The organism is Haliea alexandrii, from assembly GCF_003719295.1.
GTDB classification, from domain to species: domain Bacteria; phylum Pseudomonadota; class Gammaproteobacteria; order Pseudomonadales; family Halieaceae; genus Haliea; species Haliea alexandrii.
Map to the genome: position 1 here is coordinate 1,779,215 of NZ_RFLW01000001.1, position 45,057 is coordinate 1,824,271.

The 45,057-nt window shown below is 62.2% G+C and carries 45 protein-coding genes (1 of these 45 running past the window's edge); 34 read left to right on the forward strand and 11 right to left on the reverse strand.

The features are described from left to right. The 3 genes in view from cofD to ung are tightly spaced (at most 3 nt apart) and all read left to right on the forward strand, a layout consistent with a single transcriptional unit that may run on beyond the window. Positions 1–190, forward strand: partial view of a 2-phospho-L-lactate transferase gene (gene cofD / locus EGJ68_RS08030; RefSeq protein WP_123033907.1) — the end only. The gene continues 767 nt to the left of window position 1, outside the view; the window shows 190 of its 957 coding nt (coding positions 768–957); its start codon lies beyond the left edge, outside the window; its stop codon occupies positions 188–190. Continuing rightward, on the forward strand, positions 187–3,441 hold the full coding sequence (cofH, locus tag EGJ68_RS08035; protein ID WP_233248716.1) for a 5-amino-6-(D-ribitylamino)uracil--L-tyrosine 4-hydroxyphenyl transferase CofH: 3,255 nt from the start codon (positions 187–189) through the stop codon (positions 3,439–3,441). Before cofD ends, cofH begins: the two co-directional genes overlap by 4 nt. Positions 3,442–3,444: 3 nt before the next feature. Continuing rightward, on the forward strand, positions 3,445–4,146 hold the full coding sequence (gene ung / locus EGJ68_RS08040; protein ID WP_123033908.1) for a uracil-DNA glycosylase: 702 nt from the start codon (positions 3,445–3,447) through the stop codon (positions 4,144–4,146). On the opposite strand, the gene ygfZ is transcribed toward ung, so the two are convergent. After that, positions 4,125–5,096 carry a CAF17-like 4Fe-4S cluster assembly/insertion protein YgfZ gene (gene ygfZ, locus EGJ68_RS08045; protein WP_158283563.1) on the reverse strand — a complete coding sequence of 324 codons (972 nt, stop codon included), beginning with the start codon at positions 5,094–5,096 and terminating at the stop codon, positions 4,125–4,127. The genes ung and ygfZ overlap by 22 nt on opposite strands. Before the next feature lie 111 nt (positions 5,097–5,207). On the opposite strand from ygfZ, the gene EGJ68_RS08050 reads away from it, so the two are divergent. After that, entirely contained in the window at positions 5,208–5,468 is a 261-nt protein-coding gene (locus EGJ68_RS08050; RefSeq protein ID WP_027948466.1) for an FAD assembly factor SdhE, read from the forward strand. Beyond that, the gene (locus EGJ68_RS08055) at positions 5,425–5,853 is read left to right on the forward strand and encodes a hypothetical protein (RefSeq protein ID WP_158283564.1); all 429 of its coding nucleotides are present in this window, start codon (positions 5,425–5,427) and stop codon (positions 5,851–5,853) included. The genes EGJ68_RS08050 and EGJ68_RS08055 overlap by 44 nt, the downstream gene beginning before the upstream one ends. Here the strand turns inward: EGJ68_RS08055 and EGJ68_RS08060 are convergent. Then, entirely contained in the window at positions 5,850–7,382 is a 1,533-nt protein-coding gene (locus tag EGJ68_RS08060; RefSeq protein ID WP_123033911.1) for a S10 family peptidase, read from the reverse strand. The genes EGJ68_RS08055 and EGJ68_RS08060 overlap by 4 nt on opposite strands. 215 nt (positions 7,383–7,597) lie before the next feature. On the opposite strand from EGJ68_RS08060, the gene EGJ68_RS08065 reads away from it, so the two are divergent. Next, the gene (locus tag EGJ68_RS08065; RefSeq protein WP_123033912.1) at positions 7,598–9,160 is read left to right on the forward strand and encodes an arylsulfatase; all 1,563 of its coding nucleotides are present in this window, start codon (positions 7,598–7,600) and stop codon (positions 9,158–9,160) included. Positions 9,161–9,175: 15 nt separating this feature from the next. Here EGJ68_RS08065 and EGJ68_RS08070 read toward each other — a convergent pair whose 3' ends face one another. Both EGJ68_RS08070 and nadB read right to left on the reverse strand, forming a co-directional pair. Then, a complete protein-coding gene (locus EGJ68_RS08070) occupies positions 9,176–9,751 on the reverse strand; it encodes a CBS domain-containing protein (RefSeq protein ID WP_123033913.1) in 576 nt (191 codons plus the stop codon). Between the two features lie 503 nt (positions 9,752–10,254). Beyond that, positions 10,255–11,862 (reverse strand): L-aspartate oxidase, encoded by a 1,608-nt coding sequence (gene nadB, locus EGJ68_RS08080; RefSeq protein ID WP_123033915.1) that lies wholly within the window; start codon positions 11,860–11,862, stop codon positions 10,255–10,257. Positions 11,863–12,124: 262 nt separating this feature from the next. Between nadB and rpoE the strand changes: the two genes are divergently transcribed. The 17 genes from rpoE (at position 12,125) to EGJ68_RS08165 (ending at position 28,002) form a co-directional block, all read left to right on the forward strand. Then, entirely contained in the window at positions 12,125–12,709 is a 585-nt protein-coding gene (gene rpoE, locus EGJ68_RS08085) for an RNA polymerase sigma factor RpoE (RefSeq protein ID WP_027948460.1), read from the forward strand. 54 nt (positions 12,710–12,763) lie between these two features. Beyond that, the gene (locus EGJ68_RS08090) at positions 12,764–13,366 is read left to right on the forward strand and encodes a sigma-E factor negative regulatory protein (RefSeq protein ID WP_233248717.1); all 603 of its coding nucleotides are present in this window, start codon (positions 12,764–12,766) and stop codon (positions 13,364–13,366) included. Between the two features lie 6 nt (positions 13,367–13,372). After that, entirely contained in the window at positions 13,373–14,326 is a 954-nt protein-coding gene (locus EGJ68_RS08095; protein WP_233248718.1) for a MucB/RseB C-terminal domain-containing protein, read from the forward strand. Further along, positions 14,327–14,812 (forward strand): SoxR reducing system RseC family protein, encoded by a 486-nt coding sequence (locus EGJ68_RS08100; RefSeq protein ID WP_123033917.1) that lies wholly within the window; start codon positions 14,327–14,329, stop codon positions 14,810–14,812. 32 nt (positions 14,813–14,844) lie between these two features. Further along, on the forward strand, positions 14,845–16,245 hold the full coding sequence (locus tag EGJ68_RS08105; RefSeq protein WP_123033918.1) for a Do family serine endopeptidase: 1,401 nt from the start codon (positions 14,845–14,847) through the stop codon (positions 16,243–16,245). Positions 16,246–16,359: 114 nt separating this feature from the next. After that, a complete protein-coding gene (lepA, locus tag EGJ68_RS08110) occupies positions 16,360–18,159 on the forward strand; it encodes a translation elongation factor 4 (protein WP_123033919.1) in 1,800 nt (599 codons plus the stop codon). 4 nt (positions 18,160–18,163) lie between these two features. Continuing rightward, the gene (gene lepB, locus EGJ68_RS08115; protein ID WP_123033920.1) at positions 18,164–19,003 is read left to right on the forward strand and encodes a signal peptidase I; all 840 of its coding nucleotides are present in this window, start codon (positions 18,164–18,166) and stop codon (positions 19,001–19,003) included. Positions 19,004–19,055: 52 nt separating this feature from the next. Beyond that, complete coding sequence (locus tag EGJ68_RS08120; RefSeq protein ID WP_123033921.1) at positions 19,056–19,415, forward strand: DUF4845 domain-containing protein; 360 nt, start codon at positions 19,056–19,058, stop codon at positions 19,413–19,415. A 6-nt stretch (positions 19,416–19,421) separates the two neighbouring features. Next, positions 19,422–20,096: a ribonuclease III gene (gene rnc, locus EGJ68_RS08125; protein ID WP_123033922.1), complete on the forward strand. Its 675-nt coding sequence runs from the start codon at positions 19,422–19,424 to the stop codon at positions 20,094–20,096. Then, positions 20,089–20,997 carry a GTPase Era gene (gene era, locus EGJ68_RS08130; protein WP_123033923.1) on the forward strand — a complete coding sequence of 303 codons (909 nt, stop codon included), beginning with the start codon at positions 20,089–20,091 and terminating at the stop codon, positions 20,995–20,997. The genes rnc and era overlap by 8 nt, the downstream gene beginning before the upstream one ends. A 17-nt stretch (positions 20,998–21,014) precedes the next feature. Then, entirely contained in the window at positions 21,015–21,743 is a 729-nt protein-coding gene (recO, locus tag EGJ68_RS08135; RefSeq protein WP_123033924.1) for a DNA repair protein RecO, read from the forward strand. Then, positions 21,740–22,111 carry a holo-ACP synthase gene (gene acpS, locus EGJ68_RS08140; RefSeq protein ID WP_123033925.1) on the forward strand — a complete coding sequence of 124 codons (372 nt, stop codon included), beginning with the start codon at positions 21,740–21,742 and terminating at the stop codon, positions 22,109–22,111. The genes recO and acpS overlap by 4 nt, the downstream gene beginning before the upstream one ends. A gap of 40 nt (positions 22,112–22,151) precedes the next feature. Beyond that, positions 22,152–23,048, forward strand: a complete 897-nt coding sequence (gene cysM, locus EGJ68_RS08145) for a cysteine synthase CysM (protein ID WP_123033926.1) — start codon at positions 22,152–22,154, stop codon at positions 23,046–23,048. Positions 23,049–23,061: 13 nt separating this feature from the next. Then, positions 23,062–25,293, forward strand: a complete 2,232-nt coding sequence (gene relA, locus EGJ68_RS08150; protein WP_123033927.1) for a GTP diphosphokinase — start codon at positions 23,062–23,064, stop codon at positions 25,291–25,293. Positions 25,294–25,301: 8 nt separating this feature from the next. Next, the gene (gene mazG / locus EGJ68_RS08155) at positions 25,302–26,114 is read left to right on the forward strand and encodes a nucleoside triphosphate pyrophosphohydrolase (RefSeq protein ID WP_123033928.1); all 813 of its coding nucleotides are present in this window, start codon (positions 25,302–25,304) and stop codon (positions 26,112–26,114) included. Between the two features lie 152 nt (positions 26,115–26,266). Further along, positions 26,267–26,914: an adenylate kinase gene (gene adk, locus EGJ68_RS08160; RefSeq protein WP_123033929.1), complete on the forward strand. Its 648-nt coding sequence runs from the start codon at positions 26,267–26,269 to the stop codon at positions 26,912–26,914. A 182-nt stretch (positions 26,915–27,096) separates the two neighbouring features. Next, on the forward strand, positions 27,097–28,002 hold the full coding sequence (locus tag EGJ68_RS08165) for a hypothetical protein (RefSeq protein WP_123033930.1): 906 nt from the start codon (positions 27,097–27,099) through the stop codon (positions 28,000–28,002). 72 nt (positions 28,003–28,074) lie between these two features. Here EGJ68_RS08165 and mobA read toward each other — a convergent pair whose 3' ends face one another. Beyond that, positions 28,075–28,647, reverse strand: a complete 573-nt coding sequence (mobA, locus tag EGJ68_RS08170) for a molybdenum cofactor guanylyltransferase MobA (protein ID WP_123033931.1) — start codon at positions 28,645–28,647, stop codon at positions 28,075–28,077. 115 nt (positions 28,648–28,762) lie between these two features. Here mobA and tsaB point away from each other — a divergent pair, with 115 nt between their 5' ends. Genes tsaB through trpS form a run of 4 tightly spaced genes read left to right on the forward strand, consistent with a single transcriptional unit; the run spans position 28,763 to position 32,601 of the window. Further along, positions 28,763–29,461 carry a tRNA (adenosine(37)-N6)-threonylcarbamoyltransferase complex dimerization subunit type 1 TsaB gene (gene tsaB / locus EGJ68_RS08175; protein WP_123033932.1) on the forward strand — a complete coding sequence of 233 codons (699 nt, stop codon included), beginning with the start codon at positions 28,763–28,765 and terminating at the stop codon, positions 29,459–29,461. After that, positions 29,461–30,261, forward strand: a complete 801-nt coding sequence (locus EGJ68_RS08180; RefSeq protein WP_123033933.1) for an undecaprenyl-diphosphate phosphatase — start codon at positions 29,461–29,463, stop codon at positions 30,259–30,261. Before tsaB ends, EGJ68_RS08180 begins: the two co-directional genes overlap by 1 nt. Positions 30,262–30,286: 25 nt before the next feature. Next, positions 30,287–31,597, forward strand: coding sequence for a M18 family aminopeptidase (locus tag EGJ68_RS08185; protein WP_123033934.1), 1,311 nt, complete (start codon positions 30,287–30,289; stop codon positions 31,595–31,597). Further along, entirely contained in the window at positions 31,594–32,601 is a 1,008-nt protein-coding gene (gene trpS, locus EGJ68_RS08190; protein WP_123033935.1) for a tryptophan--tRNA ligase, read from the forward strand. The genes EGJ68_RS08185 and trpS overlap by 4 nt, the downstream gene beginning before the upstream one ends. A 57-nt stretch (positions 32,602–32,658) precedes the next feature. On the opposite strand, the gene EGJ68_RS08195 is transcribed toward trpS, so the two are convergent. The 3 genes from EGJ68_RS08195 to EGJ68_RS08205 form a co-directional block, all read right to left on the reverse strand. Continuing rightward, positions 32,659–34,719 (reverse strand): TonB-dependent receptor, encoded by a 2,061-nt coding sequence (locus tag EGJ68_RS08195; protein WP_123033936.1) that lies wholly within the window; start codon positions 34,717–34,719, stop codon positions 32,659–32,661. Positions 34,720–34,722: 3 nt separating this feature from the next. After that, the gene (locus tag EGJ68_RS08200; protein WP_035525847.1) at positions 34,723–35,151 is read right to left on the reverse strand and encodes a group II truncated hemoglobin; all 429 of its coding nucleotides are present in this window, start codon (positions 35,149–35,151) and stop codon (positions 34,723–34,725) included. Positions 35,152–35,266: 115 nt separating this feature from the next. After that, positions 35,267–36,295, reverse strand: a complete 1,029-nt coding sequence (locus EGJ68_RS08205) for a phospholipase A (RefSeq protein ID WP_123033937.1) — start codon at positions 36,293–36,295, stop codon at positions 35,267–35,269. Positions 36,296–36,473: 178 nt separating this feature from the next. Between EGJ68_RS08205 and EGJ68_RS08210 the strand changes: the two genes are divergently transcribed. From EGJ68_RS08210 to EGJ68_RS08235, 6 genes are all read left to right on the forward strand, one after another. Further along, the gene (locus tag EGJ68_RS08210) at positions 36,474–37,577 is read left to right on the forward strand and encodes a phosphoribosylaminoimidazolesuccinocarboxamide synthase (protein ID WP_123033938.1); all 1,104 of its coding nucleotides are present in this window, start codon (positions 36,474–36,476) and stop codon (positions 37,575–37,577) included. A gap of 9 nt (positions 37,578–37,586) precedes the next feature. Next, on the forward strand, positions 37,587–38,342 hold the full coding sequence (locus EGJ68_RS08215) for a sulfite exporter TauE/SafE family protein (RefSeq protein ID WP_123033939.1): 756 nt from the start codon (positions 37,587–37,589) through the stop codon (positions 38,340–38,342). A gap of 74 nt (positions 38,343–38,416) precedes the next feature. Further along, on the forward strand, positions 38,417–39,094 hold the full coding sequence (locus EGJ68_RS08220; protein WP_158283565.1) for a DUF3313 family protein: 678 nt from the start codon (positions 38,417–38,419) through the stop codon (positions 39,092–39,094). A gap of 15 nt (positions 39,095–39,109) precedes the next feature. Further along, positions 39,110–39,511, forward strand: coding sequence for a TIGR01244 family sulfur transferase (locus EGJ68_RS08225; protein WP_123033941.1), 402 nt, complete (start codon positions 39,110–39,112; stop codon positions 39,509–39,511). A 5-nt stretch (positions 39,512–39,516) separates the two neighbouring features. Then, positions 39,517–40,293, forward strand: coding sequence for an NUDIX hydrolase (locus EGJ68_RS08230; protein WP_123033942.1), 777 nt, complete (start codon positions 39,517–39,519; stop codon positions 40,291–40,293). Then, positions 40,290–40,970: a cytochrome b/b6 domain-containing protein gene (locus EGJ68_RS08235; RefSeq protein WP_123033943.1), complete on the forward strand. Its 681-nt coding sequence runs from the start codon at positions 40,290–40,292 to the stop codon at positions 40,968–40,970. Before EGJ68_RS08230 ends, EGJ68_RS08235 begins: the two co-directional genes overlap by 4 nt. Positions 40,971–41,020: 50 nt before the next feature. Here the strand turns inward: EGJ68_RS08235 and EGJ68_RS08240 are convergent, their stop codons facing one another. Then, positions 41,021–41,500, reverse strand: a complete 480-nt coding sequence (locus EGJ68_RS08240) for a c-type cytochrome (RefSeq protein WP_123033944.1) — start codon at positions 41,498–41,500, stop codon at positions 41,021–41,023. Between the two features lie 202 nt (positions 41,501–41,702). On the opposite strand from EGJ68_RS08240, the gene EGJ68_RS08245 reads away from it, so the two are divergent. Then, positions 41,703–43,415: an FAD-dependent oxidoreductase gene (locus tag EGJ68_RS08245; protein WP_123033945.1), complete on the forward strand. Its 1,713-nt coding sequence runs from the start codon at positions 41,703–41,705 to the stop codon at positions 43,413–43,415. Positions 43,416–43,419: 4 nt separating this feature from the next. Here the strand turns inward: EGJ68_RS08245 and EGJ68_RS08250 are convergent, their stop codons facing one another. Then, a complete protein-coding gene (locus EGJ68_RS08250; protein WP_123033946.1) occupies positions 43,420–44,019 on the reverse strand; it encodes a HupE/UreJ family protein in 600 nt (199 codons plus the stop codon). Further along, the gene (locus EGJ68_RS08255; protein ID WP_123033947.1) at positions 44,016–44,603 is read right to left on the reverse strand and encodes a HupE/UreJ family protein; all 588 of its coding nucleotides are present in this window, start codon (positions 44,601–44,603) and stop codon (positions 44,016–44,018) included. Before EGJ68_RS08255 ends, EGJ68_RS08250 begins: the two co-directional genes overlap by 4 nt. Positions 44,604–45,057: the final 454 nt, after the last annotated feature.

Below are 45,057 nucleotides of genomic sequence, written 5' to 3' on the forward strand. Positions count from 1 at the left end.
ACTGGGCGTGGCAGAACATTACGCGCGGCACTATCCCGGCCTGGTCACCACGTTTGTGCTGGATCACAGTGACGCTACACTGGCGCCAGATATTGCGGCGCTCGGAATGGAGGTGCAGGTGAGATCAACGATCATGCGGGAGCGCGCGGCAAAGCAGGCGCTGGCGAACGACTGCCTGGAGCTGTTGTGACGGCACCGGTGCACGTGGTTCTGCCGTTGAAGCGTCTGGACACGGCGAAGAGCCGGCTCGCTGAGACGCTGGCGCCGGTGCAACGTCGCGACCTGGTGCTGGCGATGGCGGGTGATGTGCTGACCGTTCTGGCGGCACACCCGGCAGTGGCCTCGATTACCGTCATCTCCGATGAACCGGAAGCAGCAACGCTGGTGACGGTGGACAAGGCGCGATTGTGGTCCGAGTCCGGTTTGCTGGCGGCCACCGCTGGCTCCGTGGCCAGCGGCGCGATGGCATCTTCTCCCCTGCAGGCACTGAACCAGGTGCTCACCGCAGCCTGTCAGCGCTTACGTTCGGCATTGCAGGACCCCGATGCCCTGTTGATGGTCATGCACGCCGACCTGCCTTTCCTGGGCGCTGCCGACCTCGATGCGGCACTGGCGTGCCCGGAAGCCGCCAGTGGCCTGCTGGTCGGCAGCGATGAAGCGGGTACCGGCACCAACCTGATGTTGTTCAAGGCCCGGCTAGCGCCGCAGTTTGCGTTCGGTACCGGCTCTTGCGCGCTGCACCTGGGCTGGGCACGCGCTCAGCAGCTAGCGGCGGGGGCGTTGCTGCGCGCCGGTTTGGCACGTGACATCGATACGCCCTTGGATATTGAACGCCTGTGCGCCTCGACTCATGCAGAGCTGGGTGCACGCACCCGCGACTGGCTCGCTCAATACGCCTCGGCGCGTCTCCGTAGCAGTGCAGAGGGCAGTACTGCGGCGCGCGTCGGCCTGGCCGCCTTGCGTGCCGATCTGATGACCGGCGCGCTCCCCTCTGAGGCGGATTGCCTGTCTCTGGCTGAATGCACTGACACCCCCGACCTCGTGGCGCTGGCGGGTGAGCTGCGCGATCGCGGGCACGGGCATGTCGTGACCTACTCGCGCAAGGTCTTCGTGCCGCTCACCCGGCTGTGCCGGGACGTCTGCCATTACTGCACCTTCGCAACGACACCGAAGCAGGTTACCTCACCCTATCTCAGCGTGGATGAAGTTCTGGCGCTGTGCCGGGAGGGCGCTGCCCAGGGTTGCCAGGAGGCGTTGCTGACTCTGGGTGAGAAGCCCGAGCTGCGCTACCGCGCCGCGCGCGAAGCGCTCGCCGAGATGGGCTTTGCCACCACGCTGGAATACGTGGCTCATGTGGCCGGACGCATTCTGGACGAAACCGGCTTGTTGCCTCATATCAATGCGGGCTGCATGACCGCAGAGGAGATCGCGGCGCTGCGCCCCGTCAGCGCCTCCATGGGCATCATGCTGGAATCCGCTTCCGAGCGTCTGTGTACGAAGGGGATGCCGCACTACGGTTCCCCGGACAAGCTACCTGCGGAACGTCTGCGCACCCTGCAATTGGCCGGTGAGGCTGCCGTGCCATTTACCTCCGGTATTCTGATTGGCATCGGCGAAACGCGCCGTGAACGCATCGAGTCCCTGCTCGCGCTGCGCCGCGTGCACCTGCAGCACGGGCACCTGCAGGAGGTGATCGTCCAGAATTTCCGTGCCAAGCCCGGTACCCTCATGGCCCGTGCGCCAGAGCCCGACCTTGAAGACCTGCTCTGGACCCTGGCGGTGGCGCGCATTATTTTCGGCGCCAGCATGAACCTGCAGGCGCCGCCCAATCTCAGCCCCGGTGTGTTGCCGCAGTTGCTCGCGGCCGGCATTAATGATTGGGGTGGCGTATCACCGGTTACGCCGGACCACGTCAATCCGGAAGCGCCCTGGCCACACCTTGAGCACCTCGCGCGGGAAACCGCGGCGGCGGGCAAGTTTCTGGAACAACGGCTCACCATCTACCCTGCGTATGTGCAGCAACCGGAACAGTGGCTGGACCCGGCGCTGCGAACCCCGGTGCTGAGGCAGCAGGATGCAGGCGGGTTTGCGCGCCGCGATGGCTGGGTGCCCGGTGAGGAGGCGCCGCTGCCAGCGGTAGAGGCAGAATTGCTGTCGGCGCCGCAGAGTGCCTTTGCGGTGTCATCCGAGCTGCGCGCGGTGGTGGAGCGTTGCGAGCGCGCGGAGCCGCTCGGTGAGGCCGATGTGGTGCGGTTGTTCGCGGCGCGCGGCGCCGAGTTCCGTTTTGTGGTGGATGCCGCCGATCGCCTGCGCCGCGCAGGCTGTGGTGATGACGTGAGCTACGTCATCAACCGCAACATCAACTACACCAATGTCTGTTATTTCAAGTGCCAGTTCTGCGCCTTCTCCAAGGGCAAGCACACGGAAGAGCTGCGCGGCCGGCCCTATGACATCAGCGCTACGGAGATCGCCCGGCGTTGCCGGGAGGCGTGGGCGCGAGGTGCCACTGAAGTGTGCATGCAGGGGGGCATCCATCCGGCCTACACCGGCCAGACGTATCTGGACATTCTGGCCACGGTGCGCGCCGCCACGCCTGATATGCATATTCATGCATTCTCCCCGCTGGAGGTGTGGCAGGGGGCGGCGACCCTGGGCCTGACTCTGCTGGATTACCTGCGTCAGCTGAAGGCGGCAGGCCTCGGCACTCTGCCGGGCACCGCAGCGGAAATCCTCGACGACGATGTGCGCGCCACCCTCTGCCCGGACAAGCTGAACACGGCGCAGTGGCTGGAGGTGATGGAGACGGCCCACAGCCTCGGGTTTCGTACCACAGCCACGATCATGTACGGTCATATAGAGCAACCGCAGCACTGGGCGCGCCACCTGTTACAGCTACGCGCAGTACAGGCCCGTACGGGTGGTTTTACCGAACTGGTGCCGCTACCGTTTGTGCACATGGAAGCCCCCATGTACCTGCGTGGCAGGGCTCGCCGCGGTCCTACCTTCCGCGAGGCGGTGCTGATGCATGCGGTATCGCGGCTGGTGCTGAACGGCTTCATCGACAACATTCAGACGTCCTGGGTGAAAATGGGCGAGGCGGGGGTGGATGTGTGCCTGAATGCCGGCGCCAACGACCTTGGTGGCACGCTGATGAACGAGAGCATTACCCGCGCTGCCGGCGCCGCGCACGGTCAGGAGTGGGCGCCCGATGTCATGGAGGCGCGGATTCACGCGCTGGGGCGTCATCCCCGCTTGCGCACCACTCTGTACGGCGATGCAGCCGCCGAGCGGCGCACCGTGGCCAACCGGGCAATTCCCCTGGTGCCCATAGAGAACGCCGATGCTGGCAAGCACGCCCGGGATAAACGGCTCTTGCCGCACGTCGATGTCCCGGCCGCTATGCCGCCGGAGCAGGTGGTGATGATGGCGGCCTGCAACTGAGCCGTGGCTGCTTCGATACAGCTTGAAGCAAGCTGGCTGAAGCACCTGGCGCCTGAGTTTGAAAAGCCCTATATGCGGGAACTCAGGGCGTTTCTGGGTGCGGAGAAAGCCGCCGGGGTGCAGGTGTTTCCCCCCGGCTCCGAAATCCTCAACGCCTTTGCCCACACCCCGCTGGAGCGTACCCGGGTCGTTATTCTGGGACAGGATCCGTATCACGGCCCCGGTCAAGCTCACGGCCTGTGTTTCTCTGTGCGACCGGGCGTCGCTCCGCCACCATCCCTGCAGAATATCTTCAAGGAAATCGAGCGTGACCTCGGCATCGGGCGACCGGCGCACGGTAGCCTCACCCGCTGGGCCGATCAGGGCGTGCTGCTGTTGAACAGTGTGCTGACGGTCGCGGCAGGCCGCGCGGCCTCACACCAGGGCAAGGGATGGGAGCAGTTCACCGACCGGGTGGTGGAGCTGGTCAACCGCGAGTGTAGCGGCGTCGTCTTCATGCTGTGGGGCGGCTACGCCCAGCGCAAGGGCGCCGCGATAGACCGCGAGCGTCATTGTGTGCTCACGGCCCCACACCCCTCACCGCTGAGCGCATACCGCGGCTTTATCGGCTGTGGGCATTTCAGTGCAGCGAATGCGTGGTTGTCGGCACACGGCCAGCCCCCCGTCGACTGGCAGCTTCCACCTCAACCAAACGGCACCGAATAGGGTAGCGTCAGCACCTGCAACGGGACGCTGGCTTCGGGGGTCGTGTAGAGACCGTCTTCGGCGGCTGTTGCGCTTGTTGTCACCAGCACCAGGCGCTCTTCTTTGCTCGCCAGTGCCGTATTGATCACCGCACCCGCGGCCTGGTCCTGGCCGGCCCGGTACACGGGGGCACCCGCCTGCAGCCTGGCGTCGGCGGGGAGAGTCATAAGCAGCATGCGACGTTTGGCCTTGCCCTTGTAGTGCATGCGCGCGATCACTTCCTGCCCGGGGTAGCAGCCTTTGCGGAAGTTGATGTGCCCACAGAGGTCGTAGTTCAGCTGTTGTGGCAGGAACTCGCCGCTGGTGGTTGCCTGCAGCCGCGCAATGCCCTGACGCAGGTTGGCGGCTTGCCACTTTTCTTCGTCCGGCTGTGGAGTGCTCTGCGCCATGAGCGCTTCAGGCAGGGCCCCCTCTGCCGCCACGCGCACCCAGAGTTCAAGCGCCTGCGGGTCGGTAGTCGGTCGCAGTAACAGAGTTTCGGGCGCTGCCGTCCAGTCCAGAGCATCTTCAGGGAGTTCGGCGACGTGCTCGCGCAGGGCTGCCTGCCAGTTCTCCCCCTGAAGCCCCAACAGCCGCCAGTCCTCCGTGGCATCGCGCAGGGTGACTTTGGAAAACACCGCAAACCGACCGAGGCTCTCCAGCGTGCGCGCAAGAATATCCCGCTGCAGTCGCAACAGCAGGGTGTCGGCTGATATAGCGAGGGCGATAAAGTCGGCCAGCACGCGCCCCTGCGGATTGCAAAAGCTGCCGTAGCACGCCCGGCCGGTGTTGAGCTGACGAATATCGCAGCTGGCCTGATTGTGCAGGAAGTTCACGGCATCGGGTCCGCTCACCTCCAGTAGTGCTTCCGATTGCAGCCGGGTCAGGGATAGCCCTGCGGCGCTCCTCTGGGTGTTCTGCTTGTCTGACACGGTATCTTCTGCGCCTCCTGTGCGTTGGAAAACGGCCACGGCTTAGCCTTGCGTGGCGCCGACACGCTATAATAGCGGTTTTTGATGTTTGCGTACCGCATGGGGGCTGTCATGCTCGACACGGAAGAACACAATCGCATGCGCTGGGCCAGTCGGCGCGGCATGCTGGAGCTTGACCTGGTGCTGGAGCCCTTCGTTAACCAGTGCTATCCCCAGCTCGATGCCATCGACCGCGAGCGCTACCGGCAACTGATGCTCTGCGAGGATCAGGAGTTGTTCGGCTGGTTCCTGAGCAGGGAAATGCCCGACGATCCGGAGCTGGCCGCTATTGTCCGCAGCATACTCACCTTTACTCGTCCTGACCTGGACTGACCGACGCCCACGTCCGGCCTGGTGCCTGCTCTGTCTGTGCCTGCTGCTGGCCATTGCCGAAGTGGCCGCACGCGGTTATGGCCTGTACGCGCTGCTGGCATTGCCATTGTGGGTCGGCGTTTCGCGCGCAGGAATGCCCGCCGCCAGTTACCACTGGCAGCTGGAAATTCACGGTAGCCAGTGCTGGCTGAGCAGAACGCCGCGCGGTGCGCTGGCGCCGATTGCCATCACCGCTCACAGCGTGTTGCTGTCGCGCGTTTGTGTGCTGCAGTGGATACCTTTGGGCAGCCAGCAACGCCAGAGCCTGTGGCTCTGGGCGGCGGATTTCAGCGATGCTGACTACCGCGCACTGCGCCGCTGGTGGCTGGTGCAGGCCCGCCGCTAGCGAATGAAACTCGCCAGGTCGTCCTTGAACCGGGCCATGGACGGCGGGTGCAGGTACATCATGTGGCCCGCTTTGTAGTAGGCCTCGGTAATGTTGTTGCGCAGCGCTTCGGGCAGGTCGATATGTTGCAGAAAGTGTCGTGTGGCACCCAGCGGCGTGGCGAGGTCGTAGTAGCCCTGCTGGACCAGCACGCGCATATGGGGGTTCTGGGTCATGGCATAGGCCAGGTCGACCGCGGTGTTGCCCACGGGTTGCGTGCCCACAGGGCCCGGGTGAGTATGCTCTTGCTTCCAGTTCCGCCACAGGCCCGCGGAAGTCACATAGGTCATGTCGGTTTTGACCCCCACAACTTCACGGTAGTAGTCGTTGAAGGTGGCGACGAAGGCAGGGCCCACCGCGGGGAAGAACGGATCGTAGGAAAAATCTTCCGCCACGTGGTTGATGGCATCGCCGACGAAGCGCGAGTCAATGCGCCCCACGGTCTTGCGTTTGGCGCGCAGCAGTTCCTTCGCAAAGCGCGCCTCGTCGATGCGCAGGTTGGCCCGCTCCCAGTAGTCGGCGCTGATGCCGGTGAAGCGCTGCAGGCCCTGCAACACGTTCTGCCGTGCAGACGCACTGGCGGCGTGCCCCTGTAGCAGCAGCGGCGCATACTCTTCCATTGCGAAGCGCTCCGCTTCCGCCACCATTTCCTCCACGGTTTCGGGGCGATAGTCGCTGACGCCGTGATACCAGGCTGTCGCCGCATACGTGGAGAGGTAGTTGACGTAGGGCAGATCGTTCGGTGTGCCCGCATTGCCGGCCACATAGTCCATGTAGGGTGATACCAGCACGACACCGTCGAGCGCAATGCTGTGGCGGCTGAGCAGGTCCCAGGCGACACCGCCGCTGCGTATGCCGCCGTAGCTTTCGCCGAGCAGGTACTTCGGTGAAGTCCAGCGGCCGTTCGCGGTGACATAGCGGGCGATAAAGTCGGACACGGTGTGGATGTCGTTGCTCACCCCCCAGAAGTCTTCACTCTTGCCTTTGCCGACCGCACGCGAAAACCCGGTGCCGACGGGGTCGATCATGATCAGGTCGGCCCGGTCGAGAATGCTGTACTCATTGTTGGCGTAGCGGAACGGGCCCTGTGTGGTGAAGGCGGTGTCGTCCACCACGGTACGCTGGGGGCCCAGTATGCCCATGTGCAGCCACATGGATGCGGAGCCCGGCCCGCCGTTGTAGGCAAACAGCAGCGGCCGGGTGCGGGAATCCGTGCCCTCCTGCAGATAGGCCGTGTAGCCGTAATGCGCAATCACGTCCCCGTCATCGTTTTTCATTTCCAGGGTGCCGGCGGTTGCCCGGTAGTCGATGTTCTTGCCGTCAATACGCACCCGCCCGCGGCTTTCTGCATGCAGGGGTTCCGGGATCGCGGCGGCCTCGGGGGGTGCGCTCGCGGTGTTTTCTTCCGCCGTCACGGCCTGCGCCAGCAGTATGGCGCCGAGGCACAGGGGCAGGAGCAGGGCAATACGGTTGATCAACAGCAGTTTCATGGGGCGTTCCCTTCCAATGTGGCGCGGGGATTGTAGCAATTCCTGTGCGCGCCGTAATGCTGATACGCGTGCCGGTGACTGCAGTGTGGCGTTGCAGCGTGCTGCGGTAGCGGGTTTGCGTATTTGTGCCGCTGGGGTGGATCCCCGTCGCACAGTGGCCACACGGTGGTCAGTCGTGCCCTAATGCGCGTGTTCTTAGACCTGAGGCGATTTGTATGAGCACGCGTAACCCGATCCGTTATACCTCTCGACTGCTGGCGGCTGTTTTGCTGCTCGGTGTTTGCTCGGTGACTGCGGCCGCGAAAAAGCCCAATATTCTGGTGATCTGGGGAGACGACATCGGTTGGTCGAACCTCAGCGCCTACCACCAGGGTATGCTCGGGGGTAGCACCCCAAATATTGATCGCATTGCTCAGCAGGGTGCGCGCTTCACCGATTATTACGGTGAGCAGAGCTGTACCGCCGGGCGCTCGGCCTTCATCACCGGTCAGCATCCCCTGCGCACCGGTCTGCTCAAGGTGGGCATGCCGGGGGCGGAGATTGGTCTGCAGGCGGAGGACCCAACGATTGCGGAGTTGCTCAAGCCCCACGGCTATGCAACCGGGCAGTTTGGCAAAAACCACCTGGGTGACAAGGATGAGTACCTGCCGAGCAATCATGGCTTCGACGAGTTCCTCGGCAATCTGTATCACCTGAATGCGGAGGAAGAACCCGAAACGTATTTCTATCCAAAAGACCCGGAATTCCGCAAGCGCTTCGCCCCGCGCGGCGTTATTCGCTCCTACGCGGACGGACGCATTGAGGATACGGGGCCTCTGAATCGCAAGCGCATGGAGACGGTCGACCAGGAGTTTACCGACGCGGCCCTGGATTTCATGACCAGGGCCCAACGCGACGACAAACCGTTCTTTGTCTGGTTCAACGCTACCCGCATGCACAACTGGACCCGCCTGGCGCCGCAATGGGACGGTGCGTCGGGCTATGGCCTGTACGCCGATGGCCTTATGGAGCACGATAATCACGTCGGTCAGCTGTTGGATAAACTGGATGCGATGGGGATCGCCGACGATACCATCGTGATTTATTCGACGGACAACGGGGCGCAAACAAATACCTATCCCGATGGCGGCGTGGAGCCATTTCGCGGCGAAAAGGGCTCGACCTGGGAGGGTGGCTTCCGCGTTCCGGCGATGATCCGCTGGCCCGGCGTAGTTGCACCCGGCACCGTCATCAACGACATTTTCTCACACCTGGACTGGATGCCCACGCTGCTTGCGGCGGCGGGTGAGCCGGGTATCAAGCAGAAGTTGCGCGGCGGGCACCGCATCGGTGGCCGGGAATTCAAGGTGTACCTCGATGGCTACGACCAGACCGAACTGCTGGCGGGTGAGGGGCCGGGGAAACGCGACACTCTGTTTTACTTCGACGACAACGCCAATTTCAATGCGCTGCGCTGGGGCGACTGGAAGGTGCATTTCGCCTGGGCGATGCAGGGTTGGACGGGTCCGCGGGAGGCACTCAATTTCCCGCGGATCATAAACCTGCGCAGCGACCCGTATGAAACCTCGATCGACTCGGGTTTGTATTCGCGCTTCTTCGCCGACCAGCTGTGGCTGTTTGTGCCGGTACAGCAGGAGGTCGGCAAGTGGCTGGCAACATTCCGCGAGTTCCCACCGCGCCAGCCGACTGCGAGCTTCACGATTGATCGCATCATGCAACAGATGCAACAGATGCAACAAATGCGTGCTGCAGCGGCGCAGGCGGCTGGCGGTCCCTAGGGCCATCCCGCGCCGCTAGTGCAGCAAGGCCTCGCAGATGTCCGCGAACGTGCGCGCCTGGGTGTGGTCCTGGTAGTCGACATGCAGGCGCCGGGCGATCTGCCGCGCATCGAGCAGTCCGCGCAGGCTGATGCCATCGTTGGCGATCACCATCAGGTAATCCTGGCCGAGGTGCTGCATCGTTTGCAGGATCCTGCCAACGCTCGCGTGCAGAACCTGGTCGTGGCGCACACCCTGTAGCGTTGAGCACGGCGTCATGACATCACCGACGGTCAGGTCCTGCCGTACCTTGCCGCTGGCGACTGTAATCTGCATGAGGCGCGATGACACCAGATCGCGGCGGGTGATGATACCTTTCAACTGCTCATCCATGTTGATGACCAACTTCAGGCTGGCGTGTTCACGCTCGAGGAGCATGAGCGCTTCAGCGACACCGGTGTTGCTTTCCAGTAGCGGCGGAGCGTTGTAGTCAAAGTCCAACAGCGCCTTGCTGGCGGGGCTGGATAGCTGCAGGTCACGCGGCAGCTCGGGCTGGTGAATGCGCTTGACGTCGGTCAGCGACAGTGTGTGCAGGGCTTTGAAAGCCTCCATTGAACTTCTCCTTGAGCACACGCGAGGCGTGCACCCTGTCGTTTAAGAAAAAAAACGTGACGGTGGAGGTTCAGCGGGCGGGTGGTGCCCTGGGGTGGTGCGGTAGGTAGGGCTGTGGTGTTGATCGTCGGCGCAGTGCAGCTGTGGTGGAGACGTAACGGTCAGATTCGGCGAGTTGCGCCTGTGTGCCGACGGGAACTGCCGGCTCAGCGTTGTTCTCTTCTGCAACGGGGTTGTCAAGGGTATCGACCTCGGCGGCCAGGCCTGCGCCGGGGTCGGTCGCTGCAACAGCGGCGTGCTCGGCAGTACCGAGAAGACATGCAAGCAGCAGGGCAAGGGGAGCAACCCCTGTTAACCACCACCTACTTGGTTCCCGCATGCCTTGCATCGGCCACCACCTCGTTGACACAGTGAAACGGTACACCCGCAGGCATCCCCCGAGTCAACAGGAATTGTGGTAGTAATGCCAATTCCGCGACGCAGGCAGTGCTTTGCAGCCCGGCTCAAGGTGAGGCAGGTATTGACTCTGCGCTGGTAGCCACGGGGGTGAGGACAGTGTCCAGCGCCTGCTTCAGTAGCGCGGGGTAGTCCAGCGTGTAGTGCAGGCCCCGGCTCTCTTTTCTTGCCTGCGCACAGCGGATCATGAGTTCCGCGACCATCGCCAGGTTGCGCAGTTCGAGCAGGTCATTGCTGACCTTGTAATTGCTGTAGTACTCGTTGATCTCGTCCTGCAGCAGCCGAATTCGATGCTCCGCGCGCGCCAGGCGTTTGTTGGTGCGCACGATGCCCACGTAATCCCACATGAAACGCCGCAGTTCGTCCCAGTTGTGAGAAATCACAACGTCCTCATCGGAGTCCGTGACCTGGCTTTCGTCCCAGGGCGGGGCTGGTTGGGGAGGTGGACATTGTGCAATGTTGGCGGCGATATCGGTGGCCGCCGACTCGGCGAAGACGATGCACTCGAGTAACGAGTTGCTGGCCATGCGGTTGGCGCCGTGCAGGCCGGTGCACGACGCCTCACCAATCACATAAAGGCCGCCCACGTCGCTGCGGCCCGCGGTGTTTACTACCACGCCGCCACAGGTGTAGTGGGCGGCTGGCACCACGGGAATCGGCTCGCGCGAGATGTCGATGCCCAGTTCCAGGCAGCGCGTGCTGATGGTGGGGAAGTGCTCGTCGAGAAAGGCCCGGGGTTTGTGTGAAATATCGAGGAAAACACAGTCTACCCCCAGACGCTTCATTTCGTGATCGATTGCGCGTGCCACGATATCCCGCGGCGCGAGTTCCGCTCTGGGGTCGAAGTTGTGCATGAACTGACTGCCGTCGGGCAGGCGCAATTTGCCGCCCTCACCGCGAATTGCTTCCGTAATCAGGAACGACTTCGCTTTCGGGTGGTACAGGCAGGTGGGGTGGAACTGGTTGAATTCCAGGTTGGCCACACGACAGCCCGCGCGCCAGGCCATGGCAATGCCGTCGCCACTGGCACCGTCCGGGTTACTGGTATAGAGATACGCCTTGCTGGCGCCGCCCGTTGCCAGTACCACGGCCCTGGCCTGAAACAGGTCCACCCGGTCGCGTTCGCGGTCGAGTATATAAGCACCTTCGCAGCGGCCTTCGCGTGTAACCAGGTCCACCGCCACGCGGTGCGCAAAAACCTCGATGTTTTCTGCCGCAAGCACGCGCTCGGTGAGAACCTCAGAAATTGCTCGACCGGTGCGATCGGCTGCGTGGATAATGCGCCGGTGACTGTGGCCTCCCTCCATGGCCAGGTGGAACTCGCTGCTGGCGCCATGACGCAGGTCGAAGTCGACACCCTGCTCAACCAGCCACTCGACACAGGCACGACTGTTGCTGACGGTGAAGTGCACGGCCTCCGGGTTGCACAGTCCCGCACCGGCGACCAGTGTGTCAGCCACGTGCGAGTCCACGGTGTCGGATGAATCAAGCACCGCCGCCATGCCACCCTGTGCCCAGTAGGTCGAGCCCTCGTTGAGGTCGCCTTTGCAGATCAGCGCGACACGCAAATGCTGTGGCAGGCGCAATGCGGCGCTGAGCCCGGCAGCGCCGCCACCAATGACAAGGACATCGTGTTGCAGGAAAATGGCGGACATGGCTGGGTGCTTGCTGCCTCAGGATGTGAAATATAGTATGTTGCTCAATAACTTACGTAACACAGCTTACAGCAGGTCACCGGGATGGCGAGTATAAACGAGGTATCCCGGAATAAGGAAATACACCATTGTGGAACTTTTTGGGCAACAACCCCTCTTACTGGCATCGTGGCGTGAGTGTGATTGTACAGATTGTGGTCGCTACCGAGCCGCCGGTTCGCAGCAATGAAATGCTGGTATTGAGCAGGAAAGGAGTCACGGAGTGACAGCGGCAGAGACCGACCAGCAACTCGTGGCGCGGGTGCAGAAGGGCGATTCACGGGCGTTTGATGTGTTGGTACTGAAGTATCAGCACAAGATTTTCGGCCTGATCAGCCGCTATGTACACGATGCCGACGAGGTACAGGATGTAGCGCAGGAGGCTTTCATCAAGGCCTACCGGGCACTGCCCAGGTTTCGTGGCGACAGCGCTTTTTACACCTGGCTGTATCGAATCGCGATCAACACGGCAAAGAATCACCTGGTAGCACGCTCCAGGCGCCCGCCAGGATCCGATGTCGAGATTGATGATGCGGAGTATTTTGAAGGCGGCGGTGCGCTGCGCGAGATTGAAACCCCCGAGAGTGCGCTGTTCGGTGAGGAGTTGAAACAGGTTGTTGACCGGGCGATTGCGGAATTGCCCGATGATTTGCGCACAGCGGTAACTTTGCGCGAGTTTGATGGTCTCAGTTACGAGGATATCGCGGAAGTCATGGATTGCCCGGTCGGTACCGTCCGCTCGCGAATATTCAGGGCCCGGGAAGCGATAGACCGGCAGGTGAAACAGCAGATCGATGGCGTGGCGTGAAGGCATCTGAGCGCACGCAGTATGAATTAGGACAACAGGCAGAGGATGTGGGTAATGACCGAGCAACTGCGTGAGTCTCTTTCGGCCTTGATGGACGACGAGGCAACGGAACTGGAGCTGCACCGGGTATTGGGCGAGCTCGAGAGTGATGCGGCATTGCGCCAGACCTGGGTGCGCTATCAGCTGGCGCGCTCGGCCATGGGGGGCCAACCCGTGAGTCACGCGCGACTGGATATTTCCCGCAGTGTAAGCGCGGCCATTGCGGCCGAGGCGGGTGCGGAAACCAGCCGCAGCAGCCTGCGCGAGCGCTGGGTGCGCCCACTGGCCAGCCTGGCGGTGGCGGCCTCGGTGACGGCGGTTGTCGTGCTCGGTGGCCAACAGTTGTATCAGGCGGGCAGCCTTGAGGGCCAGAGTGCGCCGGTGGCAGCCAGTGGCGTTTCCGCGGTGGGCTTTGTCAACAGTCTTGGCGCCGTGCCCATGCGTGCAAGCTACGGTGCGCAGGCCGTGCCCCAGCTGGAGCCAGCGGCGCGTACGGCCTATCGCGAACTGGCACGCCAACGCATGTATCAATACATGCAGGAACATGCAGAGCACGCGGCGCTCAATTCCCCGCAGGGCCTGATTCCCTTCGCACGCGTTCCCCAGATAGAGGAGTAGGTCTGCGTGAAGTGCGTTGCGCGGCAGCTTGCGTCCAGCGTTGTTTGCGGCCTGCTGTTCTGGGCTGGCGGTGTCGCCGCACAGGGTCCGGTCTGCAGCGAGGCGGACGCCGAAGCCCTGCAATGGCTGGCGCGCACGGTAAAAAGCCGTTCTGAGGTTGCTTATCAGGGCGTGGTGACGCTGCAGCGCGGCGACGACATGCAGGTCGTTCAGGTGGCCCGTTCGCTTGCCGATGGTTACTCCTCCGAGCACTTGACGCGCCTAACCGGGCAGGGGGCACAGGTCGTACGCCCCCACCATCCCCTCAATTGCACGCATCCCGGTGAACAGCTGCTGACACTGGGTGACAGGGTAGAGGCAGGCGACTGTGGCCTTGCCAGGTATTACCGCTTCGAGGTCGGCCCGGGGGAGCGTATTGCCGGACGGCAGTCGGTGAAGCTGGAGATCCAGCCTCGCGATATGTACCGCTACGGGTTCCTGCTGGAACTCGATCAGGACACCGCATTGATGTTGCGCGCCAGCACGCTCGGCCGGGGGGGCAAGATCCTCGAGCGGTTCCAGTTTGCTGATCTCAGCTACGATGAGCCGCTTGAGCCGCGCTCGGGCATGGACACCGTACATCCCGCGGCGCACCCGCACCCCGATGATCCCACCGCGGGTGCCCGGCTGTCCGTTCCCTGGATTGTAAGCTGGCTACCCAACGGCTTCACTGCCACAGACGCCGCCGATCCCGAGGGGCCGCGACGCACCTACACCGATGGTCTGGCCGTGTTCTCCGTGTTTCTGGAGCAGTTGCCGCGGGAGTTGCGCCCCGGTGAAGGGCTGGCCCGTCTCGGCAGCTCGCTGTCCTACACCCGTGGCATGCATCTGGCCGACCAGCCGGTGCTGGTGACTGTGATCGGCGAAGTGCCCGTGAACACAGCGCGCATGGTAGCCGATTCCATCCGGGTGGCGCGCTGAATGCTCATTGAGAGCGGCAGAGTGGTCGCGCTGGAAGCCGACAGCCTGTGGGTGGAAACAATCCGCCGCAGCACCTGCGGGGCCTGTGCCGCGCAGAAAGGCTGCGGCCACGGCTTGCTCAACCGCATCCGCGATGGCCAGCGTGGGCTGGTGCGCGTGCTGCCGGGTGAGTTCCGGTTGTCGGACTATCGCATCAATGACGAGGTCCAGATCGGGGTGCCCGATGATGTGATCGTGCGCGGTTCGCTGATTGTCTACATGCTGCCGCTGCTCACCCTGTTGGGCGGTGCGGCGCTGGCCTCCCAAGGGTTCCCTGCCGCGTCGGACTTTGCTGCAGCTGTGGGCATGTTGGTCGGTTTCGCCGCCGGGCTGATGCTCGTGCGCTGGCATGCCTGGCGGCACCGCGATGATCGCCGCCTGCAACCGGTGCTGGCTGGCGCCCCGGTGCGCGGCAGTTCGCCTGCCCAGGCATTGCACATTCATTGAAAACCGTTTTTTCCAGACCAAGGATTTACCGCATGATTTCCAGTAAAACCCTGTCGACCGTGTTGTTTTTAGGTATTGCCTTGGTGGCGCCCGGGTTGTCCGCCCAGTCGCTGCCCGATTTCAGCAATATCGTGGATTCCGGGTCTCCCGCGGTGGTGAAGATCATTGTCGAGCACCCCGCCGGTCGCGCGGCGAGCGGACAGCCTGATATGGAGCAGATTCCCGAGTATCTGCGGCGCTTTTTCGAATACCGGGGCGAGGCGCCTCCCCAGCGTCAGCGGATGTCCATGGGCTCCGGTTTCGTTATTTCTGAAGACGGTTTTATCGTCACCAACAACCACGTGGTCGATGGGGCTGACAGTGTGTTGGTGCGCATGATTGATCGCCGTGAGTTCGAGGCGGAAGTCGTGGGCACCGACCCCCGCTCCGATCTGGCCCTGCTGCGTGTGGCGGCAGACGGCCTGCCTTTCCTGCGTCTGGAGACGGGCGATGCGCTGAAAGTGGGCGAGTGGGTGTTGGCCATCGGCTCACCCTTCGGCCTGGATTACTCGGTGACCGCCGGTATCGTCAGCGCCATGGGGCGCAGCCTGCCCACCGAGGAAGGCGAGAACTATGTACCCTTCATACAAACTGATGTCGCGATCAACCCGGGCAACTCCGGTGGCCCCCTGTTCAACCTCAACGGTGAAGTGGTCGGGGTCAACTCGCAGATATTCACGCGCAGCGGCGGCTCCATCGGCCTGTCTTTTGCCATACCGGCGAGTGTGGTGCGCAACGTGGTCGCCCAGTTGCAGGAGCAGGGGCGCGTAACGCGCGGCTGGCTGGGTGTGACCATTCAGGACGTGGACAAGACGCTGGCCGAGTCCTTCGGCCTCGACCGGCCCCAGGGTGCGCTGGTGGCGCAGCTTGCCGAGGGTGGCCCGGCGGCTAAATCGGGCCTGCAGCCCGGCGACGTCATCCTGCGTTTTGACGGCAAGGATATTTCCACCTCCGCAGACCTGCCCCACGTCGTGGGCCTGGTCACGCCCGGTGACAAGGTGTCGGTAGAGGTGATGCGAGACCGCAAACGCAAGACCCTGCGGGTGACTGTCGGCGGGCTGGATGCCGATGACAGCTTTGCCCTGCGCAATGAACGCGGTGGCGACGCCGGTGTGGGTCGCCTGGGGCTGCTGGTGGACGATGCGAGCCCGGAAGCACTGGAACGGCTGGGACTCTCCGGGGGGGTTGTGGTGCGTCAGGTGGCGCCCGACTCGGTGGCGTCGGATGCCGGTGTCGTGCCCGGTGACGTCATCACCATGCTCGGCTCCACGGCGGTCAAGGATGTGGACAGTTTCGAGCGCGCGGAACAGCGGTTGTCCGCCGGCGATTCCGTGCCGCTGCGCCTGATCCGTCGCGGCTCCCCGCTGTTTATCGGGCTCAAGCTGCGCGATTAGGCTGCGGCACCATGCCGTTGGCGTTTCCGCTAACGGCATGGCGGCAGGCAGGGCATTGGGTTACAATCGCGCGTCTTTTCGCCAGCACCCAATGACCCTGACCGAGCAACGTGAGTGAGTGATCTCAGCCACATCCGCAATTTCTCCATCATTGCCCACATAGACCACGGCAAATCCACCCTTGCAGACCGCTTTATCCAGCACTGTGGTGGCCTCAGTGCCCGGGAGATGAATGCCCAGGTGCTCGACTCAATGGATATTGAGCGCGAGCGTGGCATTACCATCAAGGCGCAGAGCGTCACCCTCAACTACACCGCGCGCGACGGACAGGTCTACCAGCTCAATTTCATCGACACGCCGGGGCACGTGGATTTTTCCTACGAAGTGTCCCGCTCTCTCTCGGCTTGCGAGGGTGCACTCCTTGTTGTGGATGCCGGGCAGGGGGTGGAGGCGCAATCGGTTGCCAATTGCTACACCGCCATCGAGCAGGGCCTCGAAGTACTGCCCATCCTCAATAAAATGGATCTGCCCCAGGCGGACCCGGACAAAGTGCGCAAGGAAATCGAGGAGATCATCGGCATTGATGCCACTGAGGCCTGCCTGGTCAGTGCGAAATCGGGTATGGGTATCGAGGATGCGCTGGAATACCTGGTGGAGAATATCCCGCCGCCGGAAGGGGACCGCGAGGCCCCGTTGCAGGCGCTCATCATCGACTCCTGGTTCGACAACTACCTCGGCGTGGTCTCACTGGTACGGGTGAAGCAGGGCGTGCTGCGCAAACGCGACAAGATCATGCCCAAGTCGACCCGCAAGGTGCATCAGGTCGACGGCGTGGGCATATTTACCCCGAAGCGCCTCGAAACCGACATCCTGCAGGCTGGCGAAGTGGGCTTCGTGGTCGCGGGTATCAAGGAAATCCAGGGCGCGCCCGTCGGGGATACGCTGGTCAACGCCCAGCACCCGGATGTTGCGGCCTTGCCCGGCTTCAAGAAGATCAAACCGCAGGTGTATGCGGGTATCTTCACCATTTCCTCCGACGATTACGAGGATTTCCGCGATGCGCTGGCCAAGCTCACGCTGAACGATGCCTCGCTGTTTTACGAGCCAGAGACATCTGACGCACTCGGCTTCGGCTTCCGCTGCGGCTTCCTCGGCATGCTGCACATGGAAATTATCCAGGAGCGGCTGGAGCGCGAGTACGACCTCGACCTGATTACGACGGCACCGACCGTGATCTACGAGGTGGTCAAGAAGAACGGTGACATTGTGCAGGTCGACAATCCGTCCCGCCTGCCGGAAGTGGGCGACATCCAGGAAATGCGCGAGCCCATCGCACGCTGCAATATTCTGGTGCCGCAGGACTACCTCGGCAACGTCATCACACTCTGCGTCGAGAAGCGCGGTACGCAAAAGGACATGCTGTTTCTCGGCACCCAGGTGTCGGTGGTGTACGACATCCCCATGGCCGAGGTTGTGCTGGACTTCTTTGACCGGCTGAAGTCCGTGAGCAGAGGCTACGCCTCGCTCGACTACAGCTTTGACCGCTTTGAGACAGCGAGCCTGTCGCGCCTGGATGTGATGATCAACGGCGAGCGTGTTGATGCACTCGCCATTATCGTCCATCACGATCACGTTCAGCACCGGGGGCGCGTACTGACCGAGAAAATGAAAGAACTGATTCCTCGGCAGATGTTTGACGTGGCCATTCAGGCCGCCGTCGGCGGCAAGATCGTGGCGCGGCAGACGGTGAAGGCGCTGCGCAAGAATGTCACCGCCAAGTGTTATGGCGGCGATGCCAGCCGCAAGAAAAAGCTGCTGGAAAAGCAGAAGGCGGGCAAGAAACGCATGAAACAGGTGGGTAATGTAGAAATACCGCAGTCAGCGTTCCTGGCTGTGCTCAAGGTGGACGGATAACACGATGACCATAGATTTCCCCCTGATTCTGGTGATTCTGGTGTTTGGCAGTGGCGCCATCTGGTTGCTGGATGCGCTGCTGTTTGCGCCCAAGCGCCGCCAGCGACGCGACGCGCTGCGCAGCAAATTTCCGGCCTGGGAGCAGGAAGGGAGCCGCGATGCGTTAGCCTATGATGCGCAGGTCGTCAGCACAGCCGCCGAGCCGGCACTGGTGGAATACTCGCGTTCGTTCTTCCCCGTATTGTTCGTGGTATTTGTGCTGCGTTCCTTTATCGTGGAGCCGTTCCAGATTCCGTCTTCTTCCATGGTGCCAACGCTTGAAGTGGGCGACTATATCCTGGTGAACAAATTCACCTACGGTCTGCGCCTGCCGGTCGTGCGCACCAAGGTGGTGGACCTGAATGAACCGCAGCGCGGCGACGTTATGGTGTTCTTCCCGCCACACATGAACGACACCTATTACATCAAGCGCGTGATCGGCCTGCCGGGTGATACGGTCAGCTATCGCAACAAGCGCCTTTCGGTGAACGGAGCACCGGTTGCCACTGAAGATCTCGCGGTGCTGCCCGGAGCGGGAGCGCGTTACCAGGTCAGCATGGAATCCCTGGGCGGCGAGCCGCATCTCATGCAGGCAGACCAGCTGCGCCCGGCGCGCGACTTCAGCGTTGTGGTCAAGCCGGGTCACTACTTCATGATGGGGGATAACCGCGACAACAGCAGCGACAGCCGGGTATGGGGTCAGGTGCCGGAACGGGATATAGTAGGCAAGGCCTTTGCGATCTGGATGCACTGGGACTCGCTGTTCAGTATTCCCAGCTTCAGTCGTGTCGGGTCCATCCAATAAGTCAGCCAGCTCGCGGGGTGAGGGTATGAAATTGCGCCACAGACAATCGGGAATGTCTCTTCTGGGAATGCTTACTGTCGCCATCATGGTCGGCTTTTTTGTCATGTGCGGGCTGAAGATGGGCCCCAGTTATTTTGAATACATGACGGTCAAGGATGTGGTAACTCGGGTAGCCAACGAACATAATCCTGACGTTGACACCATCGCCGACATTCGGCGCAAGCTCGCCAACCTGTTCAACACGAACCAGATTTACGGCCTCAAGCCCAGCGAGATCGACGTATTTCGCAAAGATGGAAAAACCTGGATAGACGCCAATTACGAAGCGCGCATCCCCCTGTTTGGTCGTGTTGACGCCGTCATACGGTTTGATGACCTGGAATTTCAGGCGGGCGCCGGCGGCGCCTCCTGATGTTACATGGATAAGCTGGCTCATCTGCAACGTCTGTTGGGTTATACCTTCAATGATCCAGCGCTGTTGCAATTGGCCCTGACCCATCGCAGCGCGTCCGGTACCAACAATGAGCGCCTCGAGTTTCTCGGCGATTCCATTCTCAACCACGTGATTGCCGAAGCACTGTTCCAGCGCCTGCCCAAAGCCCGGGAAGGTGACCTCAGCCGATTGCGCGCGAGCCTGGTTAAAGGCGACACCCTGGCCGAGATCGGCCGTGAGCTGCAGCTGGGTGAGTATCTGCGTCTGGGGCAGGGTGAGCGCAAAAGTGGCGGTCACCAGCGCGGGTCCATCATTGCCGATGTGCTGGAGGCTGTTACGGGCGCGATTTTGCTCGACGCGGGCGTAGAGGCCTGCCGTGAATGCTTGCTGCGCTGGTTTGACAGCCGCTTACAGGGCCTGCAACCCGGCACGGTGCGCAAGGATCACAAGACGCGTTTGCAGGAGTTCCTGCAGGGACGTGGCATGGCGTTGCCGGCGTACGAACTGGTGGCTGTCAAGGGCGAAGACCACAATCAGCAGTTCCATATTCAGTGTGTACTGCCGGCCCCCGCAGGTGCTTTTCCCGGCTCTGGCAGTAGCCGTCGCAAGGCAGAGCAGGCCGCTGCCCAAGCTGCGCTGGAGGCGCTGTCCAATGTCTGAGACCACCGAGGCAAACCTGCGTTGCGGCTATGTCGCCATTGTGGGGCGCCCCAATGTGGGTAAATCCACGCTGCTCAACCACCTGCTCGGCCAGAAGATCAGCATCACCTCGCGCAAACCGCAAACAACGCGCAACCAGGTGCTGGGAATCAAGACCGAGGACGATTGCCAGATTATCTTTGTCGACACGCCCGGCCTGCATCAGGTGGAAGCGAGGGCGATCAACCGTTACATGAATCGCGCGGCAAGCAGCGCCATTCGCGATGTCGATGTGATCGTCATGGTTATCGATCGCACCGCCTGGACGGAAGAGGACGAGTGGGTGCTGCAGCGTGTGAAGCAGTCAGGCCTGCCCACGTTGCTGGTGGTGAACAAGGTTGACCTGCTGGACAACAAGCAGGTGCTGTTGCCACACCTGCAGGGTTTAGCGGAAAAAATGCCCGAGGCGACAATTGTGCCGCTGTCAGCCCTGCGCGGGCAGAACCTCGAGGCCCTGGAGGGAGAGATTCGCCAGCGCCTGCCGCACTCGACGCATTTTTTCCCCGAGGACCAGATTACCGACCGCAGTCAGCGGTTCCTTGCGGCTGAAATGGTGCGTGAAAAAATCATGCGCCAACTCGGCGACGAATTGCCCTACGCGGTCGCTGTCGAAATTGAGGAGTTCAAGCAGGACGGCGCCATCCTCAACATATCGGCCCTGATCCTCGTTGAGCGCGACGGGCAGAAACGGATCCTGATCGGGGAGGGCGGTAGCCGCCTGCGCAGCATTGGCACGGAGGCGCGGCGCGATATGGAACGCCTTTTTGACAGCAAGGTGATGTTGCGATTGTGGGTGAAAGTGAAGTCCGGCTGGTCCGACGATGAGCGGGCGCTGCGCAGCCTCGGCTACGACGATCGCTGACCGGTGCCTGTGGCGTCATGCGTGTCTCACTCCAGCCAGCCTATCTCCTGCACAGCCGCCCTTACCGCGACAGCAGCCTGCTGCTGGACATGTTCACCGCGGAGCACGGACGGGTGTCGCTGATTGGCCGCGGCGCACAGCGTCGCAGCCGTGGCGGCTCGCAGGCCGCCCTGCTGCAGCCCTTCAGGCCGCTGTTGGTCAGCTTCGCCGGGCGCGCCGACCAGAAGCCGCTGCTGGCGGTAGAGGCCGCCGGTGCTGTGCCGGCACTGCGCGCCGAACGCCTGTTCAGCGGTCTCTACCTCAACGAATTACTCGTCCGATTGCTGCAACGCCACGATCCACAACAACCACTGTTTGCCCTTTACGGTGCTACGCTTGAATGTCTCGCCACCAAACCGGTGGTGGATGCCGACCTGCGGCGTTTCGAGTTCGGTCTGCTGGATGCACTGGGCTATGGCTTCGACCCCGCGCACGATGGCCACAGTGGTTTGCCGGTAGTGCACGGCGGATGGTATCAGTATCAGGCTGAATTCGGCCTGGTCGCTTGTGACACTGCGGCCGTGGCGCCGGGCGCGCGCTTTGCGGGAGGTGATTTACTGAGTATCGCCGCAGGCCACTATGACGGCGAATATGGCGCGGCGGCAAAGCGGCTGTTGCGGCACGCATTGGCCAGCCATCTGGGTGAGCGGCCGCTGCATAGCCGGGAGCTGTTCCGCCAGTTTCGCAACGCGGGCCGCCAGCAATGATCGCCCTGGGCACTGATATCCTGGAAATCGAACGCATTACCGCGGTGGTGGAACGCCTGGGCGAACGTTTTGTGCAGCGTATTCTTACGCCGGCTGAGCGGGCGGAGTATGTGGCGAGTCAACAGGGCGTGCGTCTGCTGGCGAAGCGGTTTGCGGCCAAGGAAGCCGTCGCCAAGGCGCTGGGCACCGGCATCGGTCGGGGCGTGAGCTGGCAGGATATCGAAGTGCAGCACGACGCGTTCGGCGCGCCACGGGTCGTACTCTCTGGCGGTGCTGCCGAAGTGGTCCGGCGCCGCGGCGGCACCACGGTGCTGCTGTCACTTGCCGATGAGCAGGCCTACGTGGTGGCGTTTGCCGCCCTGCAGTAGACATCGTTATACTGGGCAGCCCCTCGGGTTACGGTGAGTCATGTCCGAATATCCCACGATCGAAGAATGCATCGGCAATACGCCGCTGGTGAAGTTGCAGCGTCTGCCCGGCGCTACGTCCAATACCCTGCTGGCCAAGCTGGAGGGGAACAACCCCGCCGGCTCGGTAAAAGACCGCCCGGCACTCAGCATGATTGCCGAGGCCGAAGCGCGCGGTGATATACGCCCCGGGGATACGCTGATAGAGGCGACCAGTGGTAACACGGGTATCGCCCTGGCCATGGCGGCGGCGATTCGCGGCTACCGTCTGGTATTGATTATGCCCGCGCACATGAGCAGTGAGCGCAAGCAGGCCATGTCCGCTTACGGTGCCGAACTGGTGGAAGTCAGCCAGGCGGAGGGCATGGAGGGGGCACGCGATCTTGCCATGGCCATGGAAGCTGAAGGCAAGGGGCACGTGCTCAACCAGTTCGGTAACCCCGACAACCCGCTGGCGCACTATCGCGGCACGGGCCCGGAAATATGGCGCCAGACCAGTGGAACCATTACCCACTTTATCGCGTCCATGGGTACTACCGGTACCATCATGGGGGTGTCGGCCTTTCTCAAGGCTCAAAACCCCGATATCCAGATTATTGGACTGCAACCAGTGGAGGGCTCCAGCATTCCTGGCATCCGGCGCTGGCCGCAGGCTTATCTGCCGGCCATTTTCGATGCCGCCCGCGTGGACCGTGTGCTGGATATCTCACAGCAGGAATCCGAACACCACATGCGCCTGATGGCGCGGAAAGAGGGTATTTTCTGCGGTGTTTCTTCTGGCGGCGCCATCGCCGCGGCCCTGAAAATCTCCGCTGAAGTGAGCAATGCCGTCATTGTCGCCATTGTATGTGACCGCGGTGATCGCTACCTTTCCACAGGCGTTTTCGCCACCTCCTGAGGCACCCCGCACCATGGTTCGAGTCCGGGAGCAATCGCATATCACCTCGACGGGTGAGATCGACCTTGAGCGCTGGTTGGCACAGCTGCCTACCCTGCATCGCGAGGACGATGAACATCGTCTGCTGGAGGCCTGTCGTCTGGTCCGGGCCGCCCGTGGCCGCCCTGGGCGCGATCTGCCTGACTGGGCGCACGATCCCGATTGCTTTGCGGCGGGACTGGATATCGCACTGATTCTGGCGGAGCTGCATGTAGGTACCGATTGCCTGGTGGCCGGTGTTCTCTACCGCGCCGTGCGCGAGGAGCGGCTGACACTGGATGAGGTGGAGCATGGTTTTGGCGGGGGCGTCAGCCACCTGCTCAGCGGTGTTCTGCGCATGGCCGCCATCAGCGATCTGCAAACCCAGATCGATTCGCCTGTGCTGGGCCAGCAGCACGGCCAGAAAGACAACATTCGCAAGATGCTGGTAGCGCTGGTCGACGATTTTCGCGTGGCCTTGATCAAGCTTGCCGAGCGCACCTGTGCTATCCGGGCTGTGAAGAATGACGAGGAGCGGCGCTGGTCCATTGCGCGTGAGGTGTTTGATGTCTACGCACCGCTGGCGCATCGGCTCGGCATTGGCCATCTCAAGTGGGAGTTGGAGGACCTCTCCTTCCGCTACATCTACGGCGATGCCTACCGCAAGATCGCCCGCCTGCTGGACGGCAAACGCCTGGAGCGCGACCGTTATATCGCCCGTGTTGCCGAAGAGCTGACCCGTGTGCTGGGGGAGGCGGGGCTGCAGTTCAACATCAGTGGCCGCGCGAAGCACATCTACAGTATCTGGCGCAAAATGCAACGCAAGGGTATTGGTTTCTCGCAGGTGTACGATATTCGCGCGGTGCGTATTCTGGTGCCGGAAATCAGGGATTGCTACGCAACGCTGGGCCTGGTGCACGGGCTGTGGCGCAACATCCCGAACGAGTTTGACGATTACATCGCCAACCCCAAGGAGAACGGCTACCGCTCACTGCACACTGCGGTGATCGGGCCCGAAGGCAAGATACTCGAGGTGCAGATTCGCACCACCCAGATGCATGAAGAATCCGAGTTGGGCGTATGCGCGCACTGGCGTTACAAGAAGTCGGATGTGCCTTCGAACCTGGCGAGCAGCTACGAAGAAAAGATTGCCTGGCTGCGTCAAGTGCTGGACGTGAACGACGTGATCGGCGACAGCAGTGATGTCGTCGAGCAGTTCAGCTCGGACCTCGCGCAGGACCGGGTCTACGTGTTTACTCCCAATGGGGATGTGGTGAATCTCACCTATGGCGCGACGCCGCTGGATTTTGCCTATCACGTACACACCGAAATCGGCCACCGCTGTCGCGGCGCCAAAGTGAACGGAGCCATCGTACCGCTTACCTACACGCTGCAAACAGGCGAGCGCGTGGAGATTCTCACCAGTCGCCAGGGCGTCCCCAGGCGTGACTGGCTGCAGTCGGGATTGGGGTATCTGCGCACCTCCCGCGCGCGAGCCAAAGTGCAGCAATGGTTCAAGGCGCAAGCGCGTGAAGATAACGTGGATGCCGGCAGGCACTTGCTGGAGAGAGAGTTCCGTCGCCTCGCATTGACCAGCGTCGACTACCGCCGCGTGGCGGACAAGGTTCACATGCCGACGGTCGACGACATGTATGCTGCCGTGGGCGCGGGTGACCTTGCGTATTCCACGGTTCTGAACGCTGCACAGTCGCTGGTGGAGAAACGCGCCGAACCTCAACTGCAGGTGGCGCGTCCGGGCAATGACCCGCTGTCGCGCGATCAGATTCGCGTGCAGGGCGTGGGCAACCTGCTGACCCACATGGCTGGCTGCTGTAAACCTCTGCCGGGCGATGCGATTACCGGCTTCATCACGCGGGTACGCGGTGTGAGCATCCACCGCAGTGACTGCGCACGGCTGCTGGACTTGCAGCACAGCGCGCCTGAGCGGGTAATTGAAGTGGCATGGGGCGAGTCGCCGCGCGAAAACTACGAAGTGGATGTCGCCATTGAGGCCTATGACCGACAGGGGCTGTTGCGCGATATCACAAATCTCTTCGCCAACGCGCGTATCAATGTGCTCGCTATCGCCACCCAGACCAACAAGAAAAAACATACCGCGACCATGCGTCTCACCGTGGAAGTGCCGGATCTTGGCGCTCTGTCAAAACTGCTGGAACGAATCAGCCGCCTGAGCAACGTGGTGTCCGTTGCTCGGGTATCGGAGTGAGTAAAGCCATGTCGACCACACCCTACACCCTTGCCGACCTGCTGCGTGTGATGCAGCGCCTGCGTGACCCGGAAAGCGGTTGCCCCTGGGATCTGCAGCAGGACTTTCGCAGTATCGTGCCCTCCACCCTCGAAGAGTGTTACGAGCTCGCCTCCGCGATAGAGCACGGTGATTATCCCCACGTTGCCGAAGAGCTGGGCGACGTGCTTTTCCAGGTGGTGTTTTATGCGCAGTTGGGGCGGGAGCAGGGACTATTTTCGTTCGACGAAATTGTGCATACCCTGGTGGACAAATTGCTGCGCCGCCATCCGCATGTATTTGCCTCAGGCGAGATAGAGGGGCGCGTGGATGCCCGACATGATGTTGCCGAGGTAAAGCGCAGCTGGGAGGCGATCAAGCGCGAGGAACGAGCCGCTCGCGCGCAGCGGGGCATCATGGACGACGTGCCTGTAGCGTTGCCCGCACTGCCGCGTGCGCAGAAACTGCAAAAGCGGGCAGCTCTGGTCGGCTTCGACTGGCCTGACGCGGCTGCAGTGCTGGATAAACTCGACGAAGAACGGGGCGAGTTGCAGGACGCCATGGCGGCGGGCGATGCGGCAGCTGTGGCGGATGAAATGGGCGACCTGTTGTTTACCTGTGTGAACCTTGCGCGGCGGTTGGGCCTCGATGCAGAAGCCACGTTGCGTGCCGCGTCGGCGAAATTCGAGCGGCGCTTCCGCGTTATGGAGGCCGCGTTAGCCGAGGCGGATGGGCGTGGGCTCGCTGCCCTGACCAGCGAAGAGCTTGAAGCACTCTGGGTAGCGGCCAAAGCGCGCACCTGAGTTCGGCACGCGCCCCCCCGGGGGCGCCCGTCCGGGGCTTGTGCAATAACCCGCCCCTGTGTATGGTTACCGCCCTTATTCGTACGGCCATATTGCTTCGCTGCGCAGCGGCACGGGTTAGAGCTGCAAGACAACCTCGAGGATGCATCTGAATGCGATTGATACTTCTTGGCGCCCCCGGCGCCGGTAAAGGCACCCAGGCCCAGTTCATCACTGAAACCTGGGGTATCCCCCAAATTTCCACCGGGGATATGCTGCGAGCTGCAGTGAAAGCCCAAACCGAGCTGGGCTTGGCGGCCAAGGAAGTCATGGACTCCGGCGGCCTGGTGTCCGACGACATCATCATTGGCCTGGTGAAGGAACGCATCAAGCAGGCGGATTGCGTCAACGGATTTCTGTTCGATGGCTTTCCACGCACAATTCCGCAGGCAGAAGCCATGGTCGACGCCGGCGTTGATATTGACCATGTCGTAGAAATTGCAGTAGAAGACGAGGAAATCGTTGCACGTCTGAGTGGTCGCCGCGTTCACCCGGCGTCCGGTCGTGTGTATCACGTGCTGCACAATCCACCGAAGAAAGCAGGCGTGGATGACGAAAGCGGTGAGCCGCTGGTGCAGCGCGACGACGACAAGGAAGCGACCATTCGCAAGCGTTTGCAGGTGTATCAAGAGCAGACCCGTCCGCTGGTGCAGTTCTACCAGTCCATGTCTGGTCCGCAGGCTCCCGCTTGTCATCGCGTCGAGGGCATTGGCAGCGTCGAAGATATCCGCCGCAAAGTATTTGCGGCTTTGGGTCGCTAGTCAGGCCGGTTGCAATGCTGCGCTGAAAGCGCGAGCCTTCTCAGACCGAGTTTCCTCCCCGTGTAACGACGACGTGCGACACGTTGCGTGCGCGTCGCGTTACAAATGCACTGTTGTAAGCCCTCGTGAATATTGCTATTTTGCCTGCAACTCTGGGATCACAAAAGTTGGGGATATCGCGTATGGCAACGGCCAAAGGCAAGGCGAAAGCAAAATCCGGCGCACGTAAGGCACCGGCCAAAAAGGCGCCGCGCAAGAAAGTGGCTGCCACCTCAAAAAAAGCATCAGCATCTGCCGCAGCAGAAAAGCGCGCGCGCGATGCGCTGGCGAAACTGCAGGCAACTGTAGAGTCGGAAAAAAAGGCGTTGGCAGATGCGCGTGCCCAGCTCAAAAAGGCGCGCAGCGATGCGGATGCACGTGCGAAAAAATCTGCGACCAAAGCGGTTGAGCGTGTGAACAAACGCCTCGACAGTGCTCGTGGCAAGTTGGACGCCATGCGCCAGCGGGTGAAAGAAGTGATTGCGGAAGCGCAGCTGGCGGGCCACCGCATGGCTGCTGAAGAACGCATTCTGGCCAAGAAGGCTGAGCTCGCCGCCAAGGCAGAAGTCGACAAGGCGCGCGCACTGGCGCGGCACGCACGGCAGTGGAGTAAAGAGCGCGCCAAGGCTGACGCCGAAAAGCTTTCAGCCGTGGAGAAAAAAGTGCTGGCAAAGTTGCGCGCCGCAGAGAAAAAGGCCGAAGCAGCGGCCAAGTCTGTATTTGGCCGGGCGCGTAGCGGGCAGAAGTCAGTTGCCTCAGGCGTTGATTCGGCGCTGTCTCGCGCCGGTAAACGAACGGCAAAAAAGGCGCCCGCCAAATCCGCAGGGAAGAAGTCGGCAGCGAAGAAGCCGGTAGCCAAAAAATCGACAGCCAAGCCCAAAGCCGCTGCCGCTGGCAAAGCCGGCACCCAGGCGAAAAAACCCAAGGCTGCAGCGAAGAGAGCGCCCGCAAAGAAAACTGCGCCGAAGAAAAGCGCACCGAAAAAAGCGGCTGCACCCAAGCGAGCGACTGCAACCAAGCGTAAGGCGCGAGCCAAAGCGCCCGCCTGATTAGCGCAGGTCAGCGATAACCCGCCCCGGATGCCCGGCGCGGGTTTTTTTCTGCCTGCAATATGTCGTCAGTCAGTCAACGCTGTCGGGGGTATTGCAGTTGAGGAAACACGCCGCGTTGAATTCGGCGGTGACCACGTGCTGGCGCGCGTACCAGCCCTTCACCGAGCGCCCGCCAGCAGCGAGATACGTCTCCAGTGTTGCCAGAGCGCGGTGGCGCAACAGGGCGTGGAGGTAATGAGGGCTGCCCTCGGTGGTGGCGTATGCAATGTCCGCGTGCGGGGTCGCCTCTAGTGCCTGCAGGAGGGTTGTGGCGAGGTCCCGTGGTACCAGCGGCGTATCACAGGGCGTCAGCAGTAGCAGAGGTGCAGCAACGGCAGGCAGTGAATACAGGCCGGCGAGCGGACCATCGTAGCCGGGGACATCCCTGAAAACCTGATCGGCATACCCGGCATACGCCGTACTGTTGCGATTACAGCTGATGTAAAGGGTGTTGACCTGGGGCCGCAGCCTGGCGGCGACCTGTGCGATCAATGGCTGCCCGCGCCAGGGCAAGAGGCCTTTGTCACGCCCGCTCATGCGCTGCCCGCTGCCGCCGGCGAGTATCAGCCCGGCTATGCGCCCGCTCTGCTCTACATTATTCACCGGTTTCCTGCCCTCCCAGGTTCAGGCTATCCACTTGCTGTGAGATAATTAAGGTCGGCGGCAGCGGTTTTTGCAATGCAGCCTGTTGTCGTCACTGTCTCCTGTAGCGGACCCTATGACAAGTATTCTCGCGATTGATACCTCTACCGATGCCTGCTCCGTGGCCCTGTTGACCACCGGTACGGTGCGGGTGTTGCAAGAGCACGCACCGCGGCGGCACAACCAGTTGCTGCTGGGCATGCTGCGCGAGCTTATGCCCGGCGGCCCCGATGGTCTGGATGCGGTTGCTTATGGCTGTGGGCCGGGTTCTTTCACTGGCCTGCGCATTGCCGCCAGTGCGGCGCAGGGTATCTGCTTCGCCGCACAGTTACCCGCGTTGCCGGTGTCTACGCTTGCTGCGCAGGTGCAGTCCGCTATTCGCCTCGGCCTGGCCGGCGAGGGGAGTTGTGTGCTGAGTACACTGGATGCACACATCGGCGAATTGTACTGGGCGCTGTATCAGGTTGTGGATGGGCGTCCGCATGCCGTATCAAGCGAAGCGGCCTGTCGGCCCGAAGCACTGGTTATTCCAGGTGCCGAGCAGGTTGTGGCGCTGGGTGGCGGCATGCGCTATCACACGGACATGACGGGCGCCTGTCAGGCGCGTTTCAGCGCGGTGTATGACACGTTGCTACCCAGCGCTGAGGATATCCTGCCGCTCGCCGAAGCGGCGTTTACGGCGGGTGCGTGGCAACAGGCGGAGGCCATTTGCCCGGTGTATGTGCGCGATGAAATTCGCTGGAAGAAGCTTGCCGAACAGGGGCCCCAAAGCTGATGGATATCCTGCAGGCGATGTTCCTCGCCTTTCTGCAGGGCCTCACGGAGTTCTTGCCGATCTCCAGTTCTGCACACTTGGTTATACCTTCGCTGGTGCTGGGTTGGCAGGATGAGGGGCTCACTTTTGATGTTGCCGTGCACGTGGGCACACTGCTGGCGGTCGTGACGTATTATCGGCGCGATCTGCTGGCAATGACGGGGAGTTGCCTCGGCCTGTTGCGGGGGCGCGGCAACAATGCGGACACGCAGCTGGTGTTTTATCTCGCGGTGGCCACAGTGCCGGTGTGTGTAGTGGGCTTCCTCGCCGATGACTTCATCGAATCGCAGCTGCGCAGCTTGCCCGTGATTGCCACGACAACGCTGCTGTTCGGATTGCTGCTGGGATTGGCTGATCGTCATGCGCGGCTGGCGTCGTCTTTCGCCACGCTCACTCTTGGCATTGCCCTGATTATAGGCCTGGCACAGGCTCTGGCCCCGGTACCCGGGGTGTCGCGCTCGGGCGTCACGCTGACAGCGGGACTGTTGCTGGGCCTGAACCGTGCCACGGCGGCGCGGTTTGCCTTCCTGCTGTCGATACCCGTGATCGCCGGTGCCGGCCTCCTCAAAGGCATACAGCTGGTCGAGGAGGGCGCAGCAGTCGACTGGGCGTTGATGGCTGCGGCCGCCTTGCTGGCCGCGGTGACCGCCTACGCCTGTATTGGTTTGTTCCTGCGCCTGTTGGAGAGGGTCGGCCTTATGCCCTTTGTCTACTACCGCATCGTATTGGCCGCGGTGCTGTATACGCTGTGGCTGCGTTAACGCTGTTTCTGGGAGCGCTTTGACTATGCACGTCGATGAATTCAACCGCGAGTTGCTGGCTTTTCTGGCCGCTGCGACCACGCCCTTCCATGCGGTCGAGGTATTGGCCACTCGCCTGCAGGCTGCGGGCTTTACCCCGTTGCAGGCAGAGCAAGCCTGGCCGCTGCAGGCGGGCGGGCGTTACTACTTGACGCGCAATGACAGTTCATTGATCGCGTTTACCGTCGGTACCGAGTGTCCACCGGAGGCGGGGGTACGCATGGTCGGGGCGCACACCGACAGCCCCTGCCTGATGGTGAAACCCACACCGGAAAAGCGGCGCGCCGGCTATTTCCAGCTGGGCGTGGAGGTTTACGGCGGCGCCTTGCTCAACCCCTGGTTTGATCGCGACCTGTCGCTCGCCGGGCGTGTGAGTTTTGCGGATGGCGGTGGAGTCCTGCGCACGGCCACCGTCGATTTTCGCCGGCCGCTGGCGGTGATTCCCAGCCTCGCCATTCACCTGGACCGCGAGGCCAATCAGTCGCGCAGTATCAACCCGCAAACAGACATTCTCCCGGTGCTGTCACTGCAGGCAGATGCGGCGTTACCGTCTTTCCGCGAGCTGTTGCGCGAACGCCTGCTGGAGGAACATCCCGACTGCGGTGTAGCGGAGGTGCTGGACTATGAGCTCTCATTTTACGATACACAGCCTCCGGCGCTGGTTGGCCTGCACAGTGAGTTCGTCGCCTCGGCCCGTTTGGACAACCTGTTGAGCTGCTTCACCGGGCTGCAGTCGTTGCTCGCCGCGGATGGCAGGCAGAGCTGCCTGCTGGTGTGCAATGATCATGAGGAAGTCGGCAGCCTGTCCACCTCCGGCGCTCAGGGCCCGATGTTGCTTTCTACCCTGCGGCGTATGGTGCCAGACGAAACCGCGCTGGCCAGGCTGGTTGCACAGTCGGTGATGATTTCGGCAGACAACGCCCACGGTATTCACCCGAATTACGCTGACCGGCACGATGACAACCACGGACCGCTGCTGAACGCGGGGCCGGTGATCAAGATCAACGCGAACCAGCGTTACGCCACCAACGCCGAGACTGCCGGCCTGTTCCGTTTGCTGGCCAGGGAGGAAGATGTGCCAGTCCAGAGCTTTGTGGTGCGTTCGGATATGGGGTGTGGCAGCACCATCGGCCCGATTACTGCCGGTGGCACCGGCGTTCGTACCCTCGACATCGGCGTACCGACTTTTGCCATGCACTCGATTAGGGAGCTGGCGGGGCGTGATGACGCCGCGAACCTTTCCCGTGTGCTGCGGCGCTTCTATAATCAACCCGGGCCATTGATAGGAAACTCATGACTACACAACGCGTTCTCACCGGCATTACCACTACCGGTACGCCGCACCTGGGCAACTTTGTGGGTGCCATTCGTCCGGCCATTGCGGCGTCAAACGACCCGGCGATAGAGTCCTTCCTGTTCCTCGCGGATTACCACGCGCTGATCAAGTGCCAGGATCCGGCACAGGTGCGCCAGTCCAGCAAGGAAATTGCCGCGACTTGGCTGGCCCTGGGCCTGGATACCGAGCGGGCGGTTTTCTATCGCCAGTCAGATATTCCGGAAATTACCGAGCTCACCTGGATCCTCTGCTGTAATGCCGCCAAGGGCCTGATGAACCGTGCGCACGCCTACAAGGCGGCAACTCAGGCCAACGAGGAGGCGGGGGAGGACCCCGATTTCGGCGTGACCATGGGGCTGTTCAGCTATCCTGTGTTGATGGCTGCGGATATTCTCATGTTCGGTGCCCATCGCGTGCCGGTAGGGCGTGACCAGATCCAGCACGTGGAGATGGCGCGGGATATCGCACAGCGCTTCAACCACAACTTCGCGCCCTTATTCACCTTGCCGGAAGCCGTGATTGAAGACCACGTTGCGGTACTGCAGGGCCTGGATGGACGCAAGATGAGCAAGAGCTATCACAATACCATTCCCCTGTTCCTGCCGGAAAAACAGCTGCGCAAGGCGATCAACAAGATCAAGACCAACCTGCTTGAGCCGGGTGAGCCGAAGGACCCCGATGACTCAACCGTGTTCCAGATCTGGTCTGCCTTTGCTTCCGCCGAGGATACCGCGCGCATGCGAGCGGATTTCGAGGCAGGCATTGCCTGGGGGGAGGCCAAGCGGCAACTGTTTGAGCTGGTGAACGACACGCTGGCGCCGGCGCGCGAGCGCTATGAAGCGCTACTCAATGATCCCGGGCACATCGAGGCGGTGTTGCAGCGTGGCGCCGAGCGCGCCCGGGCCTACAGCGTGCCGTTGCTCGCACAGGTGCGCGAGGCGGTGGGCATTGGCGCCATGCGCTGAGCAGTTTGCTGTGGTGCCGGCCGCACGCGAGATGTGTGGCCAGGCCCCTCGGTCGCGCTAGCTGGCGTCCCAGCCGTAGCGCAGTTCCAGGAAGACGCCGCGTGGCCGGCCAACAAAGTAGCGGTAGTTGCCAAAGCCGACATCGGCGCGTTCAGCATAGTCTTCGTCAAGCAGGTTGGTCACGCGCAGTGTGGCGCCCAGTTGACGTGTCAACGAGGCGCTCATGCGCAGGTTCAGGAGCGAGTGGCCCTCGTACTTGAACTGGTTTTCCGGCTCCAGGTAATACTCGTCCATGTAAACCCATTCCAGTTCGGCGACCGGCGCGCTGCCGTGCCGGGGCGCGAATTCCCAGCCGACCCGGGCGCTGCCGAACAGGCGTGGCGCGGTATCGATATCGTTGCCGTCGATGGATGCGTTCACACCCAGTGGCAGAGCGTTATTGGCGTAGCGGTGGCGTGCGGCGCTGGCATCGAGTGCGGCGTACCAGGCGTTGCTGCTGCGGTAGTCCAGGCTCAGCTCCAGTCCGGTATGCTCAGTACGTGCACCGCTCACGTTGCGGCGGTCGGCATCCTGGAAAATCACCTCGTCCTTGTTCATGTGATACAGCGACAGGTCGTAGCCAAAGCCGGCACCGTTGTTGCCGCGCAGCCCCAGCTCGATATTGTCCATCACTTCGGAATCCAGGTCGGCAACCGATTGCCCGGACTGCAGGCGGTACAGCTCACTGGTATCCGGGGCACGGAAGCCGTTGGCCACCCGCAGGTAAACGCTGTGGCCCGGACGCAGCAGGAAGCTCGCGCCGGCATTCACCGACCAGTCAGTGAAGCTGTCGCTACGGTCTGCTACGCGGAAGAAACGGCAAGCCGTGGCCTCGGGCGCGCACACCGAGCCATCTGGTCCACGGTTGTCATAGTCGTAGTGGGTGTACTCCACGCGCAGGCCGCCATCCAGTGTCCAGCGGTCGGACAAGGCGTAGTTTGCCTGTGCCCAGGCCGCCCCAACGCTGGCATCCACGGTGTAATCGTAATGCGTGCCCTCCGGTTGATTCGGGCTGAACGGCTGCGCCTGCACTTCCTGCAGCGAACCTTCGGTCATTTCGAGGTCTACGCCGCCCACCCAGCTGAGCGCACCCTGTTCAACGTGCAGCGCGGTTCTCAGGCCGAGGGATTCATGGGCATTGGTTTCCACCGGCTGCCAGGGCAGGAAATGCTGCAGGAACTCCATGCGGTTGCGGCGCAGATACGGGGTGATGCTCAGCTGCATGGCGTCCCCGAGGTCGCGGGTGGCCTCACTGTAGAGGCGCAGCGACCAGGCATCCCGGTAGGCTTCCGGGTTGGGATTGCTGCGGCGCAGGTCGTCATCCTTGTAGGCCTCAAACCCCTGAATGAACCCGGCGGTTTCCTGATTGAGGTTGGCGCCATCCAACACGGTCCGAAAACTCCAGATGTCGCCTGCGTAGTCGTGCCGCAACGTGAGCTTTTCCTGATCGTAGCCGGAGTCATCCTGGTAGCCACCATCAGTGGCCACATTGCCTCTGAGGCTGAACGCGTGGCGGCCAGCCCCGTGATTAAGGCTCAGTTTCGCCCGGTAATAGTCGTCGGGGCCGGTTTCCAGGGCGATCTGCTGCCCCGCTGCCGGGTTGGGGGCGGCGCTGAGAACATTGATCACGCCGTGCAAGGCGTTGGAGCCGTAACTGGCACCCGCGGGGCCCTTGATAACTTCAATGCGGCCGGCTTGCTCCAGATTGGCATCGAACAGCTGGTTGACGTTGCAGAAACCGGGTGCGCGCAGGCTGATGCCATCCGCCGCCACGAAAAATGAACCACAGCCCCCCGCGCCGGTCAGCACCGGCGAACGCAGGGCGGTAAGGCTCTCCTGGCCGTTGCCGCGGCTTATCCAGGCGCCGGGCACCTGCTGCATGATTTCGTTGGGGTGGGTGTGGCCGATGAGCGTCAGCGCCTCGTCGTCCACGATAGACCAGGACAAGGGCAGACGGCTGGCGTCCTCGCTGATACGTTTGGCGCTGACAATCACCTGCTCCATAACCGGTTCGCTACTGGCAGCAGAGGTGAAGAGGGCGACGAGGAGGGTGCTTGTCAGTGTCTTGCTAGCGTGCATAACTTATCCTGCGGCAATAATGTTCGGGTTGTTGCGCGGTGAGTCGTCGTTGTCGCGATTCTGCACTGCCTGTGCAATACGCTGCAGAGGCACACGCAGCATGTCCTTCACGGTGTCGCTGGCGCCGCCTTCCTGCAACGCCTGCTCCATGCACCACAGCCACTGCTCGGTCATTTTCGGGCCGATGTGGAAAGGCGCATGGGGCTCGGTCAAACACACGCCACCGTGCTTTTCCGCATACCGGGGCGGGCCGCCCATCCAGCCTGTGAGGTAGTCTGTTAACCGCTCGGTCACGGGGCCGAGGTCATCCGCGTGCATGGCGCGCAATTCGGCGACCTCGGCACGGGTATCCATGATGCGATAGAAGTCCTCGCACAGGCGCCGGATGCCGGCGTCACCGAGGATGGCGTAGGGGGTATTGGGTGTGGTCATAGTCGCGGTTTGAGTTGTGGTGACAGATGCGGGGCAGTGTACGCGCCGCGGCCCCGAATGTCGTCCCCACAGGGCCGGCAGAGTGAACCACGGGCGGTGCAACAACGCGGCGGGATTATAGCAAATCGGTCATGGATACGCCGATGCCGATACGGCTCTGGTGAAGGTCGTAATCAATCAGGCTCTCGCCGTAGCCGTTGAAGTATTGAACATAGCCCTTGAAGCGTCGATTGACCGGAAAAGTCCATTCCAGCTGTACCGAGCCGCGATTCTCCGACTGCAGGTTGTTGCGCAGCTGTACGGCAAACTCATGCTGCTCCCACTTCCAGATACCGGTGAGGTCGCCGTAACCCATATAGTCTTCGATATCTGGATTATCGTCACTGCTGCCGCTCTCCGGAATGCGGTACCAGCCGCGCACATTCAGGGTCATGCGGCGGCGTTCAAAGGCGGCACCGGCCACAATGCGGTTCCAGCTGCGTGACAGGTCACCCCCCTGACCATTGGACTCGTGCACGAAACCCACGTCCCACAGGGTGTTGGTGAAGCCCCAAAAGCGCCAGTTATTGGCGAAGGACAGCGTTACCTCGGGCTGGTAGTTGGTCTCGCGAAAAGGTGAAGACTCGTTGTAGAGTTGCCACCAGTTGCGCTGCGTGTAAGCCACCCACAAGTGGTTGTTGCGCCCGAGAATGTTCTCCCAGGCTATGGTTTTCAGGCTCAGCTGGAACTTGGCCTCCAGCCGATCCATGGGCTCGTCGGGCTGTTGCAAGGCCCAGGCGTCGCGGTTCAAGGTGTCACTGTAGGTTAGTGGCAGCAGGTAGTTGCGGTGGTGAGGGGTGATCACCCAGGCGTTGCCGGTGATTTCTGCTTCCTCGGCGATGCGCTTGCCGAACAACAGTTCTTCTTCCGCCAGATTGACGGGTTCGACGGCCTCTTCCTCCAATCCTGGCTCACTGGTACCCGCGCCCCAGCCGCGGGAGGACTCCTCGGTATCGGGCAGGCCCGGAGCACTGCGCCCAGCGGCGGTGTCATAGCAGGCCAGGCGAGCCTGGTCATCGCTGATAGAGACACAATTTTCGGCCAGCGCTGCGGGCGCTGCTGTCATTGCGGACAGCAGCAAAAGGAAGGTGCGATACTGTTTCATGAGCTCAGAGCAGAGAATGAATCGTCGAACAGTGTAGCGGAACCGCCGGCTCAGGGACAGGCGGCCCTGGGTGCAGGGTCCCGGCCTGCTCTGCTAGAATCGCGCCTTGTTCCGTGCGGCCTGTCGCGCGCGCACATCAATTGATTGCTCCTGCAGGAGCACAACTCGGGAATCTGTCATGAGCCTTGCCCACACTGTGTTGGCGGTGAACAACGACCTTCCATTGCGTGTGGGGGCCCCGGTCCACTCGGGCAAGGTGCGCTCGGTTTACTGGCTCACCGCGAGCGACAGTGAGCGACTCATCCGCGAACGCGATTACCCGGTGGCGGCGGGAACACCGCTCGCCGTGATGGTCATCAGTGACCGCATTTCCGCTTTCGAATGCCTTTGGGAGGCCGAAGAAGGTCTTGCCGGTGTGCCGGGCAAGGGCGCAGCGCTCAACGCTATTTCCAACCACTGGTTTCAGCGCTTCCGCGAGCACGGGCTGGCGCCCAGCCACATCCTCGAAACACCGCATCCGCTGGTATGGATTGTACAGAAAGCGCGGCCGGTGATGATTGAAGCCATCGCCCGGCAGTACATCACCGGTTCCATGTGGCGCGCCTACAGTAAAGGTGAGCGTGTATTCTGCGGCCTGCGCCTGCCGGAGGGGCTCACGCGCGATCAGCAGTTGCCGGACCTGCTCATTACCCCGTCCACCAAGGGTATTCTGCGCGGTATTCCCGGCGTACCCGAACAGGACGACGTCAATATTACGCGCACCGACCTGGTCGATAATTTCAGCGCGTTTGGTTTTCGTTCAGCCGCTGACGTAGGGCATTATGAGTCGCTCCTACGCGCCGGGTTCGAGGTGATCAGTCGTGAACTCGCGTCACTCGACGAGGTATTCGTGGACACCAAGTTCGAGTTCGGCTACGTGACCAACGCCGACGGCGAGCAACAGATGATCTACATGGACGAAGTCGGCACGCCGGACTCTTCGCGTATCTGGGACGCCCCCGCCTGGCGCGATGGGCGGGTGGTGGAGAACTCGAAGGAGGGGTTTCGCCAGTTACTGCTCAGTCACTTCCCCGACCCGGACATCCTCCTCAACAAAGACCGCATGCCCGAGCGCCTCGCGCTGGCGCGCGATACCTTGCTGCCGGCATCGGTGCTGCAGCAGGTTGCGGCGACCTATACCGGCCTGGCGGAAAAAATCACCGGCCGACCGCTGCCACGCAGTGACGACCCGCGCCGCGAGATCCTCGATATTCTGGGCGCCGAGTTCGGCCTGTTGGCCTGAGCTGGCACTGTGCTCTCCGACCCCGCGTTCTACCTCGTCAGTGTGCCCGCGGTACTGCTCTACGGCATCGCCAAGGGCGGCTTTGGTGGCGCCGTGGCGATACTCGCTGTGCCACTCATGGCGCTGGTCATGTCGCCCACCCAGGCGGCGGGCATCCTGCTGCCGATTCTGGTGGTGATGGACGCGTTTGTGGTACGCACTTACTGGGGCCACTTTGATCGTCGCGCACTGCGGCTGTTGCTGCCGGGCGCTCTGGTCGGCATTGCCTTGGGCTATCTCACCGCAGGTGCGATGGACGACAACTACATGCGCATACTGGTGGGCCTGATATCCATGCTGTTTGGCCTGCAGCAATTGCTCGGCTTTGCCGGGCGCGCCAGTGGCCAGCATCGCGCAGGGCCCGCCGCCGTCTTTGGCACACTGGCTGGCTTTACCAGTTTCAGCATCCATGCGGGTGGGCCGCCACTGACCATGTACCTGTTGCCCAAGCGCCTGCCACCGTTGTTGTTTGCCGGCACGGCGGGCCTGTTCTTCGCGGTGGTCAACGTCGTCAAGCTGATGCCGTACTACTGGCTGGGCCAGTTCACCGCCGCGAACCTGCTGTACTCACTGATTCTGGTACCGCTGGCGCCGCTGGGTGTGTGGGTCGGGCATGCGCTGGTCAAACGTTCGCCCACAGGATTCTACTACCGGGTCATCAGTTTTTTCCTGGTGGTGCTGGGCGTGAAGTTGCTCTGGGACGGGCTGTCGGGGCTGCTGATTTGAGCGCTGTAACGGTGGTATAGCGCCCGCAGATTGCCTATAGTGGAGCGGTTACATGTTTCCGAATGGAGAGTCCCATGTCGCGACTAACAATAAGCGTAATCACGCTGGCAGCGGCGGTATTGGCAGGCTGCGCAACCACTCCTGAAGTCACCGACGACGGACTGGTCCGTGCCGACGGGCACCGTTTTGCTGATGTCTACGTGCGCCCCGGTGCAGACCTTGCGCACTACCAGCACCTGCAGATAGCCGATTGCGAGGTGGCGTTTCGCAAGAACTGGCTGCGCGACCAGAACCGTGACAGCCGCAGTGTGACCACCCGCCTGCGTCAGGATGATGCAGACCGCATTCGCGGCGATATGGCCACGGCCTGTGATGAAGAGTTTCGCGCAGCGTTGCTCAAACCACCCGCCTACTCACTGGTGGAGGCGCCCCGGGAGGGTGAGGACACCCTGATCCTGCAGCCGGCCATTGTGAACCTGGATATCAATGCCCCGGATGTGCAATCCTCGGCCCGCGTCCGCAGTTATACCACCTCCGCTGGCGAGATGACGCTGGTGCTGGAGCTGGTGGACGGTGTGACCGGAGAGGTGCAGGCTCGGGTTGTCGACCGCCGGCGCGGTATCGACCAGGGCATGCTGCAGTGGACCAGCAGTGTAACCAATCGCGCAGAATTCAATCGCATCCTGAAACGCTGGGCCGATCTGTTGCGTGACAGCTTCGACCGTGTGCGCGCCGGGCCGGATGCCGTTTAACAGGAGGATCAGGCTATGAAGATCGTTGAGGTGACATCCCGCGTTGCCGTCTCCGAGCAAGTGGGGATCGCCGATGTGCCGGCGATCGCGGCTGCCGGCTTCAAGGTACTCATCAACAATCGCCCAGACGGCGAGGCGCCGGGTCAGCCCACGTCCGCAGAATTTGCTGCAGCGGCGGCAGAGAACGGCCTGCAGTACGTGTACTACCCGGTAACCGGCATGAACTTCCCCGGCCCCGACTTGCCCGGCCTGGCAGCGGCGTTCGACAATGCCGAGGGGCCTGTGCTGGCGTTTTGTCGCAGTGGCACGCGCTCCATCAACCTGTGGCTCGCGACGCGATCAGCAGAGGATCTGCCGGTTGCACTGCAACGGGCTCGCAGCCTGGGTTACGACCTGTCGTTCATCGGCCAGCAGTAAGGGCCATGCAGCCGAAAGAAGAGCCGCTGGCGCAGCGCAAAGCGCCAGAGTCCAGCGATGGCGACCTCAAAGTTGTACCTGCACGACCGGCGAGCACCGTGGTCTTGCTGCGCGACGGGCCTGAGGGTCTGGAAACCTTGCTGCTCAAGCGCAACAAGGCATTGCTGTTCGCAGGAGGCTACTGGGTGTTCCCTGGCGGCGCCCTGGAAGCGAGCGACTGGGAGCAGGCGGGCGGTGATGAAGAGCGCGCTACCCGCATTGCGGCGGCCCGTGAAGCGGAGGAAGAATCGGGTCTGAAGCCAGCGCCGGACGCTATGGTGCTGATCAGCCATTGGACCACGCCAGTTGTTGAGCCCAAGCGGTTTTCCACCTGGATCTACGCGGCCCCGGTGGCAGCACACGCGCAGGTGACGATAGACGGCAGCGAGATTCACGCCTCACGCTGGCTGCCGGTGGCGCAGGCGGTACGTGAGCACGATGCCGGTGAACTCGGTGTGCTGCCGCCCACGTACATCACGCTGTGTGATATCGCGCGCTATGCCAGTGTTGAAGAGTTACTGCGTGTGGAGCGTTCGCGGCCTCCGCAGGCGGTGTTCCCCCGCTTCTGCCACGGCAATGGCGAAGTGTTCGTCATGTTCCGCGGCGATGCCGGCTATGAGAGCGGTGACGGCAACCGTGATGGTGCCCGGCATCGTGCGGTACTGGAAGACAAGCGCTGGCGCTATGTGTATGAAGGGGTAGACGCCGAGTTTCCCTGCCTGATCGGGCCTGAATCACCTTGAACCGAACACCTGGAAACGCTGATCGCGCCGGCTTTCCGCTCTGGGACTGGCCCACACGTGTATTCCATTGGTCACTGGTGGTCTTGCTGCCACTGGCGTGGTGGACCGCCGAAGAAGGCCAGATGGAGCGTCACGAGTGGGTTGGCTATACCGTGTTGGTGTTGGTGCTTTTTCGCCTGGGCTGGGGGCTGATAGGCAGCCGTCATTCCCGCTTCAGTGACTTCCTGCGTGGCCCCCGCACGGTGCTGGGTTATCTGCGTGGCCGTGAGCCCGCGGGCGCGGGGCACAACCCGCTCGGCGGTTGGTCGGTGCTGGTATTGCTCACGCTGCTTCTCGCCCAGGCGGTGAGCGGTTTGTTCAACAGCGACCGGATTCTGTTCAACGGCCCGCTGTATTACGCGGTCGACAGCGACACTCGTGATTTTCTCGGCGTGGTACACGAGTGGGCGTTCAACGGATTGATGGCGATGGTCGCCCTACACCTGCTAGCAGTTGCCTGGCACCAGTGGCGGTTGGGAGAAAAGTTACTGCAAGCCATGTGGCTGGGGCGCGCTGATGGCCGCGAAGGGCAGGAGCCTGCGGTGGCCCTATGGCGGGCTGTGTTGTTGGTTGCTGGTGTCAGTGGGCTTTTCTGGTGGGTGCTACAACAGGCGCCACCGCCACCGCGGATGTGGTAGCGGCGTCACGCTAACAGAAGCCGCTGATGCGGCTCCGGCACTCAGCGCGCTCAGTACAGGTAATCTTTCGACTTGTACTCGTCGTGGCAGGCCTTGCAGGTTTGCCCAACAGCGCCGACTTGCTGCGCAATGGCGGCACGGTCACCCCCTTCTACAACGCTCGCCAGTTCCTTCACAGCGCTCGTCATATCGTCGTGCTTCTGCGCGAAATCATCCGGGTTTTCCCAAATTTCCGGTTGGGCGCGGGTAGTGCCCTTGTCAGAGCCCTCGGGAAAACCGCGCAGCACGTTCAGGGAGGCAACGGCGTTCATGTCGTCTGTGAACCCTTGCAGCTGCTCCTGGTTCCAGGGCATTTCGCCTTTCACCATGGCACCAATGGGGCCGAAGTTCGCGCCCAGCAGCGCAAAATAGGACTGTCGATAGGACTGGTGGAATTCGTTTTCGTCGAGGTGCGAAAACGCGAGGGGGGACAAGGCCAGGACGGCAACCGATGCCAGTGCAGCGACAGGCTTCAGAACGGATTTGCTCATGGTGCGCTCTCTTGTTTGCAGGGGTTCATGCCATGCTATAGGGCCTTGCCCCTGTCTGGCAAGCGCGTGCTGGTGCCAATTCGGTCGCCGTTGGTGCCCGCGACGGACAATTTCTTGAACCTGCCCTGTGTTACGCCCACGGTTGCTGCGGAAACGGCCCCCAGTGGGCTACCATGTGCGTTGCTTTGGTATGAGGTATGGCATGAGCGCGCAGCAGTGGGATTACAGTTTTGATGTGGTTGTGGTGGGGTCTGGCAACGGTGGTCTCACCGCGGCCCTGTGCAGCTACGAAATGGGCACGCGCGACGTGCTGGTGGTGGAGAAGTCCGACCTCTATGGCGGCACCAGCTCCATTTCCGGTGGCGGGGTGTGGATTCCCGGCAATCGCTATGCACGCGAAGCCGGCGCCGAGGATTCCGTAGAGAAAGCGCGCACCTACCTGCGCCAGTTGATCACGGAAGAGGAAGTGCCCGATTACCAGTTGGACGCCTTCCTCGAGAACGGCCCCAAGATGGTGGACTTCCTGCACGAGCGCACCCGGGTGCGCTACGTGACGTTGGAGCATTACCCCGACTATTACACCAATCTTGAAGGGGCCATGGTGGGGCACCGCTCCATGGAGCCGGAAACCTTTCCGGCCAGCGAGCTTGGTGAGGAATGGCGTCGTTTGCGGCGCACTCACCCGATGATGCATCTCGGTGGCCTCATCGGCTTTACCCAGGTGGAGGCGGCGCTGCTGATTGGCCAGCAGCCCGGTTGGTGGAAAACCGCCGTGAAACTGGTTGCCGCCTATGTGGCGGATATTCCCTGGCGCCTGAAGGACAAATACCACCGGCGCCTGGCCACCGGCTGTGCCGGCGTGGCGCGCCTGCGCGCTTCCATGCAGGACCGGGACATTCCGCTCTGGCTGAATACCCCCATGCGCCGTGTGATCGATGAAGACGGTGTGGTCACCGGCATCGAGGTCACGCGCAACGGTGAAACCCTGCGCATTCAGGCGCGCAAGGCGGTCATTCTCGCCGCCGGCGGTTTCGAGCACAACCAGGCCATGCGCGAGCAGTACCTGCCGCAACCCACGGACCACACCTGGAGTGCGGGTACCCTCGACAACACGGGTGACGCGATTGTGGAAGGCCAGCGCCTGGGTGCCAAAATGCACCGGCTGGACGAGGCCTGGTGGTGCAACACCATCTCGGTGCCCGGTGAAACCATCCCGCGCCTAAGCATCATGGAAAAGTCCTACCCCGGGTCGATTGTGGTGAACCCGGCGGGTGAGCGTTTCAGCAACGAATCGCAAAACTATATGGCGTTCCAGCAGGAAACCTTCGCCAAGCACAGCGAGGAGAACCCCTGTAACCCCAGCTGGCAGATATTCGATGCCAACTTCCGCGCCAGCTATTTTGTCGGCCCGCTGTACAACAGCACCTTCCGGCCCGACTGGGCATTGCCGAAGCGCTACGAGACCGAGGGTTTCTTTGCCAAGGCGGATACCATCCCCGAGCTTGCCCGCAAGATCAACGTGAACCCCGATGGCCTGTCGGCCACGGTAGCCAAGATGAACCAATACGCGGTAACCGGTGTCGACCCCGACTGCCAGCGTGGCGATTCCGCCTACGACCGCTACTACGGCGACCCGCGCGTCACCCCCAACCCCTGCCTGGCAGCTATCGACAAGCCGCCGTACTACGCCATGAAAGTCGACCCCGGCGATTTCGGCACCCAGGGCGGCATGGTGTGCAACGCGGATGCCCAGGTATTGCGTGAAGACGGCTCGGTGATCCCCGGCCTGTATGCCATTGGCAATTGCAGTGCGCCCACCTTGCCCTGCTACCCAGGCCCCGGCTCAACCCTCGGTCCGGCCATGACCTTTGCCTACCAGGCCGCCAAGGCCATTAGCGGCTACAACGAGGCCTGAGGCCTCAAGGCACCAGCCAGCGCATCGCGTACACCAGCGTTGCGCTGGCCGCGCCCCAGGAACCCAGCACCCGCAGCCCAATGCGCTGCCAGCCCTTTGAGGCGCGCTCGCTCAAGTCCGCCACCAGCAGCAGGCAGGCGAATGCGCCCAGTGCCGTACCGGTGAGCGTGGCAACATAGGGCCCCAGAGCCAACCCTTCGGGCGCGGAGTCCAGCCCCAGCAGCAGCGCCACCGCAGCCCCGGCAGGAAGAAACACCCCGATGGGCCAGCGCCATTGCACGACTGCCAGCAAACCCGCCAGCGCCGAAAACAACAGCAACAGCGGCTCCTGGCCGCCACCAAAACGCGTACCGGAGAGCGCCAGGCCCGCTACCAATGCCGGCAGGAAGCCCAGGTAGGTTCTGCGCACGGCCGCCATGCCCCGTTGCCCCGCCAGCAGGCCCAACATCACCAGGGCAAGCACATGCGCCGGCACCACGAGCGGGTGCAGAATGCCACCGTAGAACTCTCCAATGCCCTGCATGGGCGCGTGCGACCAGGCGGGCACCGCTGTGCACAGCAGTGCACCGCCCGTGAACAGGCGGCGCCGGTTGCCAGTGTTCAAATGGCCTGGCCGAGGAACATAACACCGGCGATAGCGATAAGCGCGCCCGCCGCTCTCACTACCATGCGCCCAATGGGCCAGCGCACCAGCAGGCCAAAGCTGATACCGGACAGGTGCAACAGCCCCGTGGCAATCACGAAGCCCAGGCTATAGGCCAGCGGGCTGGCTGCTTGTGGCAACTCCGTGCCGTGGGCGTGGCCATGGAAAATGGCGAAACAGGCAACCAGCACACCCGCAATCCACAGTGGTGGACGCGCGGCCAGCAGAATCATGGCGCCCAGCACCAGAGCCGATGCGGCAATACCGATTTCCACCCCGGGAAGGGCCACACCGGCGAGGCCCAGCGCGCCACCAACGGCCATCACCAGGGGAAACACCACCGGCAACAGCCACAGGGCAGGGCTGCCGAGAAATGCCCCCCACAGGCCTACCGCCACCATCGCCGCCACGTGGTCCCAACCCAGCACCGGGTGCAGCAGGCCGCTGACGAAACCTCCGCCAATATCCGCTGCCGAATGTGCCTGCGCATTGGTGGCGAGTAGCACGCCGAGACCGGCGACCCACAGTAGCTTGCTTACCTGCATGATGTTATCTCCTTAATTTTGAGCGGCAGGATAGCTTGAACGAGACGAAAGATGAATGCTCTGCCGAGTGGTATAGGCGAATACGTACGCGTGAAACGTGCCCTGGGTCTGACGCGCCAAAGAGTGGTGGAAAGACTTGGCGCACGGCGTGTTTTGGTTACTCAGGTGTGCGTGGTATAAGTGTTAGCGTGTCTTTTCAGCGGCCTTGGGCTGAATTGGGGTTCAAAGGTGTGTAACGCCCTGAACCTGTTGGGGATTTTGGCGACGGGAATATTGGGGGGCGTAATGGTTTGGGCTTGCTAATTCCTGGGGCCGAGATGCTTGAGGGTCTATGTGAATGAAATACCGGGGTTTTTCATGGTGATCGGTCGTTCAATTGCGGCGTTAGCAAGCCGGGAGTTAGTCGGCATGGTCTTGCTAATACGCTGTTATGTGTCGGTCTTCTTAGGCAGCA

Bases quoted from the DNA above. Each gene is read 5' to 3' on its own strand.
- EGJ68_RS08050 (WP_027948466.1), top strand. From the start codon at position 5,208: ATGCTCGACACGGAAGAACACAATCGCATGCGCTGGGCCAGTCGGCGC.
- EGJ68_RS08060 (WP_123033911.1), bottom strand. From the start codon at position 7,382: ATGAAACTGCTGTTGATCAACCGTATTGCCCTGCTCCTGCCCCTGTGC.
- EGJ68_RS08065 (WP_123033912.1), top strand. From the start codon at position 7,598: ATGAGCACGCGTAACCCGATCCGTTATACCTCTCGACTGCTGGCGGCT.
- EGJ68_RS08070 (WP_123033913.1), bottom strand. From the start codon at position 9,751: ATGGAGGCTTTCAAAGCCCTGCACACACTGTCGCTGACCGACGTCAAG.
- nadB (WP_123033915.1), bottom strand. From the start codon at position 11,862: ATGTCCGCCATTTTCCTGCAACACGATGTCCTTGTCATTGGTGGCGGC.
- EGJ68_RS08090 (WP_233248717.1), top strand. From the start codon at position 12,764: ATGACCGAGCAACTGCGTGAGTCTCTTTCGGCCTTGATGGACGACGAG.
- EGJ68_RS08100 (WP_123033917.1), top strand. From the start codon at position 14,327: ATGCTCATTGAGAGCGGCAGAGTGGTCGCGCTGGAAGCCGACAGCCTG.
- EGJ68_RS08105 (WP_123033918.1), top strand. From the start codon at position 14,845: ATGATTTCCAGTAAAACCCTGTCGACCGTGTTGTTTTTAGGTATTGCC.
- lepB (WP_123033920.1), top strand. From the start codon at position 18,164: ATGACCATAGATTTCCCCCTGATTCTGGTGATTCTGGTGTTTGGCAGT.
- EGJ68_RS08120 (WP_123033921.1), top strand. From the start codon at position 19,056: ATGTCTCTTCTGGGAATGCTTACTGTCGCCATCATGGTCGGCTTTTTT.
- rnc (WP_123033922.1), top strand. From the start codon at position 19,422: ATGGATAAGCTGGCTCATCTGCAACGTCTGTTGGGTTATACCTTCAAT.
- era (WP_123033923.1), top strand. From the start codon at position 20,089: ATGTCTGAGACCACCGAGGCAAACCTGCGTTGCGGCTATGTCGCCATT.
- recO (WP_123033924.1), top strand. From the start codon at position 21,015: ATGCGTGTCTCACTCCAGCCAGCCTATCTCCTGCACAGCCGCCCTTAC.
- acpS (WP_123033925.1), top strand. From the start codon at position 21,740: ATGATCGCCCTGGGCACTGATATCCTGGAAATCGAACGCATTACCGCG.
- cysM (WP_123033926.1), top strand. From the start codon at position 22,152: ATGTCCGAATATCCCACGATCGAAGAATGCATCGGCAATACGCCGCTG.
- relA (WP_123033927.1), top strand. From the start codon at position 23,062: ATGGTTCGAGTCCGGGAGCAATCGCATATCACCTCGACGGGTGAGATC.
- mazG (WP_123033928.1), top strand. From the start codon at position 25,302: ATGTCGACCACACCCTACACCCTTGCCGACCTGCTGCGTGTGATGCAG.
- adk (WP_123033929.1), top strand. From the start codon at position 26,267: ATGCGATTGATACTTCTTGGCGCCCCCGGCGCCGGTAAAGGCACCCAG.
- EGJ68_RS08165 (WP_123033930.1), top strand. From the start codon at position 27,097: ATGGCAACGGCCAAAGGCAAGGCGAAAGCAAAATCCGGCGCACGTAAG.
- tsaB (WP_123033932.1), top strand. From the start codon at position 28,763: ATGACAAGTATTCTCGCGATTGATACCTCTACCGATGCCTGCTCCGTG.
- EGJ68_RS08180 (WP_123033933.1), top strand. From the start codon at position 29,461: ATGGATATCCTGCAGGCGATGTTCCTCGCCTTTCTGCAGGGCCTCACG.
- EGJ68_RS08185 (WP_123033934.1), top strand. From the start codon at position 30,287: ATGCACGTCGATGAATTCAACCGCGAGTTGCTGGCTTTTCTGGCCGCT.
- trpS (WP_123033935.1), top strand. From the start codon at position 31,594: ATGACTACACAACGCGTTCTCACCGGCATTACCACTACCGGTACGCCG.
- EGJ68_RS08195 (WP_123033936.1), bottom strand. From the start codon at position 34,719: ATGCACGCTAGCAAGACACTGACAAGCACCCTCCTCGTCGCCCTCTTC.
- EGJ68_RS08200 (WP_035525847.1), bottom strand. From the start codon at position 35,151: ATGACCACACCCAATACCCCCTACGCCATCCTCGGTGACGCCGGCATC.
- EGJ68_RS08205 (WP_123033937.1), bottom strand. From the start codon at position 36,295: ATGAAACAGTATCGCACCTTCCTTTTGCTGCTGTCCGCAATGACAGCA.
- EGJ68_RS08210 (WP_123033938.1), top strand. From the start codon at position 36,474: ATGAGCCTTGCCCACACTGTGTTGGCGGTGAACAACGACCTTCCATTG.
- EGJ68_RS08220 (WP_158283565.1), top strand. From the start codon at position 38,417: ATGTCGCGACTAACAATAAGCGTAATCACGCTGGCAGCGGCGGTATTG.
- EGJ68_RS08225 (WP_123033941.1), top strand. From the start codon at position 39,110: ATGAAGATCGTTGAGGTGACATCCCGCGTTGCCGTCTCCGAGCAAGTG.
- EGJ68_RS08230 (WP_123033942.1), top strand. From the start codon at position 39,517: ATGCAGCCGAAAGAAGAGCCGCTGGCGCAGCGCAAAGCGCCAGAGTCC.
- EGJ68_RS08240 (WP_123033944.1), bottom strand. From the start codon at position 41,500: ATGAGCAAATCCGTTCTGAAGCCTGTCGCTGCACTGGCATCGGTTGCC.
- EGJ68_RS08245 (WP_123033945.1), top strand. From the start codon at position 41,703: ATGAGCGCGCAGCAGTGGGATTACAGTTTTGATGTGGTTGTGGTGGGG.
- EGJ68_RS08255 (WP_123033947.1), bottom strand. From the start codon at position 44,603: ATGCAGGTAAGCAAGCTACTGTGGGTCGCCGGTCTCGGCGTGCTACTC.